Genomic DNA, 56,467 nt, shown 5'->3' with positions numbered 1-56,467 from the left:
CGCGGGAACCCGAGGTCGACGCCGGCGGGGGCGTCGGCCGGGTCGGGCCAGCGGGTGGTGACGACCTTGCCGCGGGTGTAGAAGTGCGTGCCGTCGTTGCCGTAGATGTGGTGGTCGCCGAAGAGCGAGTCCTTCCAGCCGCCGAAGGAGTGGTAGCCGACGGGCACCGGGATCGGGACGTTGACGCCGACCATGCCGGCCTCGACCTCCAGCTGGAAGCGGCGGGCCGCGCCGCCGTCCCGGGTGAAGATCGCGGTGCCGTTGCCGAACGGCGAGGCGTTCATCAGCGCCACGCCCTCCTCATAGGTGTCCACGCGCAGCACGCACAGCACCGGGCCGAAGATCTCGTCCTGGTACGCCTTCGCGGTCGTGGGCACCTTGTCGAGCAGGGAGATGCCGATCCAGTGGCCGTCCTCGTAACCGTCGACGGTGTAGCCGGTGCCGTCGAGAACGACCTCGGCGCCTTCCGCCGCCGCGCCCGTGACGTAGGAGGCCACCTTGTCGCGGTGGGCGGCGGTGATCAGCGGGCCCATCTCGGAGGTCGGGTCGTTGCCGGGGCCGATCTTGATCTTTTCGGCGCGCTCGCGGATCTTCTCCACCAGCTCGTCGCCGATCGCGCCGACCGCCACCACGGCCGAGATCGCCATGCAGCGTTCGCCCGCCGAGCCGTAGGCCGCGCTCACGGCCGCGTCGGCCGCCGCGTCGAGGTCGGCGTCCGGAAGGACCAGCATGTGGTTCTTGGCGCCGCCCAGGGCCTGGACGCGCTTGGCGTTCGCGGAGGCCGTGGTGTGGATGTAGCGGGCGATCGGGGTCGAGCCGACGAACGACACCGCCTTGACGTCCGGGTGCTCCAGCAGACGGTCGACGGCGACCTTGTCACCGTGGACGACGTTGAAGACGCCGTCCGGCAGACCCGCCTCCGCGAGCAGCTCGGCGATCTTGATGGACGCCGACGGGTCCTTCTCGGACGGCTTCAGCACGAAGGTGTTGCCGGTCGCGATGGCGATCGGGAACATCCACATCGGGACCATCGCCGGGAAGTTGAACGGCGTGATGCCCGCGACGACACCCAGCGGCTGCCTGATCGACGCCACGTCGACCCGGCTCGCGACCTGCGTCGACAGCTCGCCCTTCAGCTGCACGTTGATGCCGCACGCCAGGTCGACGATCTCCAGACCGCGCGCGACCTCACCGAGCGCGTCGCTGTGCACCTTGCCGTGCTCGGCGGTGATCAGCTCGGCGATCGCGTCACGGTTGGCGTCCAGCAGCGCGCGGAACTTGAACAGGATGGACGTGCGCTGGGCCAGCGAGGACTGGCCCCAGGTGGTGAAGGCGTCCTTCGCGGCGGCGACGGCGGCGTCCACCTCGTCGACCGTGGCGAACGCGACCTTCGTGGTGACCGCGCCGGTCGCCGGGTCGGTGACCGGCCCGAACGTACCCGACGCGCCTTCGACGGTCTTGCCGCCGATCCAGTGGTTGACGATCTTCGTCATGACCGAGTGCTCCTTCACAGATGGCGGCGTCGGGTAGAGACGTGCCGTTCGTACAGCTCACGGGCCTTCACCGCCGACGCGCGGGTCGCGGTTTCGGCCACAGGTACATCCCACCAGGCCTGCGCCGGAGGCGCGCCCGACACTGTGTCTGCCGTTTGGGTCTCGACGTAGACACAAGTGGGGGTGTCGGCGTCCCGCGCCTCCGCGAGGGCGGTGCGCAGAGCGCGGACGGTCTTGGCGCGCAGCACGCGCATGCCGAGGCTCGCCGCGTTGGCGGCGAGATCGACGGGCAGGGGCGCCCCCGTGTACGTACCGTCCTCCGAGGTGAAGCGGTACGCGGTGCCGAACCGCTCGCCGCCCACCGTCTCCGACAGGCCGCCGATGGAGGCGTAGCCGTGGTTCTGCACGAGCAGGATCTTGATCGCGATCCCCTCCTGCACGGCCGTGACGATCTCCGTCGGCATCATCAGGTACGTGCCGTCGCCGACCAGCGCCCACACGGGCCGGTCGGGAGCGGCCATCTTCACGCCGATCGCCGCCGGGATCTCGTAGCCCATGCAGGAGTAGCCGTACTCCAGGTGGTACTGGTCCCGGGAGCGCGCCCGCCACAGCTTGTGCAGGTCGCCGGGGAGCGAGCCGGCCGCGTTGATGATCACGTCCGTCTCGTCGACGATCGCGTCCAGCGCTCCCAGCACCTGCGGCTGCGTCGGGCGTACGTCGGGCTCGTCGGCCTCGTAGCAGGCGTCGACGCGCTGCTCCCAGGTCTCCTTGTCGAGGGTGTACTCACCGACGTACGAGTCGGCGACCCGGTGGCCGTGCATCTGGAGGGCCTGGGTGAGTTCCTGCAGGCCGCTGCGGGCGTCCGCGACCAGGGGCAGGCCGCCGAGCTTGTGGCCGTCGTAGGGGGCGATGTTGAGGTTGAGGAAGCGCACGTCGGGCTTCTCGAACAGCGTCCCGGAGGCGGTCGTGAAGTCGGTGTAGCGCGTGCCGACACCGATCACGAGGTCCGCCAGGCGGGCCAGTTCGTCGGCCGTGGCGGTGCCGGTGTGGCCGATGCCGCCGACGTCCTGGGGGTGGTCGTGGCGCAGGGAACCCTTGCCGGCCTGCGTGGAGGCGACCGGGATGCCGGTGGCCTCGGCGAACTCGGCGAGGGCCTCCTCGGCACGGCTGTGGTGGACACCGCCGCCCGCGATCAGCAGCGGCCGCTTCGCCGAGCGGATCGCGCGGACCGCCTCGGCATGTTCTGTCGGGTCGACGCCCGGGCGTCGTACGACCCAGGTGCGCTCGGCGAAGAACTCGTCGGGCCAGTCGTACGCCTCCGCCTGGACGTCCTGCGGGAGGGCGAGGGTGACCGCGCCCGTCTCCACCGGGTCGGTGAGCACCCGCATCGCCTGGAGGGCCGCCGGGATCAGGGCCTCCGGGCGCGTGACACGGTCGAAGTACTTCGACACCGGGCGCAGGGTGTCGTTGACCGACACGTCGCCCGCGTACGGCACCTCGAGCTGCTGGAGGACCGGGTCGGCGGGGCGGGTGGCGAAGGTGTCGCCGGGGAGGAGGAGCACCGGGAGGTGGTTGATCGTGGCGAGGGCCGCACCCGTGACCAGGTTCGTCGCGCCCGGGCCGATCGACGTCGTCACCGCGTGCGTGGACAGGCGGTTGGACTGGCGGGCGTAGCCGACGGCCGCGTGCACCATGGACTGCTCGTTGCGGCCCTGGTGGTAGGGCATCTCGTCGGTGTACTCGACGAGCGCCTGGCCGAGGCCCGCCACGTTCCCGTGGCCGAAGATGCCCCAGGTGGCGCTGATCAGCCGCTGTCGTGCGCCGTCGCGCTCGGTGTACTGGGCGGCGAGGAAACGAACCAGCGCTTGCGCGACGGTCAGCCTGGTCGTCATCGGTAACCCTCCGTGTGATCCGGGTGGAAGCAGATCCGCCACTCCCGTGTCTCGCCCGGCCCGGCCATGACGTTCAGGTAGTACATGGCGTGGCCGGGCTGGGCGATGGACGGGCCGTGCCATCCGTCGGGGACGAGGACGGCGTCGCCGGAGCGGACCTCGGCGAGGACGTCCGATCCGCCCTCACGGGAGGGGGACACGCGCTGGTAGCCGAAACCGTTCGGGCCGTCGATCTCGAAGTAGTAGATCTCCTCCAGCTCCGCCTCCACGCCCGGCCGGTGCTCGTCGTGCTTGTGCGGCGGGTACGAGGACCAGTTGCCGCCGGGCGTGATGACCTCGACGGCGATGAGCTTGTCGCAGTCGAAGGCGTCGGCGGAGGCGAAGTTGCGCACCAGACGCGCGCAGGTGCCGCTGCCGCGCTCTTCGACGGGGACCTCCGGCGCGGGGCCGTAGCGGGCGGGGAGTCGTCGCTCGCACTTCGCTCCTGCCAGGGCGAAGCGGCCTCCCGCGCCGGAGGCGATCTGGGCCCGGGCGTCACGGGGCACGTACGCGAAGTCGGAGACCGACGCGAACACGCTTTCCCTGCCCAGGAGTTGGAATTCGTCATTCCCTGTTTGCACGGTACAACCGCCTTGCAGCGGAAGCACGATCCACTCACTGTCCCCGGTGGTGAAGGTGTGCGTGCCACCGGGCTCCAGCTCGACGATCCGCAGGCTGCTGTGTGCCCAGCCGGCCCGCTTGGGGTCGATGTCGAGGACGTAGTTCGCGTCCGCGGTGCTCCCGCGCGCGATGTACAGGTCGTTGCTCATGCGGCCCTCACAACAGTCCTACGGCGGTGTCCACGGCGGCGGCCACGTCCCCGTCCGCCGGGTAGAGCAGCGAGCGCCCGACCACCAGGCCCCGCACGGTGGGCAGCTGCAGCGCGCCGCGCCACTTCTCGTACGCCCCGGCTTGTTCCTCGGCGGTGCCCCCGACCTCGCCGCCCAGCAGGACGGCAGGCAGCGTGGACGTCTCCATGACCTCGGCCATGTCGTCGGGGTTGTCGGTGACCGGGACCTTCAGCCAGGTGTAGGCGGAACTTCCGCCCAGGCCCGAGGCGATGGCGATGGACTTGGTGACGGCCTCGGCGGACAGGTCGTTCCTGAGACGGCCCTCGGGGGTGCGGCGGCTGATGAACGGCTCGACGAAGAGGGGGAGCCGGCGTGCGGCCATGTCGTCGATCGCGCGGGCCGTCGTCTCCAGCGTGGTGAGGGAGCCCGGGTCGTCGTAGTCGATCCGCAGCAGCAGCTTGCCCGCGTCGAAGCCGAGCCGCTCGATGTCCTCGGCTCGGTGGCCGGTGAAGCGGTCGTCGAGCTCGAAGACGGCGCCCTGGAGGCCACCGCGGTTCATCGAGCCCATGACGACCTTGCCGTCGAGGGCCCCGAGCAGCAGCAGGTCGTCGAGGATGTCGGCGGTCGCGAGGACCCCGTCGACGCCGGGGCGGGACAGCGCCAGGCAGAGGCGCTGCAGCAGGTCGGCGCGGTTGGCCATGGCGAGCTTGCGGTCGCCGACGCCGAGGGCGCCGCGGGCCGGGTGGTCGGCGGCGACGATCATCAGGCGGCCGCTGTCGCCCAGCAGTGGCCGACGGGAGCGTCGGGCCGCCGCCTCGGCGATCGCCTCGGGGCGGTGGGCGCGCAGGCGGACGAGTTCGGAGACGTCGACGGTCACAGGACCGCCCCCGCGGTGAGCGCCGCCGCCACCTCGTCGGGGGTCGGCATGGCGGACGAGCACTCCAGGCGGGAGGCGACGATGGCGCCGGCCGCGTTGGCGTGCCGCATGATCCTCTCCAGGTCCCAGCCCTCCAGCAGACCGTGGCAGAGGGAGCCGCCGAAGGCGTCGCCGGCACCGAGTCCGTTGAGGACGTTCACCGGCAGCGGCGGGACCTCGGCGGACTCGCCCTTGCTGTTGACGGCCAGGACGCCCTTGGGGCCCTGCTTGACCACCGCGAGCTCGACACCGGCGTCCAGCAGCGCCTGCGCGGCGGCCCGCGGTTCGCGCACCCCGGTGGCCACCTCCACCTCGTCGAGGTTGCCGACGGCGACGGTGGTGTGCTTCAGGGCCTCGACGTAGAACGGGCGTGCCGCGTCCGGGTCGGTCCAGAACATGGGGCGCCAGTCGAGGTCGAAGACCGTCGTACCGGCCTTCGCGCGGTGGGCGAGCGCCGCCAGCGTCGCGGTACGGCTCGGCTCCTCGCTCAGGCCGGTGCCGGTGACCCAGAAGATCCGGGTCTCGCGGATGGCGTCGAGGTCGAGCTCATGGGCGTCGATCTCCAGGTCGGGTGCCTTGGGCTTGCGGTAGAAGTACAGCGGGAAGTCGTCCGGCGGGAAGACCTCGCAGAAGGTGACCGGGGTCGGCAGTCCGGCGACCGGGGTGACCCAGCGGTCGTCGACGCCGAAGCCGCGCAGCGCCTCGTGGAGGTAGATGCCGAAGGGGTCGTCGCCGGTGCGGGTGATCACCGCGGTGGACCGGCCGAGACGGGCCGCGGCGACCGCCACGTTGCTCGCCGAGCCGCCCAGGAACTTCCCGAAGGTCGTGACCTGCGGGAGCGGCACGCCCGTCTGCAGCGGATAGAGGTCCACTCCGATCCGCCCCATGGTGATCAGGTCGTACGCCATCGAGTTCCCTTCGTCCCGCCCGGCCGGTGCGCCTTCAACTCGGCTCTCCACGGCTTTGTAGTCCGGCGCGGCACGCCCTGTCAATGCTTTGTCCAGACATTCGGACCAGCCCTTGACAGCCCTTTCATGAGACCGCAGTCTGGCGCCCATGACGTCGTTGTCACCCCAGTCCTCAGTTTCCGGCCTTTCCCGCATCCGTGTCGGATCCGCCCCCGACAGCTGGGGCGTCTGGTTCCCGGACGACCCCGCACAGGTGCCCTGGCAGCGCTTTCTCGACGAGGTCGCGCAGTCCGGCTACGAGTGGATCGAGCTGGGCCCCTACGGGTATCTGCCGACCGATCCCGCCGTCCTCAGCGAGGAGACGGCGAAGCGTGGCCTGAAGGTGTCGGCCGGCACGGTCTTCACCGGGCTGCACCACGGCGAGGCCGTCTGGGAGAAGACCTGGGCGCACGTCGCGGACAACGCGGTCCTCGCGCAGGCGATGGGCGCGAAGCACCTCGTCGTCATCCCGTCCTTCTGGCGGGACGACAAGAGCGGCGAGGTGCTGGAGCCGGACACGCTGACGCCCGAGCAGTGGCGCAATCTCACTTCGTTGACCGAGCGGCTGGGCAAGGAGGTGCGGGAGCGGTACGGGCTGCAGATCGTCGTCCACCCGCACGCCGACACCCACATCGACAGCGAGGAGAACGTCGTCCGGTTCCTGGACGGCACGGACTCCGATGTCGTCTCGCTGTGCCTGGACACGGGGCACTACGCGTACTGCGGGGGCGACAGCGTGAAACTGATCGAGACGTACGGGTCGCGGATCGGGTATCTGCATCTGAAGCAGGTGGATCCGGAGATCCTGGCGGACGTGCGAGCCCATCAGGTGCCGTTCGGGCCGGCCGTCGCGCGGGGCGTGATGTGTGAGCCGCCGGCCGGGGTGCCGGCGCTGGGGCCTGTGTTGGAGGCCGCGCAGAAGCTGGATGTCGATCTGTTCGCGATTGTCGAGCAGGACATGTATCCGTGCGAGCCGGACACTCCGTTGCCGATCGCGCAGAGGACGCGGGCGTTCTTGAGGTCGTGCGGGGCGTAGGCGTCGCCTGGCACAGCCCCGCGCCCCCGACGGCACTGGATGTCGCCTGTGTCACAAAAGTCCGGTTTCTGTCACATCCCGTGCACAGGCGCTCCCCTCCCCGCAGTCCGTGTCGTTCAACGGTGCACAGGCTTGCTGATCAGCAGGGAGGTGCACGTCATGACCGACCGAAGGCTGTGGTCGTACAAGGAGATCGCGGCGCACATCAAGGTACAGCCGGACACCGTGCGGTCGTACCGCAAGCATGGACTGCTGCCGCCGCCCGATCATGTGGAGAACGGCAAGCCCTACTGGTTCGCCGACACCGTCCGTGCCTGGGTGGCGTCCCGGCCGGGCAACCGGGGGCGTAGCCAGGACTGACGTTCTCCAGCGCGCCCTCAGCTCCACGGTTCGATGACCGTGACCCCTGCCCCCGGTGCCGTGCCCATCAACGCCAGTGCGTCGGGGACCGCGGGCAGGGGGATGGAGGACGTGGCCAGGAGTTCGGGGCGCAGGACGCCCGAGCGGACGAGTTCCAGCATGGCCGGGTAGGTGTGGGCGGCCATGCCGTGACTGCCGAGGAGTTCCAGTTCCAGGGCGATCGCGCGGGCCATGGGGACAGGGGTCAGGCCGTCGGGTGAGGGGAGGAGGCCGACCTGGACGTGGCGGCCTCGGCGGCGCAGGCCGTTCACCGAGGCGGCGCAGGTGGTGGGGGCGCCGAGGGCGTCCAGGGAGAGGTGGGCGCCGCCGCCGGCCAGGTCGCGGACCGCCTGGGCGGTGTCCGGGGTGGTCGTCGCGTCGACGCACTCCGCCGCGCCGAACCGGCGTGCCAGGTCCAGGGCTCGTGGTGAGACGTCCACCGCGATCACCCTCGCGCCCGACGCCGCCGCGATCATCACCGCCGAGAGGCCGACTCCGCCGCAGCCATGGACGGCCACCCACTCCCCCGCCGTGACCCGGCCCTGCTGGACGACCGCGCGGAACGCCGTGGCGAACCGGCAGCCGAGGGAGGCGGCCGTGGCGTAGGACAGGTCGTCGGGGATCGCGACCAGGTTCACGTCGGCGTGGTCGAGCGCCACGTACTGGGCGAAGGAGCCCCAGTGGGTGAAGCCGGGCTGGGTCTGGCGTTCGCACACCTGCTGGTCGCCCGCCGCGCACGCCCCGCAGCTGCCGCAGGCGCAGACGAAGGGCACGGTCACGCGGTCGCCGGGGCGCCACCCGGTGACCCGGTCGCCGACCGCCTCCACGACACCGGCGAGTTCGTGGCCGGGGACATGCGGGAGGGTGATGTCCGGGTCGTGGCCCATCCAGCCGTGCCAGTCGCTGCGGCACAGGCCGGTCGCCTCGACACGGACCACCACACCGTGCTCCGCAGGCCGGGGGTCGGCCACGTCCCGCACCTCGGCCGGTTCCCCGTACCGCTCGAACACCACAGCCCGCATGCGTCCGTCCTCCACTTCCCCACTTGGCGTCGGCCTCTGCGGTCACCAAAAGGGGACCGCTTCCGGCGGAACGCTAGCCGCGTGCCGTGGCCTTGTCCCGGGCCGGGGTGGAGTCGGTGGACGGTATGGACTCGCCCTCGCTGAGGCCGAAGCGGGAGTGGAAGCGGCGCAGTGGGGCCGGGGCCCACCAGGTGGCGCGGCCGGTGAGCCGCATGATCGCGGGGACGAGGAGGCTGCGGACGACCATCGCGTCCATGAGGACGGCCAGGGCGATGCCCAGGCCGAGCATCTTGGTGTTGGTCACGCGTGAGGTGCCGATGGCGACCATGACGACGGCCAGGATGACGGCGGCCGCGGTGATCAGGCCGCCCGTGCGCTGGAGTCCGAGGCGGACCGCGCGGGCGTGATCGCCGGTGTGGTCGTACTCCTCCTTGATGCGGGAGAGCAGGAACACGCCGTAGTCCATGGAGAGGCCGAAGGCGACGCAGAACATGATGACGGGCAGGGTCGTCTCTATGGAGCCGGTGCTGGTGAAGCCGAGCAGGCCGGAGAGATGGCCGTCCTGGAAGACCCAGACCACCGCGCCGAACATCGCGGTCAGGCTGAGCGCGTTGAGGATGACCGCCTGGATCGGTATGAGCACACTGCCGGTCAGCAGGAAGACCAGCAGCAGCGTGACGATCGCGATGAAGGCGACCGCCCACGGCAGTTGGCCGCCTATGGCGTGCTTGGAGTCGACCAGGACGGCCGCGGCCCCGGTCACCTTGGTGTCGAAGGGGGCCTTCGTCTCGCGCAGGTCGCCCACCAGGCGTTGCGCGGCGTCGTCGACGGACTCACCCTTCGGCAGCACGGTGAAGTACGCCGCGTCGCCCTTCACCAGGGGGCCGTCGACGCGCACCACCTCCGGCAGGGCGGCGACCCGCTTCTTGTAGGCGGCGTACTGCGCCGGTGTGGCCTTGCCCTCGGCGAGCACTTCGAGTCCGCCGCCGGGGCTGCCCGGGAAGCCGTCCCTGATGTGCTGCTGGACGGTGTGGGACTCGGCGGAGGAAGGCAGCTGGCGGTCGTCGGCGGTGCCGAACTTCACACCCAGGAAGGGCAGTCCGAGGACGATCAGGGCGGCGGTGGTGGCCACCGCGAAGAACGGGGCGCGGCGCATGACCAGGTTCGCCGCGCTCGCCCAGGCCGTGCCCTCCGCGTCCGCGGTGGCGCCGGTGTCGTCGGGCTTCGGCCTTCCGCGGCGCAGGAGGCGGCGCAGGTCGAGGGAGTTGACCCGGTCGCCGAGCAGCATCAGCGCCGCGGGGAGCAGGATCAGGGCGGCTCCGGCGGCCAGCAGGACGACCGCTGTGCCGGCGTAGGCGAAGGACCGCAGGAAGTACTGGGGGAAGACGAGCATCGCCGCCAGGGAGACGGCGACCGTGAGCGCGGAGAACAGGACCGTGCGGCCGGCTGTGCGCAGGGTGGTGGCCACGGCGGCCTGCGTGTCGGCGCCGGTGGCGAGTTCCTCGCGGAAGCGGCGGACGATGAACAGGGCGTAGTCGATGGCGAGGCCCAGGCCCAGGGCGGTGGTGAGGTTCATCGCGAAGATCGAGACGTCGGTGAACTCCGCGAGACCGCTCAGCACCGCGTTGGTCCCGAGGATGGCGACGATGCCGACGGCGAGCGGGAGCAGGGCCGCGATCGCGCTGCCGAAGACCATCACCAGCAGCACCAGAGTGATCGGCAGCGCGATCATCTCGGCACGGGTGAGGTCCTCCTGGATGATCGTCTGCATCTCGTGCCGCACGGCGACGATGCCGCCGACTTTGACGTCCACCGGTCCTCGCGTGCCGCGGTAGTGCGGCGCGATGCGGTCCAGGGTCTTGCCCATGGTCTTTTCGTCGCCGGTGATACGGGCGGCGATCAGCGCCTCGTGGCCGTCCTGCGCGCGCAGGGCGGGTGCCTTGGACTGCCAGTAGGAGCCGACGCCCGTGACGCCCTTCTCCCGCGCCAGACGCGCGGTGAGACGGTCTGCCTCGGCGGCGACCGCCGGGTCGTCCACCGAGGCGCCGCCCGCGTCGAGCAGCAGCAGGAGGTTGGGCTGGGAGTCGGGGAACTCGCGCTCCAGCGCCTTCGTGGCGTACGTCGACTCCGCGTCCGGGTCCTCCCAGCCGCCGCTGCCCAGCCGGTCGGCGACACCGCTGCCGGCCAGCACGGCGAGCACGGTGAGCACCAGGGCCGCGAGCAGCGACAACCGGGGGCGGGCGGTCACGAGGCGCGTCCAGCCTCCGACGCGGGGCGGCCTGTTGACTTCGGTCATTGTGCGGTGTCCCCTTCACCTGATCTGTGCTCCCGTGCGCCCCTGCGGGCAGGCGGCACGGATCCGCCGCTGCCATAGACTGGCAAATACGAGAGATCGCTCGCGTTTCTCCAGAATGCGAGCGTCCACTCGTGTTTGTCAATCCCGTTCGGAGATCTGGGGATAACGCGTGTCCGACAACGTGTCCGACAACAAGTCCGGCGACGTGTCCGACGGCCAGGAAAAGACACAGCCGCGCCGCAGACAGGCGCGTGGCGAGCGCCGGATCGCCCAGCTGCTCGAGGCCGCCGCGACCGTCTTCACCACCACCGGGTACACAGCGGCCAGCACCAGCGCCATCGCCCGCGAGGCGGGCGTCTCCCCCGGCACGCTGTACCAGTTCTTCCCGAACAAGGAAGCGATCGCCATCGAGCTCGGCGACCGCCTCATGCACGAGATGCGGGAGACGTACGGCGAGGCACTCGCCCCCGTCGATCCCGCGACGCCGCTGGAGGAGGCGGTCGGGGCGGCCGTCGACCGCTTCATCGCCTTCAACTGCGAACACCCGGTGTTCTTCGCGCTGATGCACGGCCCCGACATCCCCGGCCGCATCACCGAGGAGCACGACGCCCTGCACGCGACCCTGCTCGCCCGTATAGAGGGCCTGCTCTCCTCGTTCCTGCCCGCCGCACCCCCGGCCGACCTCGCCCGCACCGCGAACATGTGCCTCGGGCTGTACAAGGCCGGCCTGGAACTGGCTCTGGGCCACGAGGGCGCCGAGCGCGACGCGTACGTCCAGGAGCTGAAGGACGCGCTGACCCGCTACCTCGGCCCCCTGGTCGGCGACCGCTTGGGCCGCGCCGGCCAGACGCGCTCCTGACTTCTTGGAGAAATACCCCCTAGGGGTATAACGTGGGGGTGCGAGCCCCCTCGTGGGCCTCGTCGGCCCCATATGCCCCGATGAGGAGTAACGACATGACCGCCCAGACCGACACCCAGGGAACCGTCACCGCCGTCTACAAGGTGGACGGAATGAGCTGCGGCCACTGCGAGGGCGCCGTATCCGGCGAGATCTCCGAGCTCCCCGGTGTCAGCTCGGTGAAGGCCGTCGCCTCCACCGGTGAGGTCACCGTCGTCTCCGCCGCCCCGCTCGAGGAGGCCGCCGTGCGTGCCGCCGTCGACGAGGCCGGCTTCGAACTCGTCGGACAGGCCTGAAAAATCCCGCTCTCTTCCCCGCCCGGGCCGCGCCGCCCAGCTGATACTGGATCCGCACGGTCCGGTCCGTCGTCTGGAGTCCGGACATGACCAGCACCACCACGGCTCCCATAGCCGCCCCGGCCGCCGAGGTCGAGCTGCACATCGGCGGGATGACCTGCGCCTCCTGCGCGGCCCGCGTCGAGAAGAAGCTCAACCGCATGGAGGGCGTCACCGCCACGGTGAACTACGCGACGGAGAAGGCGAAGGTCAGCTACCCGACGGGGACCGAGGTCGCCGACCTGATCGCGACCGTGGTGAAGACGGGTTACACGGCCGAGGAACCCGAACCGCCGCGCGAGGAGGCACCGGCCGAGAGCGAGGGCCAAGGCCAGGACCCTCACCACGACGAGGATCCCGAACTGTCGGCCCTGCGCGGGCGCCTCCTGGTGTCCGCCCTGCTGTCCCTCCCCGTCGTCGTGCTGGCGATGGTCCCCGCGCTCCAGTTCGACAACTGGCAGTGGCTCTCCCTCACCCTCGCCGCGCCCGTCGTCGTCTGGGGCGGCCTGCCCTTCCACAAGGCCGCCTGGACGAACGCCCGGCACGCCGCCGCGACCATGGACACCCTCGTGTCCATCGGCACGCTGGCGGCCTTCCTGTGGTCCCTGTGGGCCCTGTTCCTCGGTGACGCGGGCATGCCCGGCATGCGGCACGGATTCGACCTCACCGTCTCCCGTACGGACGCGTCGTCGACCCTCTACCTCGAAGTCGCCGCCGGAGTCACCGCCTTCATCCTGCTGGGCCGCTACCTGGAGGCCCGCTCCAAGCGACGCGCGGGCGCGGCCCTGCGGGCACTGATGGAGCTCGGCGCGAAGGACGTGGCCGTGCTGCGGGACGGGCGCGAGGTGCGGATCCCGGTGAGCCGGCTGGCCGTCGGGGACCGCTTCGTCGTGCGGCCCGGCGAGAAGATCGCCACCGACGGCACGGTCACGGAAGGGACGTCCGCCCTCGACGCCTCCCTGCTGACCGGCGAGTCGGTGCCGGTGGACGTGACGGTCGGCTCCGTCGTCACCGGCGCGACCGTGAACGCCGGCGGGCGCCTCGTCGTCGAGGCCACCCGGGTCGGTTCCGACACCCAGCTCGCGCGGATGGCGAAGCTGGTCGAGGACGCGCAGAGCGGCAAGGCCGAGGTGCAGCGGCTCGCCGACCGGATCTCCGCGGTCTTCGTCCCGGTGGTGCTGCTGATCACCGCCGCCACCTTCGGCGCCTGGCTCGGACTCACCCACGACACGGTCGCCGCCTTCACCGCCGCCGTCGCCGTACTGATCATCGCCTGCCCGTGCGCGCTGGGTCTTGCCACGCCGACCGCCCTGATGGTCGGCACCGGGCGCGGTGCCCAGCTCGGCATTCTCATCAAGGGCCCCGAGGTCCTGGAGTCCACGCGTCGCGTCGACACCGTCGTCCTCGACAAGACCGGCACGGTGACGACCGGCCGCATGACCCTCCAGGAGGTCTACGTCGTCGAGGGCGTCGACGAGAAACAGGTGCTGCGGCTCGCGGGCGCCCTGGAGCACGCCTCCGAGCACCCGGTCGCCCGGGCGGTGGCCGCCGGCGCCGAGGATCGCGCGGGCACGCTGCCGAGCGTCGAGCACTTCGAGAACGTGCCCGGGCGGGGCGTACGCGGCCGCGTGGAGGGCCGTGAGGTGGCCGTGGGACGGCTCGCCGAGTACACCGACGCGCTCCCCGAGGAACTGGCCCGCGCGAAGGACGAGGCCGAGCGGCGCGGCCGTACCGCGGTGGTGGTCGGCTGGGACGGAGCGGCCCGCGGGGTCCTCGCGGTCGCCGACGCCATCAAGGAGACCAGCGCCGAGGCGGTCCGCGAGCTGCGTGCGCTCGGGCTCACGCCGGTGCTGCTGACCGGGGACAACCGGACGGTGGCCGAGACCGTGGCGGAAGCCGTGGGGATCGATCGGGTGGTGGCGGAAGTGCTGCCCGAGGACAAGGTGGACGTCGTACGGCGGCTGCAGGGCGAGGGGCGGACCGTGGCCATGGTCGGCGACGGCGTCAACGACGCGGCCGCGCTCGCCACCGCCGACCTGGGGCTCGCGATGGGGACCGGGACGGACGCGGCGATCGAGGCGAGCGATCTGACGCTGGTACGCGGGGATCTACGGGTGGCCGCGGACGCGATCCGGCTCTCGCGGCGGACGCTGTCCACGATCAAGGGCAATCTCGTGTGGGCGTTCGGATACAACGTGGCGGCTCTGCCCTTGGCCGCGGCGGGGCTGCTGAACCCGATGATCGCGGGGGCGGCGATGGCGTTCTCGTCGGTGTTCGTGGTGACGAACAGTCTCCGACTGCGTACGTTCCGCTGAGCCACACCCGGGGTTACCTGCGGTTACCGACGCGTTTCGGGCAGTCGGAGGCTCAGACCCTCTGGAGTCCGGCGCGAGCCTCACATAAGCTCTTCACAAGGCTCGCGCATCATCCTTACGCTAGGGGCTCGATTTTCATACCGAGCCTCTTGCGCATCTAACGGGACAAATGCAAGAGACGCAGATCACAGTGATGTGAACGTAACCATCGAAGGGGTTCGAAGGTCTAAGTTGGCGATGTCAGGAAGCGTCTTGGGGGGCGCCGACTGGCATCTGGGGATGTCTTGGGGGACTTCCTCAGAGATGCGTTGCCGGGACACGTACACCGGGGAGCTTTGAGCGGCCCTCCCAACGTGCGCTGTCCCGGCAGACCGCACACCGGAGTAGTACGACGAGTTTTGCTCGTTCTGCTCAAACAGCGATTCAGGCGCTGGTCTCATAGACGCCCGGCCGGATCCCGTGGGGGGAATCCGCACCGGGACATGGGAAGGCGCCCTGGACGTCGGCCCGTGGGGGGACCGGCGCCAGGGCGCCTTCTGTAATTTTCGGGCTCTGGCTCAGCGCTGCTCGACCGGCACGAAGTCGCGCTCCACCACGCCCGTGTAGATCTGGCGCGGGCGGCCGATGCGGGAGCCGGGCTCCTTGATCATCTCGTGCCACTGGGCGATCCAGCCCGGGAGGCGGCCGAGGGCGAAGAGGACCGTGAACATCTCGGTCGGGAAGCCCATGGCGCGGTAGATCAGGCCGGTGTAGAAGTCGACGTTCGGGTAGAGGCTGCGCGAGACGAAGTAGTCGTCGGAGAGCGCGTGCTCCTCCAGCTTCAGGGCGATGTCCAGCAGCTCGTCGGACTTGCCGAGGGCGGAGAGAACGTCGTGCGCGGCGGCCTTGATGATCTTGGCGCGCGGGTCGAAGTTCTTGTAGACCCGGTGGCCGAAGCCCATCAGGCGGACGCCGTCCTCCTTGTTCTTCACCTTGCGGATGAAGGAGTCGACGTCGCCGCCGGTGGCCTGGATGCCCTCGAGCATCTCCAGCACCGACTGGTTGGCACCACCGTGCAGCGGCCCCCACAGGGCGGAGATGCCGGCGGAGATCGAGGCGAACATGTTCGCCTGCGAGGAACCGACCAGGCGGACCGTGGAGGTCGAACAGTTCTGCTCGTGGTCCGCGTGCAGGATGAGCAGCTTGTCCAGGGCGGACACGACGACCGGGTCGAGGTCGTAGTCCTGCGCCGGGACCGAGAAGGTCATACGGAGGAAGTTCTCGACGTAACCGAGGTCGTTGCGCGGGTAGACGAACGGGTGACCGATCGACTTCTTGTACGCGTACGCGGCGATCGTCGGAAGCTTGGCGAGCAGACGGATCGTCGAGAGGTTGCGCTGCTTCTCGTCGAACGGGTTGTGGCTGTCCTGGTAGAACGTGGACAGCGCGGAGACGACCGAGGACAGCATGGCCATCGGGTGGGCGTCACGCGGGAAGCCCTTATAGAAGTTCTTGACGTCCTCGTGCAGCAGAGTGTGCTGTGTGATGTCGTTCTTGAAGGACGAGAGCTCGTCGACCGTCGGCAGCTCGCCGTTGATCAGCAGGTAGGCGACCTCCAGGAAGGTGGAGCGCTCCGCCAGCTGCTCGATCGGGTAGCCGCGGTAGCGGAGGATGCCCGCTTCACCGTCCAGGTAGGTGATCGCGGATTTGTAGGCGGCGGTGTTGCCGTATCCGCTGTCCAGGGTCACCAGACCGGTCTGGGCGCGGAGCTTGCCGATGTCGAAGCCCTTGTCGCCGACGGTGCTGCCGATCACCGGGTAGGTGTACTCGCCGTCGCCGTACCGCAGTACTACAGAGTTGTCGCTCACGTCTTCCCTCACCGACGTTGTGCCTCATCTTCGAGGTTGCCCTGACTGTCTCTACCATCCCCCATTTGGCGCAGGAGAGTGCACTCGGGGTCGGCCATTGGGCTTATCGGCGGCACTCAGTGCCGCCAACTCGCCCATCCTGCCCCCTCCGTTCCCCAACCGGAAGTGCTCTGTGACCTTCGTGACTCATTTGATCGATCATTTTGTGTGATCCTCACCCTTGCCGTCACCGGGCGCACATGGCAAGGGGTCAGGCGCCGGAGAGTCTGAAGTCCAGTGCCGTGCAGCGCCGTCCCGCCGACACCGTGCGCACGGCCTGCCCGATCGCCTTGCGCGAACCGACCAGGACGACCAGCTTCTTCGCCCGGGTGACCGCCGTGTACAGCAGGTTCCGCTGGAGCATCATCCAGGCGCCCGTGGTGACGGGGATCACCACGGCGGGATATTCACTTCCCTGCGACCGGTGAATGGTCACCGCGTACGCGTGGGCCAGCTCGTCCAGTTCATCGAATTCGTACGAAACCTCCTCGTCCTCGTCCGTCAGCACCGTCAGGCGCTGGTCGACCGGGTCGAGCGAGGTGACCACGCCCACGGTGCCGTTGAAGACACCGTTGGTGCCCTTCTCGTAATTGTTGCGAATCTGCGTGACCTTGTCGCCGACGCGGAAGACCCGCCCGCCGAACCGCTTCTCCGCCAGGTCGGGCCGACCCGGCGTGATGGCCTGCTGGAGCAGGCCGTTGAGGGTGCCGGCACCGGCGGGCCCCCGGTGCATGGGCGCCAGGACCTGTACGTCCCGGCGCGGGTCGAGGCCGAACTTGGCCGGAATGCGCCGAGCCGCCACGTCGACCGTGAGCCGGCCGGCCTCCTCGGTGTCGTCCTCGACGAAGAGGAAGAAGTCCTTCATGCCGTCGGTGACCGGGTGCTGCCCGGAGTTGATCCGGTGGGCGTTGGTCACCACGCCCGACTGCTGGGCCTGGCGGAACACGCGGGTCAGGCGCACGGCGGGGATCGGGCTGTCGTCGGCCAGCAGGTCACGCAGGACCTCGCCCGCGCCGACGCTGGGCAGCTGGTCGACGTCCCCGACGAAGAGCAGATGGGCGCCCGGCGGGACGGCCTTGACCAGCTTGTTGGCCAGGAGCAGGTCCAGCATGGACGCCTCGTCGACCACCACCAGGTCGGCGTCCAGCGGGCGGTCCTTGTCGTAGGCCGCGTCGCCGCCGGGCTTGAGCTCCAGCAGGCGGTGCACCGTGGACGCCTCGGCCCCGGTGAGCTCGGCGAGGCGCTTGGCGGCCCGGCCGGTGGGGGCGGCGAGCAGCACCTTGGCCTTCTTGGCGCGGGCCAGCTCCACGATCGAGCGGACCGTGAAGGACTTGCCGCAGCCGGGGCCGCCGGTGAGGACGGCGACCTTCTCGGTGAGCGCGAGCCTGACGGCGGCCTCCTGCTCGGGCGCGAGGTCGGCGCCCGTACGTTGCTTCAGCCAGGTCAGCGCCTTGTCCCAGGCCACCTGCCGGAAGCTCGGCATCCGGTCCTCCCCGGTGCGCAGCAGGCGCAACAGCTGGGCGGAGAGGGAGAGTTCGGCGCGGTGGAAGGGGACGAGGTAGACGGCGGTGACGGGGTCACCACCCTCCGGGCCGGGAACCTTCTCCCTGACGACCCCGGGGTCCTCGCCCTCCTCCGGTTCCGCGGCCAGCGCGCCGAGGCACTCGATGACCAGGCCGGTGTCCACCTGGAGCAGCTTCACCGCGTCGGCGATCAGCTTCTCCTCGGGGAGATAGCAGTGCCCCTGGTCGGTGGCCTGGGACAGCGCGTACTGAAGCCCCGCCTTCACCCGGTCAGGGCTGTCGTGCGGGATGCCGACGGACTGGGCGATCTTGTCGGCGGTGAGGAAGCCGATGCCCCAGACGTCGGAAGCCAGGCGGTACGGCTGGTTCTTCACCACGGAGATCGAGGCGTCGCCGTACTTCTTGTAGATGCGCACCGCGATGGACGTGGACACCTCGACGGTCTGGAGGAAGAGCATGACCTCCTTGATCGCCTTCTGTTCCTCCCAGGCGTCGGCGATCTTCTTGGTCCGCTTGGGGCCGAGCCCGGGGACCTCGATGAGGCGCCCCGGCTCCTCCTCGATGATCGTCAGGGTGTCCAGGCCGAAGTGCTGGGTGATGCGGTCGGCGAAGACCGGGCCGATGCCCTTGACCAGGCCGGAGCCGAGGTAGCGCCGGATGCCCTGGACGGTGGCCGGCAGGACCGTCGTGTAGTTCTCGACGGTGAACTGCTTGCCGTACTGCGGGTGCGAACCCCAACGGCCCTCCATCCGCAGGGACTCGCCGACCTGGGCGCCGAGCAGCGCGCCGACGACCGTCAGCAGATCACCGCCGCCCCTGCCGGTGTCGACCCGGGCGACCGTGTAGCCGTTCTCCTCGTTGGCGTACGTGATGCGTTCGAGCACGCCTTCCAGCGTGGCCAGCCGCCGCTCTCCCGCCTGGGAGGCCCCCGCCTGATTGGACATGATCCGACGGTACCGCCCGGCACCGACAGCGGACGTGGGTCGCCGGGCACGGGCCCGCGGCCGCATCACGATCAGGTCTCGGGATGGGAAGGAGGGGTTGATTACCGGCGTGTAATCGATTCCAATCCTCCATGTCGTCGATGTAAACGATTCCACGAGGAGGTGGACGGCGATGGCGAGCATCAAGGATGTCGCCGCCGCGGCCGGTGTGTCGGTCGCCACGGTGTCGCGCGTCCTGAACGACCACCCGTCCGTCAGCGACGACGCACGCGCACGCGTGCTGGCCGCCGTCGAGACGCTGGGCTACCGCCCGAACGCCGTCGCCCGTTCGCTGCGCACGGACCAGACCCACACCCTCGGCCTGGTCATCAGCGATGTGATGAACCCGTACTTCACGGAACTGGCCCGCTCCGTCGAGGAGGAGGCCCGCGCGCTCGGTTACAGCGTCATCATCGGCAACGCCGACGAGCGGCCCGACCTCCAGGACCACCACGTACGCAACCTGCTGGACCGCCGGATCGACGGTCTCCTCGTCTCCCCCACCGACGGCGGCTCGCCGTTAATGCTGGACGCCGCGCGCGGGGGGACGCCGATGGTCTTCGTGGACCGGTGGATCCCGGGCGTGGACGTGCCGGTCGTCCGGTCGGACGGGCAGGCGGCCGTACGGGACCTCGTCGCGCATCTGCACGGTCTGGGGCACCGCAGGCTCGCCATCATCGCGGGGCCCGCGGCGACCACGACCGGGCGGGAGCGCGTGGACGCCTTCCGTGCGGCGCTCGCCGCGTACGGTCTCGGGCTCCCCGAGGCCTACATCGGACAGGGCGACTTCCAGGCCGAGAGCGGACGGCGGGTCACCGACGGCTTCCTCGACCTGCCCGAGCCGCCCGAGGTCGTGTTCGCGGCCGACAACCTGATGGCGCTGGGCGCGCTGGACGCCGTACGCGCGCGTGGGCTGCGCGTGCCCGACGACATCGCGCTCGCCGCGTTCGACGACATCCCGTGGTTCGTGCACACCGACCCGCCGATCACCGCGATCGCCCAGCCCACGGGCGAACTGGGCCGCGCCGCCGTGCGCGCGCTGGTCGACCGCATCGAGGGACGGCCCGGCGAGTCCGTCACCCTCCCCGCCCGTCTCGTCGTACGCCGCTCGTGCGGCGAGCCGGCGCCCCCCGAGTCGCCCCCCGCGCAGTCCCCCGCTGCGCAGTCCCCCGTAAAAAGGAGCAAGTCGTGAGCAACCCGGACGAGTTGCTGCGCATCGAGGGCATACGCAAGTCCTTTCCCGGCGTGGTCGCGCTCGACGGCGTCGACTTCGACCTGCGCCGCGGTGAGGTGCATGTGCTGCTCGGTGAGAACGGCGCCGGCAAGAGCACGCTCATCAAGATGCTGTCGGGTGCGTACACGCCCGACGCCGGCCGGATCCTGGTCGGCGGCGAAGAGGTCCGCATCGGCGGTGCGCAGGATTCCGAACGCCTCGGGATCGCCACCATCTACCAGGAGTTCAACCTGGTCCCCGATCTGACGGTCGCCGAGAACATCTTCCTGGGACGGCAGCCCCGCCGCCTCGGGATGATCGACCGCAAGCGGATGGAGGCCGAGGCCGCCGAGCTGCTGGAGCGGGTCGGCGTGAAAGTGTCGCCACGCGCGCGTGTGCGTGAACTCGGTATCGCGCGGCTGCAGATGGTTGAGATCGCGAAGGCGCTGAGCCTGAACGCGCGCGTGCTCATCATGGACGAGCCGACCGCCGTGCTCACCTCCGAGGAGGTGGAGAAGCTCTTCGCCATCGTGCGCACGCTGCGCGAGGACGGCGTGGGCGTCGTCTTCATCACGCACCACCTGGAGGAGATCGCCGCCCTCGGCGACCGCGTCACCGTCATCCGCGACGGCAGGAGCGTCGGGCAGGTCCCCGCGAGCACGCCCGAGGACGAGCTAGTACGCCTCATGGTGGGGCGCTCCATCGAGCAGCAGTACCCGCGCGAACGGCCGGACACCGGAGCCGCGTTGCTCACCGTCGAGGGGCTCACCCGCGACGGTGTCTTCCACGACGTGAGCTTCGAGGTGCGGGCCGGTGAGGTCGTCGGCATCGCCGGGCTCGTAGGAGCGGGCCGCACCGAGGTCGTACGGGCCGTGTTCGGCGCCGACCCCTACGACAAGGGCGCCGTGAAGGTCGCCGGCGCGCAGGTGCGGCGGCACGACGTCGGCGCCGCCATGACGGCCGGGATCGGGCTCGTGCCCGAGGACCGCAAGGGCCAGGGGCTCGTCCTGGACGCGTCCGTGGCGGAGAACCTCGGGCTCGTCACCCTGAGGTCCGCCACCCGGGGCGGACTCGTCGACCTCAAGGGCCAGCACGACGCGGCCGCCCGGATCGCCGAGCAGCTCGGTGTGCGCATGGCCGGCCTCGGCCAGCACGTGCGCACCCTGTCCGGCGGCAACCAGCAGAAGGTCGTCATCGGCAAGTGGCTCCTCGCCGACACCAGGGTCCTCATCCTCGACGAGCCGACGCGCGGCATCGACGTCGGCGCCAAGGTCGAGATCTACCAGCTGATCAACGAGCTGACGGCCCAGGGCGCCGCCGTCCTGATGATCTCCAGCGATCTGCCCGAGGTGCTCGGCATGAGCGACCGGGTGCTGGTGATGGCCCAGGGCCGCATCGCGGGCGAACTCGCCGCCGCGGAGGCCAGTCAGGACGCCGTGATGGCGCTCGCCGTAAGCACACCCAACACCACTGAACTGGAGGCCGGCCGTGGCCGCTGACACGCTCAAGAGCACCACGGGCGCCGGTGGCGCCGCGGCGGTGCGCCGCCTGCTCCTCGACAACGGCGCGCTCACCGCGCTGATCGTCCTCGTCGTCGCGCTGTCGGCGCTGTCGGGGGACTTCCTGACCACCGACAACCTGCTCAACATCGGCGTCCAGGCGGCCGTGACCGCCATCCTCGCCTTCGGTGTCACCTTCGTGATCGTCTCCGCGGGCATCGACCTGTCGGTGGGCTCGGTGGCGGCCCTGTCGGCCACCGTCCTCGCCTGGAGCGCCACCTCGCACGGCGTGCCGGTCTTCCTGGCCGTCCTGCTGGCCGTCGCCACCGGCATCGCCGCCGGCCTGGTCAACGGCTTCCTGATCGCGTACGGCAAGCTGCCGCCGTTCATCGCGACGCTCGCCATGCTGTCGGTGGGCCGCGGCCTGTCGCTGGTCATCTCCGAGGGCTCCCCGATCCCGTTCCCGGACTCGGTCTCGCACCTCGGTGACACGCTCGGCGGCTGGCTGCCGGTGCCGGTGCTCGTGATGGTCGTCATGGGGCTGCTCACGGCCTTCGTGCTCGGGCGGACGTACATCGGACGCTCGATGTACGCGATCGGCGGCAACGAGGAGGCGGCCCGCCTGTCCGGGCTGCGGGTGAAGAAGCAGAAGCTCGCCATCTACGCGCTGTCCGGCCTGTTCGCCGCCGCGGCGGGCATCGTGCTCGCCTCCCGGCTGTCCTCCGCGCAGCCGCAGGCCGCGCAGGGCTACGAGCTCGACGCGATCGCCGCCGTCGTCATCGGCGGGGCGTCCCTCGCTGGCGGTACGGGCAAGGCGTCGGGGACGCTGATCGGCGCGCTGATCCTGGCGGTGCTGCGCAACGGCCTCAATCTGCTGAACGTGTCCGCGTTCTGGCAGCAGGTCGTCATCGGTGTGGTGATCGCGCTGGCGGTGCTGCTCGACACCCTGCGCCGCAAGGCCGGGGCGACCCCGGTGGCCGCGGGCACCTCCTCGGGCGGCAAGGGGAAGCAGGCGGCGACGTACGCGCTGGCCGCCGTGGTCACCGTGGCCGTCGTGGGCGCGACCTCCCTCCTGCACAGCGGCGGCTCCTCGGCCGCGGCGAACCCGAAGATGGGCCTGTCCCTGTCCACCCTCAACAACCCCTTCTTCGTGCAGATCCGGGCGGGCGCCCAGGCCGAGGCGAAGAAGCTGGGCGTGGACCTGACCGTCACGGACGCGCAGAACGACGCCTCCCAGCAGGCCAACCAGCTCCAGAACTTCACCAGTTCGGGACTTGACGCGATCGTCGTCAACCCGGTGGACTCGGACGCGGCCGCCCCGTCGGTACGGGCCGCCGACAAGGAGAAGATCCCGGTCATCGCCGTCGACCGGGGCGTCAACAACGCGACGACCGACGCGCTGGTCGCCTCCGACAACATCGCGGGCGGTGAGCTCGCCGCCAAGAGCATCGCCGAGAAGCTCGGCGGCAAGGGCAAGATCGTGATCCTCCAGGGCCAGGCGGGCACCTCCGCCGCCCGGGAGCGCGCCGAGGGCTTCGCCAAGGGGCTGAAGGCCTACCCGGGCATCCAGGTCCTCGCCCAGCAGCCCGCCGACTTCGACCGCACCAAGGGCCTCGACGTGATGTCGAACCTGCTCCAGGCCCACCCTGACGTCCAGGGCGTCATCGCCGCCAACGACGAGATGGCGCTCGGCGCGGTCAAGGCGCTCGGCTCGAAGGCCGGTAAGTCCGTCCAGGTCGTCGGCTTCGACGGCACGCCGGACGGCCTGAAGGCGGTCGAGACAGGCACGCTGTACGCGTCGGTGGCGCAGCAGCCGAGCCAGTTGGGGAAGATCGCCGTGGACAACGCGCTGCGCGCGCTCCAGGGCAAGAAGATCCAGCAGACGGTGAAGGTGCCGGTGAAGGTGGTCACGAAGGAGAACGTGGCCGGCTTCAGCGGCTGACAGCGGCGAGGGGGCGGGCGGTCACGACGACCGCCCGCCTTCCGTCACGTAGACAGTCACTTACACAGGCACGTACACAGGGGAGTCACTCATGTACGACTACGACCTGTTGGTCGTAGGGTCGGCCAACGCCGACCTGGTGATCGGAGTCGAGCGGCGGCCGGGGGCCGGGGAGACCGTGCTCGGCTCCGACCTGGCCGTCCACCCGGGCGGCAAGGGAGCGAACCAGGCCGTCGCCGCCGCCCGCCTCGGCGCCCGTACGGCCCTGCTGGCCCGGATCGGCGACGACGCGCACGGCCGGCTGTTGCTGGACTCCCAGCGGGCCGCCGGCGTCGACACGGTGGGCGTCCTGGTCGGCGGCGCGCCGACCGGTGTCGCGTTGATCACCGTGGATCCGTCCGGCGACAACAGCATCGTGGTCTCGCCGGGCGCGAACGGCCGCCTGCTGCCGGAGGACGTCCGGGCGGCCGGCGGCCTGTTCCACGCATCACGTGTCGTCTCGACCCAGCTGGAGATCCCGCTGGAGACGGTGGTGGAGGTCGTACGGAGCCTTGCTGAAGGGAGTCGCTTCGTCCTGAACCCCTCCCCGCCGCGCCCACTCCCCTCCGAGGTGCTGGCGGCCTGCGACCCGCTGATCGTCAACGAGCACGAGGCGAGGGTCATCCTGGGCGAGGCCTGCGTGAGCGACACGCCCGAGGACTGGGCGCGGCTGCTGCTCTCGAAGGGCCCGCGGTCGGTGGTCGTGACCCTGGGCGCGGAGGGTGCGCTCGTGGCGTCCTCGGCGGGCGTCACTCGGGTGGCGTCGGTGAAGGTGGACGCCGTGGACACGACGGGTGCGGGCGACGCGTTCACGGCGGCGCTGGCCTGGCGGTTGGGTGCGGGGGCTTCCCTGGCCGAGGCGGCGGCGTACGCGGCTCGGGTGGGGGCGGTGGCGGTGACGCGGAGGGGGGCGCAGGAGTCGTTCCCTACGGCGGCGGAGGTCGAGAGCCTGTGAAGCGGGGCGGAATCCTGAACCGCCATCTCTCCGGCGCGTTGGCCGAGCTGGGCCACGGGGACGGGGTGCTGGTGTGCGATGCGGGCATGCCGATACCGGATGGTCCGCGGGTGGTGGACCTGGCGTTCCGTGCCGGGGTGCCGTCCTTCGCCGAGGTGGTGGACGGGCTGCTGACCGAGCTGGTGGTGGAGGGCGCGACGGCGGCGGAGGAGGTGCGGGCGGCGAATCCGGCGGCGGCCTCGCTGCTGGACGGCCACTTTCCCGAGTTGGCGCTGGTGCCGCACGAGCGGCTGAAGGAGCTGTCGGCCGGGGCGCGGCTGGTGGTGCGGACGGGGGAGGCACGGCCGTACGCGAACGTGCTGCTGAGGTGTGGGGTGTTCTTCTAGCAGGCGCTGATCATGATTCGAGGGGGCCCGGTCCGTCGACCGGGCCCCCTCGGCTTTCCCCTCCACGATCAGAACCCCCGCGATCCCCCCGGATCCCCCTCCAGAAGTCCTGACGCCATGTATGACCCTCTGGATGGGGAAAGGGTTGCATCCTCATTCCGTTTTCTTTCCGGAGTTTTTTCGAGCCCTGGAGGCTGCGCCGCCCGCAAGCCGTACCGCGTCCCCTTCCCGGACCGCCCCACCTGCCACCACCTGCGCATACACCCCGGCGCACGGCTCCGCCGCCCGGCCCGGCATGGCGGGGACGCGGTGGTGGGCGGCGAGGACGCGGAGCGCGTCGGGATCGCGGGGCCGGGAGCCGTGGGCCAGGGTCGGCACGGCGCACCGGGGCGTCGATGCGATCACGCGGAGTGTGAGGCGGTCGCCGACGCGCAGGGTACGGCCGATCCAGTCGTGCTCGACGAAGCCCTCGTCGTCGGTGTCGATCACCAGGTTGGGCCGGTACCGCTGGACCTCCACGGTGCGGCGTGGGTTCAGTGCGGCGATGCGCCTCAGTGTCGCGGTGGTGATCAGGTGAACCGGCGCGAAGTCGAAGAAGGTGCCGGGCGGGGCGGCGGAGCCGAACTCGACGACATCGGCGTCCACTTGCGCCGTGACCCCGTCCTCCAGCACCTGCTCGGGCCGGGACCGTTCGAGTACGGCCCCGGCCGACGGGGCGTCCACCAACGTCACCTCGCGGCCCAGGAACGCCGAGAGCGCCTGGTGGACGCCGCTGTCGGTGCTGTGCCAGGTGGAACCGTCCGGCCCGGTGACGAGAACCCCGCCTTGGGCGGTCGTCGCCGTACAGCGCAGCAACTCCCGCCACAGCCGGGGCGCCTTGGCGCTGGCGACCTTCCCGCTCTCCCGGTCGACCAACGCGAACCGCCGGTCACCCGCGAGCCCCCGGTCGGTCACCTCGACGGCTGGAACGCGCTCACCGAGCATGGATTTCACCGGGTGACGCCACAGAGCGGCGACGGCTTGCCGCATTTCATGCTCCACTGAGTTTCGGGCCCGTACCAGGGACTGGAGGCCGGGGGTCGGGTGCGGGCATGCGCGGCCCGCTCCTGCGCTCAACCGGCAGGCGAGGCCGGCGTGGCGCGTCCTCGGGTCATCGCCGCCCGCCGAACTCCCAGTCGTGGACCTCGATGCCGGCATACCGGTCCGCGGTCAGAACGGCGCGTGCCGTGTCCGGATCCGGGGCCCTGAGCAGCACCGCCGTACCCAGCCAGGTGGCGCCGTCGTCGGACAGCAGCGGCCCGTACGCGATCAGCTCGTCGCGGCCGGGCGGCACGTCGAGGTCGGCGGGCTGCCCCGCGCCGAGGCCGATCACCAGGTACCGGTTGCCACCGGTCGGGCCACCGGGAAAGTCCCACATCGTGCGCCCCAGCAGGTTGCGCCACCGACGCAGCAGCACGTCCCGGTACGCGCCGGCCTGGTAGTTGGGCTCGTCGAAGGCGAACGCGCGGGCCGCAGCGGGGTCAGGCAGGTCGACGATGTGCACGCTGCCGGTGGGCGTTTCGCCGTCGTCGGCGAAAGTCGGCCCGCGAGCGATCAGCTCCTTCGCGTACCCGTCCATGTACGACCAGTGCTCTTCCAGCAACTCCTCGCGCAACGTGACAGATCCGGGCCGGTCGCGGTGGTAGCAGAAGTACTCCATGCCCCAAGCCTCCCCACCGTACGGCAGCATCTCAACAGACTTTCGCAACGGACCGCACGCTTCGAACGCGTGGCAGTCGATGGCTTTCGTGGTCATGCCGGTGAGCATGAAGCCGCAACCGCACTTGAGATCAAGCCTCGTCCCGAGCCGGACCGACCTGCGTCAGCCGTTCTCCCCGACTCTCCGCCACACGCCTGACGTCCAGCAGGGACTCCCTGAGCCGGTCGGCGAGGTAGCGCAGTTCCTCGGCGGTCAGGCGCGGCTCGGCGAGCAGCTCGGTGGCGTGACCGAGGAGATGGTCCGCCATGCCGAGCTGGGCGCTTTCGACCTTGTCGGCGAGCCGGGAGACGGGGCCGGTACCGCCGGTGAGGAGGTAGCAGGGCTTTCCCTCCGGGCTCGACCAGGGGAGCAGGCGCCCGAGCGTGTGGCCGTCACTCCCCCCGTCGTAAACGTCGTTCATACGCCCGCCCTCTCGTGCGCCAGCAAGTAGGGGCGTACGAGTGCGTTGTCCTCGCCGCGCAGTGGGCGCTCTCCCGTGCGGTGGAACGTCGGGCCGCCGAGGTGCCGGCATGTGCACGGAGGCGTGGGCGGTGGCGCCGTTCGACGCCGCCGTCCGGCAGGCGGGAGGAGAAGACGGAGCAAAGGCTCCAAGAGCCATGCGACAAGGGCGATAGGGTCGGACACGTCAGCCTGCTTTCGGGTCAGGTTGGCCACGCCCCCGGGTCGACCGCTTCGACCGCGGGGGTTTGCTGCCACACGGGGCGACTGCGTTCTGTGGCGAATCGATCACAGAGTGACGTCATCGCTGGCTACGCTGCTAGTGCCCGGGGGTTGACAGCGAGCTTTTCAAGTTGGGGAGTTGGTCGCGTGGACGAGATCCGCAAGCCGCGGACGGCACGGGAGAAGTACGGGGAGGAACTGCGGCTGCGGCGGACGGCAGCCGACCTGACACAGGAGGAGCTGGGCAACCAGGTCGTGTGCTCGCCCACGCTCATCAGCCACTTCGAGGCGGGGAGGCGGCTGCCGAGGCCGGACGACGCGCGGCGGATCGACCGGGCGCTGGGGACGGACGGGTTCTTCGCGCGGTGGCTGGAAGACCTGGAGTCCAAGTACACCGACCACTTCGCGGCAGTGGCGGAGCTGGAACAACAAGCCACTCTGATCCAGCAGTTCGCGCTCTCGCTGGTCCCTGGCGTGCTCCAGACTCCCTCCTACGCGAGGGCGGTGTTCAGCGCATACCGCCCCAACTACACGGCCGAGGAACTTGACAGCGAAGTCGTCATTCGAACCAAGCGTTCCCGGATCCTCGACGGACCGCTGAATCCGGTCGTCTGGACGCTCCTCGACGAGTCCGTCCTGCGACGCCGCGTCGATGGCCCGCAGGTCATGGCGGAACAGCTGCACAAGATCGCGGACTTGGCCGAGGCCGGAAGACTTCGACTGCATGTCCTGCCCTACGGCGTCGGAGCTCACCCGCTCCAGCAGAGCCTGCTCACCCTCATGAGCTTCGAGGATTCCGCCCTGGTGGCCTACGTCGAAGGCTTCCTCACCGGCAACCTGATGGATGATCCAGCGCTGGTAGCGGCCAGTCAGACGGCCTACGCTCTTGCGCTGAGCGACGCGATGTCGCAGCAGGAGTCACTGACCCTTGTCAGGGCGGCAGCAGAGGAACACGTACATGGTCAGCAGTGAGCACACGGTCCCCGGCTCGTCCACCTTCACCGGATGGTTCAAGTCCAGCTACAGCGGCGGCGACCAGGGCGAATGCCTTGAGGTAGCTCGCGGCGGCCACCCCGGCATCCCCGTCCGCGACAGCAAGCACGCCACCGGCCCGGCACTGGTCTTCTCGACGACCGAATGGACGTCGTTCGTCACCGCCGTCAAGGCAGGCCACCTCGGCTAGCGCTGTGACCGCACACCCGCTCCGCGTCAGGAGCCGGCGTGCCGCTCCAGCAGGGGCCGGACGCTGAAGGGCTGCACCTCGAGCAGGACGATGGTGGTGTTGGACCGGACCACCCCAGGCGCTTCCAGCAACAGGTTCGTGATGCGGTGCAGGTCTTCGGTGTCCCGGGCGACAACGCGGGCGAGCAGGTCGCCGTCGCCGGTGGTGACGAGCAACTCGACCACCTCGGGAATGCGCAGGATCGCCTCGCGGGTGGGATGTCCCACGCGCTGGCTGATCGACATCGTGATGAGGGCCAGCAGCGGATAGCCGAGACCCGCGGGCGCCACGCGCCGACTGTGCTCCCTCAGTTGACCGCTTTCTTCAAGTCGCTTCAGACGCGCCTGCACGGTGTTGCGGGCCAGACCGAGTCGGTCGGCCAAGGCAACCGTCGTGGCCCGCGGGTCCTCGTCGAGCGCCAGAAGGATCCGGGCGTCGAGAGCGTCGACGTTTCGCATGGTGCTCAGTATGGCACAGCACGGGCGCACAACATTGAGCATTCTGCTCAGAAATCTTGCAGCATATTGCGCATTCCGATGCACCTTCCTAGGTTCCCGCTATGCAAAAAGCGCAATGCGATAACACGTCAGTGAATAGGGCGCCCCGCGTCGACCGCCGGGTATGGGGTGATGAGGACGCGATCGTGGCAGCCGCCATGGACTACGCGGGCCGGCGCATCTTGCAGGCTCCGGATCCTGTGGCAGGCGCCCGCTCCGCCGCGGACCTCGCTCTCGCAGCCGGTACGGCCATCACCCCCTGGGGAATCGGCGGCGCCGCGGCCCTCAAACTGTTCGACCGAGTCCTGGCACCCGCCACCCGCGCCCAGAACGGATCGATGAACCTCGCGTACATCCCTGCGGCTCCCACTCGTGCCGCACTCGCCTTCGACGCGGTCACCGGCGCGGCGAACATCTTCGCGGGCACCTGGGAGTCGGGAGCCGGTGCCATCCACGCCGAGAACGAGGCGCTGACCTGGCTCACCCAACTGCTCGGGTGGCCCAGTACCGCAGCAGGATGCTTCGTCAGCGGCGGCACCATGGGCAATCTCTCGGCTCTCATCACGGCCCGCGCCGCTGCCGCCGCATCCCGGCCCCGGCCGACGGACGGCTGGAAGATGGTGTGTGCCGACAGCGCCCACTCCTCCATCAGGTCCGCGGCACAAGCAATGGATGTCGAGGTCGTCACCGCACCCGTGGACCAGCGGGGGCACCTCACCGGAGCTGCCGTGAACACGGTCCTGGACGCCACGACCGGCGTGTTCGCCGTGGTGGCGACCGCCGGGACCACCAATGCCGGTCTGATCGACGACCTCGATGACATCGCCGACGCGTGCGCACGGCACCACGTGTGGCTGCACGTCGACGGTGCCTACGGCGGAGCGGGCCTGGCGGCACCCAGTGTGCGGCACCTCTACACCGGCATCGAACGCGCCGACAGCTTCATCGTCGATCCTCACAAGTGGCTCTTCGCGCCTTACGACTGCTGCGCACTGCTCTACCGGGATCCCGCAGCGGCCCGCGCCGCGCACAGTCAGTCGGCGCACTATCTCGATGCCATCGACCGCGACGTCCACAATCCGGCGGACCTGGCCCTCCACCTCAGCCGCCGTGCCCGCGGTCTGCCGTTCTGGTTCAGCCTGGCCGTCCACGGAACCGAGCGGTACACGCGTGCCGTGGAACAGACACTGACCACCAGCCGACTGGTCGCCGACGCCATACGCGCCAGTGACCATCTGCGCGTCATGATCGATCCCGAGCTGTCCGTCGTCCTCTTCGAACGCCCTGGATGGGGCCCGCAGGACTACGCGTCATGGTCCGCCCGAGCCGCCGATGCGGGCGCCGTGCTGTGCGTACCGACCCAGTGGAACGGCGCAACCGTTCTCCGCATGGCCTTCGTCAACCCGGACACCCGTGCCGACGACGTCATCGACACGCTCCACACGCTCCGCTAGTGCGTGACCGGCTTGGTCACTTCGACGGCCTCGCCCCGGCCAAGGGTGCGTAAACCGTTGGCGGTCATGTCACATCTTGGCGAGCCGCTCCGTCAATGAGGTGTAACCACTCACGACGGCATAGGAGTGCACCATGGACGCACGTCTGAACCTCTTCGGCAACCCGGTCGCGGCCAAGTTCTTCCGGTACATCAACTCGGCGGGCAAGGTGATCGCGGACTCGACACTGCCCGCCGCGACGCAGGAACTGGTGAAGATCCGCGCCAGCCAGATCAACGGCTGCGGCTTCTGCACCGACATGCACACCAAGGACGCCACGGCCGCCGGGGAGACCGCGCAGCGCCTCCACCTGGTCGCGGCCTGGCGGGAGGCCAAGGTGTTCACCGACGCCGAGCGTGCCGCCCTGGAGCTGACGGAGCAGGGCACCCGTATCGCCGACGCGGCCGGCGGTGTCACGGACGAGGCCTGGGCGAACGCCGCCAAGCACTATGACGACGAGCAGCTCGCCGCCCTGGTGTCCCTCATCGCCCTCATCAACGCGTACAACCGCGTGAACGTCATCGTCCAGCAGCCCGCCGGCGACTACGAGCCCGGCATGTTCGCCTGATCCGACGACGACGGGATGGCCGGCCGGCCACGGCCGGCCATCCCTGCACGTCAGCGGTCCACGTGCGCCACGAACCGCGCCGCCGTCTCCGCCAGTACCTCGCGGCCGTCGCGGGCCCACAGGCCGTCGTTGAACAGCTCGACCTCGATGGGACCGGTGTAGCCCGCGGCCTCGACGTGGCGCTGCCACTCGCGCATGTCGATCGAGCCGTCGCCGATCTGGCCACGACCGGTCAACACGCCCTCGGGCAACGGGGTTGTCCAGTCGGCCAGTTGGAAGGTGTGGATACGGCCGCCCGCACCCGCCCGGGCGATCTGCTCCGGCGCCGTGTCGTCCCACCAGATGTGGTACGTGTCCACCGTCACGCCCACCTGGTGCGCGGGGAAGCGTTCCGCGAGGTCCAGGGCCTGGGCGAGGGTGGAGACCACGCAGCGGTCGGAGGCGTACATCGGGTGGAGCGGCTCGATGGCCAGCCGTACGCCGTGCTGTTCCGCGTACGGCCCGAGCTCCGCCAGCGCGTCCGCGATGCGCTCCCGCGCGCCGTGGAGGTCCTTCGACCCGGCGGGCAGGCCGCCGGAGACCAGGACGAGCACCTGCGTGCCCAGCGCCGCCGCCTCCTCGATCGCGCGGCGGTTGTCGGCCAGGGCCGTGGCCCGCTCCTGCGGGTCGATCGCCGTGAAGAAGCCGCCCCGGCAGAGCGTCGTCACCGCCAGGCCCGCGTCGCGCACCAGCTTCGCCGTCGCCTCCAGGCCGTACGTCTGGACCGGCTCACGCCACAGGCCCACGCCCGGCACGCCCAACTCCAGGCACGCCTCGACCAGTTCCGGCATCGACAGCTGCTTGACCGTCATCTGGTTGATGCTGAAGCGGGCGAGGTCCTCGGCGGTCACTGGGTCACTCCGTACAGGGCGAGCAGGTTCTTCATCCGCTCCTCCGCCAGCTTCGGGTCCGGGAAGAGGCCCAGGCCGTCGGCGAGTTCGTAGGCGCGGGTGAAGTGCGGGAGGGAGCGGGCCGACTGGAGGCCGCCGACCATGGTGAAGTGGGACTGGTGGCCGGCCAGCCAGGCCAGGAAGACGACGCCCGTCTTGTAGAAGCGGGTGGGGGCCTGGAAGAGGTGCCGGGAGAGGTCCACGGTCGGGTCGAGGAGCTCCCGGAAGCCCGCCGGGTCACCCGTGTCCAGGACCCGTACCGCCTCCGCCGCCAGCGGGCCCAGCGGGTCGAAGATGCCGAGCAAGGCGTGGCTGAAGCCCTTCTCGTCGCCCGCGATCAGCTCGGGGTAGTTGAAGTCGTCGCCGGTGTAGCAGCGGACGCCCTGCGGCAGCCTGCGCCTGAGGTCGATCTCGCGCTGGGCGTCCAGCAGCGAGACCTTGATGCCGTCGACCTTGTCGGGGTGCGCGGCGATGACCTCCAGGAAGGTGTCCGTCGCCGTGTCCAGGTCGGACGAGCCCCAGTAGCCCTCCAGCGCCGGGTCGAACATCGGGCCGAGCCAGTGCAGGATCACCGGCTCGGAGGCCTGGCGCAGCAGGTGGCCGTAGACCTCCAGGTAATCCTCGGGGCCGGACGCGGCGGCCGCGAGGGCGCGGGAGGCCATCAGGATCGCCTGTGCGCCGGACGCCTCGACGAGGGCGAGCTGCTCCTCGTAGGCCGCGCGGACCTCGGCGAGGGACGCGGGGCCGGTCAGCTGGTCGGTGCCGACGCCGCACGCGATCAGGCCGCCGACCGCCTTGGCCTCGGCGGCGCTGCGGCGGATCAGCTCGGCCGCGCCCGCCCAGTCCAGGCCCATGCCGCGCTGGGCGGTGTCCATGGCCTCGGCGACACCGAGCCCGTGGGACCACAGGTGGCGGCGGAAGGCGAGGGTCGCGTCCCAGTCGACGGCGGCGGGCGAGTCGGGCGTCACGTCCGCGTACGGGTCGGCGACGACGTGCGCCGCCGAGAAGACCGTACGGGAGGTGAAGGGGGCGCCGGTGGTGAGGGCGAGGGGCTCCGTGCGGGGTTCGTAGGTCCGCAGGCCGCCCTTGCCGTCGGGCAGTTGGATGGTCACAGGGAGACCTCCGGTACGTCGAGGCGGCGGCCCTCGGCCGACGACTTCAGGCCCAGCTCGGCGAGCTGGACGCCGCGGGCGCCGGCGAGCAGGTCCCAGTGGTAGTCGGCGCCGGCGTAGACGTGCTTGAGGAACAGCTCCCACTGGGCCTTGAAGCCGTTGTCGAAGTCGGCGTTGTCGGGCACTTCCTGCCACTGGTCGCGGAAGACCTCGGTGGCGGGGATGTCCGGGTTCCAGACGGGCTTGGGGGTGGCGCTGCGGTGCTGCACACGGCAGTTGCGCAGGCCCGCCACGGCCGAGCCCTCCGTGCCGTCGACCTGGAACTCGACGAGTTCGTCGCGGTTGACGCGGACGGCCCAGGAGGAGTTGATCTGGGCGATGGCGCCGCCGTCGAGCTCGAAGATGCCGTAGGCGGCGTCGTCGGCGGTGGCGTCGTAGGGCTTGCCGTTCTCGTCCCAGCGCTGCGGGATGTGGGTGGTGGCGATGGCCTGGACGGACTTCACGCGGCCGAACAGCTCGTGCAGGACGTACTCCCAGTGCGGGAACATGTCGACGACGATGCCACCGCCGTCCTCGGCGCGGTAGTTCCAGGAGGGGCGCTGGGCGGTCTGCCAGTCGCCCTCGAACACCCAGTAGCCGAACTCGCCGCGGACGGAGAGGATCCGGCCGAAGAAGCCGCCGTCGATGAGACGCTTCAGCTTGAGCAGGCCGGGGAGGAAGAGCTTGTCCTGGACGACGCCGTGCTTGATGCCGGCCTCGTTCGCGAGCCGGGCGAGTTCGAGGGCGCCCTCCAGGCCCGTCGCCGTCGGCTTCTCCGTGTAGATGTGCTTTCCGGCCGCGATCGCCTTCTTGATCGCCTCCTCGCGGGCGGAGGTCACCTGCGCGTCGAAGTAGATCTCGACGGTCGGGTCCGCGAGGACCGCGTCCACGTCCGTCGAGACGTGCTCCAGGCCGTGCTGCTCGGCGAGCGCCTTCAGCGCGTGCTCGCGGCGGCCGACGAGGATCGGCTCCGGCCACAGCACGGTGCCGTCGCCGAGGTCGAGGCCGCCCTGCTCACGAATGGCCAGGATGGAGCGGACCAGGTGCTGGCGGTAGCCCATGCGTCCAGTCACGCCGTTCATGGCGATACGCACCGTCTTGCGTGTCACGGCTGTCCCTTCGTAGGTGTCGTACGCAGCGTCGTACGCGGATGTGCGCGCCGCGTACGCCCCCTACTGATGAGCGTTACAGCAAGCGCTTTCTATCTGATGAGAAGCTAGCCTCTGACCAGCGGTCCAGACAAGACCGTGTCCACTCCGAGTTGTTCGAGGGGGCGAACAACCGGGGTTCCTGGCCGTAAGGTCGGCTCGACATTGCTTGACACGCCCGGAACCATGCCCGCGAGGCGGCCTGTCTACGAGGGCGTGTGGGGGCGTACGAGGACGTACGACGAGATGCGCGACCGGAGGACGACAGATGACGGTGACCCTGGCGGACGTGGCGGCCCGCGCCCAGGTCTCCCCCGCGACGGTGTCGCGCGTACTGAACGGCAACTATCCCGTGGCGGCGACCACCCGGGAGCGGGTGCTGCGGGCGGTGGACGAGCTGGACTACGTGCTGAACGGCCCCGCGAGCGCGCTGGCCGCGTCCACGTCCGACCTGGTCGGCATCCTGGTCAACGACATCGCCGACCCGTTCTTCGGGATCATGGCCGGCGCGATCCAGTCGGAGATCGGCGGCCCGGGCGGGCGCGCGGGCGGGGAGAGACTCGCGGTCGTCTGCAACACCGGGGGCTCCCCGGAACGCGAGCTGACCTATCTCACCCTGCTCCAACGTCAGCGGGCGGCGGCCGTGGTGCTGACCGGCGGCGCGATCGAGGACGAGCCGCACGCGGCGGCCATGACGTCCAAACTGCGGAAGCTGGCGGACGCCGGGACACGCGTGGTGCTGTGCGGGCGGCCGCCCGCGCCGGACACCCGGGCGATCGCGATCACCTTCGACAACCGCGGCGGCGGGCGGGAGCTGACCGAGCACCTCATCGGGCTCGGCCACCGGCGCCTCGGCTACATCGCCGGCCCCGAGGAGCGGACGACGACACGACACCGGCTGGAGGGGCACCGGGCCGCGCTGACGGCGGCGGGCATCGAGGAGGACCCCCGGTGGACGGTCCACGGGCGTTACGACCGGCGGTCCGGCTACGAGGCGACGCTGGAGCTGCTGCGCAGGGACCCCACGCTGACGGCGGTCGTCGCCGCCAACGACTCCGTCGCCTTGGGCGCGTGCGCCGCGCTGCGGGAGTCCGGGCTGCGGATCCCCGAGGACGTGTCGGTGGCCGGCTTCGACGACCTTCCGTTCAGCATCGACGCGGTGCCTTCGCTCACGACGGTGAGGTTGCCGTTGGCGGAGGCGGGCGCGCGGGCCGGGCGGATCGCCATGGGGCGGGAGGAACCGCCGCCCGGGGGGATCGCGGTGGTGCGGGGGGAGTTGATGGTTCGGGGGTCTTCCGGGGGGCCTCGGGGCTGAGGGGCGGGGGCTGGGGGTGGCCTGGGGCCTGCCGCCCCCAGCCCCGCCACCGTTGCTGGGACGCGGCTCCGCCGACCCGCTTCGGTCTGAGGGGCCTCGGCCTCAAGCGCCGGGCGGGCCGAGATCGGCGATTGTCACGAAGGGCGTCCGGGAACCACGCCGAGCTGTCGCATCAGCGAGAGGAGGTCGACGACCCCCCAGATCTCGGCGATTCGACCGCCCGCGAGGCGGAAGACGAAGATCTCGTCGTACCTGACGGACTTGCCGGTCGGCGGAACATCCCCGTACTCGCCCAGGTGGGTCCCGGTGACCGTGTTCCTGGAGACGACCTTGTCCCCCTCGGCGATCATGTCCTCGACCGTGACATGAAGGTCGGGGAAGGCGCGAAGGAGTACCGCCCACACCTGCTTGAGTGCCTGTACGCCCGTCGCACCGCTCGGTACCGGCGCGTGGAACAGCACGTCCGGTGCGACGACCTCGTCGATGGTCTGCGAGATGACCCCTGCGTCGCCGGTGTTCACGGCGTCGTGCAAGCGGCTGAGCGTCGTGCTGTTGCTTGTCGCATGAGCTGTTGGCATGTGGCTCCTTGAACGAATGTGACGTGTGCAGTGGGCTCACCTGGAGAGTTCGGCCGGTTCCTCCAGCCGCGTCAGCTTCCGTGGGTTTGCCGTCGCGTAGATCCGGGTGACCCGCCCGTTCTCCACCACGAGGCTCACCGCGGCCTGCCGGCCGTCGCTCTCGATCCGGCCCGCGGGGGCGCCGTTGAGCCATACGGTCGTCGTCTCGAACGCGGCCCGGCCCGCGCGCGTGAGCAGTTTCGCCACGAGATCGGCCCCGTGGACCGGAGTCGCGGCGGCGGCCGCGAGCCCGCCGCCATCGGCGATCAGGACCACGTCCGGTGCCATGACGTCGAGCAGCTCCTGCACCTGCCCGGTGCGCAGCGCGGCCAGGAACCGTTCCACCACGGCCTGCTGCTCCGCCCGGCTCACCTGCATACGGGGCCGCCGTGCCGCCACGTGCTCGCGGGCGCGCCGTGCGATCTGCCGCACCGTGACCGCGGACTTGCCGACCGCCTCGGCGATCTCGCCGTACGGCATGTCGAAGACCTCGCGGAGCACGAACACCGCCCGCTCCGTCGGCCCGAGCGTTTCCAGCACGGTCAGCACCGCGATCGAGAGGCTCTCCGCGAGTTCGACGTCCTCGGCGACATCAGGGCTGGTCAGCAGCGGTTCCGGCAGCCATTCGCCCACGTAGTCCTCGCGGCTGCGCGACAACGTCCGCAGGCGGTTCAGCGCTTGCCTCGTGACGATCCGGACGAGGTACGCCCGTGGTTCACCCACCTGCGTGTGGTCGACGTCGGCCCACCGCAGCCAGGACTCCTGCAGCACGTCCTCCGCGTCGGCCGCCGAACCGAGCATCTCGTAGGCGACCGTGAACAGCAGGCTGCGGTGGGTGACGAACGGGTCCTGGGTCATGCCGTCGGCGCCACGCCGGACGGCTGGGGGCGCTCGGCCAGCGGTATCTCGCAGGCATCGGAGAAGCCCTGCGACGTGACGCCGTTGGCGTTGTTGTTCCTGGTCGCCATGTTGACGAAGGCGATGTACGCGGTGAGCTCGACCATCGCGGCGGGGCCGAGCCGGTCGAGCAGGCCCGCGTACAGCTCGTCGGTGACGGTCGGCGGGGTGTTCGTCATGGCCTCGGCGTACTCGAGGACGTCCCGCTCCAGCGGGTTGAACGCCTCCGACTCGCGCCAGCGTGGCACCTGGCTCGCCTTGACGAGGTCCAGGTTCTGGTTCTGCGCCTGGAAATAGCCGACGTCGAGGCACCAGCCGCAGCCGACCTGTGCCGCCACAGCCATGTGCGCGAACGACTTGAGGCTCGCGTCGGCCGCGTCCCACGCGGCCAGCTTGGCCGAGAACTCCAGATTGGACGTGGCGACCTCGGGGCTGTGCCACACCGCTTCGACGGGCTCGGGCACTTCGCCGAGCTGCTTGATCATGTTTTCCTTGAGCTCGGTGGGAAGCTCGGCCTTCGGGACGCGCAGCGCCATGGTGTTCTCCTTGTGCGTTGCCTGCCTGGCTGCCTGTTCGACATGAAGACACCGCCGGACCCGAGAACGTGACAACCAGTCATGGATCAGCGGCCGAAGCGGATGACGAAACTCGTCGGGTTTGCTCGCGGTTCAGCGATGACTTTCGGGCCGTACGTCTGTCTTCATTGCCGTAGCCGCCCGAGCGGGCGGAGACAGTGCACCGAGCGGTTGAAACGGAGTGAGTGACATGCGAGTCGTCGTCAGCGCGTTCATCAGTCTCGACGGGATCGTGCAGGCGCCCGGGGGCCCGCAGGAGGACACCGACGGCGGGTTCGCGCACGGCGGGTGGACCCATCCGTTCTTCGACCCGGAGGTCGTGGGCGGGGCCTTCGACGGGGCGTTGCGGAAGGCCGACGCGCTGCTGTTCGGGCGGCGGACGTGGCAGGCGATGGCGGGGGCGTGGCCGGAGCGGGCCGGGGACCCGTTCGCGGACCGGATGAACTCGATTCGGAAGTACGTCGTGTCCGGGACCCTGGCGGAAGACGACCTGAGCTGGGAGAACACCTCCCTCATCCGCGGTGACGCGGCCGTCGCGCGGGTGCGTGAGCTGCGGGCCTCCGAGGGCGGGGACCTGCTCGTCATGGGCAGCCCCAGCCTCGTACGCACCCTCCTGAGCGAAGGTCTCGTCGACGAGCTGATCCTCATGCGGATGCCCGTACTGCTCGGCGGCGGCAAGTCGATCTTCCCGGCGGACGGGGCGAAGCAGCCGCTGGAGCTGGTCTCGACGACGACCGCCAAGACGGGCACCCAGGTGTGCGTCTACCGCCCGGCGACCGCGGAGGGCTCGAGCGCCGAGGGGTAGCGGGGGTCGCGCCCGGGCGCCTAGGCTCGACCCCGGACAACTTCTCTGACTGAGTCAGCAATCAGGGATCCGGGGATCGGGGTTGACCATGACCGTCCAGGACATCCGCGCCTTCAACCGCTTCTACACCAACGTCATCGGCGCCCTCGACTACGGCCGCCACCTGTACGCCCCCTACACCCTCACCGAGTCCCGCGTCCTGTACGAACTCGCGCACGCCCCTCGCGACGGTACGGACGCGGCCGACCTGCGCACCACGCTCCTGCTCGACTCGGGGTACCTGACCCGCATCCTCAACAAGTTCGAGGAGGACGACCTCGTCGAGCGCGCCCCGTCCGAGAAGGACCCGAGACGCCGTCGGATCATCCTCACCGAGCGGGGCCGCGACGTCGCCGGGCTGCTCGACGAGCGGGCCCGGGAGAGCGTCGGCGAGCTGCTGGAAGGCGTCGCCCCCGGCGACCGGCCGCGGCTCGCGGAGGCGATGCGCACGATTCGTACGGTCCTCGGCACCGGCCACCGGCCACCGACCGCCGAGGACGTCGTCCTGCGCGAGCCCGCCCCCGGCGACCTCGGCTGGATCATCGAACGGAACGCGGCCCTCTACGCCTCCGAGTACGGCTTCAACGCCGACTACGAGGGCCTGGTCGCCCGGATCGTCGCCGACTATGCCGAGGACCACGACCCGTACCTGGAGCGGACGTGGATCGCCGAGGTCGGCGGGCGGCCGGTGGGGTGCGTGATGTGCGTACGGGACGACACCCCCGGCACCGCGCGGCTGCGGCTGCTGCTCGTCGAACCGGACGCACGGGGCCTGGGCATCGGCGACCGGCTGGTGGGGGCGCTGGTCGACTTCGCGCGCGAGGTCGGCTACCGCGACATCGTCCTGTGGACCAACGACATCCTCGGCGCCGCCCGCCGCATCTACCAGCGTCACGGCTTCGTCCTCGTCGCCGAGAAACCGCACCGCTCCTTCGGTCAAGATCTGAACGGCCAGGACTGGCGGCTGGACCTGCGCGGCACAACCGAGTGACAGTAAGAACCATGAAACTGGCGTTCTCCACCCTCGGCGTACCCGGCCTCCCCCTCCCCGACGTCCTGCGGCTCGCGACCACCCACGGCTATCACGGCGTGGAGCTGCGCGCGCACCCGGAGGAGCCGGTCCATCCCGGCCTCGACCTCGCCCAACGGACCGACGCGGCCGCCGAGTTCAAGGCGGCGGGAGTGGACGTGCTCGGCATCGCGGGGTACGCGCGCGTGGCCGCGCCCGGCGACGACAACCCGGTGATCGAGGAGGTGCGCCGCCTCCTCGACCTCGCCCGCGACCTCGGTGCCCCGTACATCCGCGTCTTCCCCGGCGCCGACCCCGGCCAGTCCACCGAGGAGGCCGACGCCGTCGCCGCCCGGCGGCTGGGCACGGCCGCCGAGTACGCGGCCGACCTCGGCGTGCGCATCCTGCTGGAGACCCACGACTCGCACCGCACCGGCGCCGACGCGATGCGCATCCTGGGCCTGGTGGGCCACCGGAACGTGGGCGCGCTGTGGGACGTCATGCACACCTGGCTGGGCGGCGAGCAGCCCTCGGAGACGTACGCGGCGCTCTCCCCTCACCTCGGCTACGTCCAGGTCAAGGACATCGCCTCCGCCGACGACACCACCCCGCTGCCCCTGGGCACGGGCGTCCTCCCGCTCGCCGAGTCCGTCGAGGTCCTCTCCCGGAACGGCTGGGACGGCTGGCTGTGCTGGGAGTACGAGAAGCGGTGGTACGAGGACGCGGCGCCCCTGCCGGATCTGCTGGGCGCGGGACGGGAGCACCTGTCGCGGCTGCTCAATGAGTCGGCGTAGGCAGCACGGACCGCGCCTGCCGTAATTCGCTGGCGGGGGCTGCCGGGGCGGGTTAGCCTCCGCGCCGTGAACCAGCCCTCGCCGCCGCGCCCCGCCATGCCCTCATGAGCCTCTCCCGGACTCTGATGGACGTCCGGCCCCTGCGCACCTCCCCCGTCTTCCGGCGGCTGCTCATCGGGCGCACGGTGTCCGTGCTGGGCGGCTTCATGACCATGGTCACCGTCATGTACCAGGTCTGGGGCATGACCCACAGCACGGTGTGGAGCGGTGCGGTGGGACTGGCGCAGGCGCTGCCCATGGTGGTCTTCGGCCTGTTCGCGGGTGCCTGGGCGGACCGCGGGGACCGGCGCCGGATCTTCCTGGTCGCGACCGTCGGCCAGGCGGCCTGCTCCGTCCTCCTCGCCGTGCAGGGCTTCACCGGGGGCGTACCGGTGGCGGGGGTGCTGGCGCTGGTCGCCGCGCAGTCCTGCTTCGGGGCGGTCGGCGGCCCGGCGGCGGGCGTGTTCGTCCCCCGCCTGCTGCCCAAGGACCAGGTGGCGGCGGGCCTGGCGCTCAACCAGGTCACCGCCCAGGCGATGATGCTGACCGGCCCCGCGCTGGGCGGCCTGCTCCTCGGCTGGACCAGCATCGGTGTCTGCTACCTCCTGGACGCCCTGAGCTTCGGCCTCGCCTTCTACGGCGCCTTCGGCCTGCCCGCACTGCCGCCCGAGGGCGAGCCGTCGCGGGCCGGGCTGCGCGGCGTCCTGGACGGCCTGCGCTTCCTGACGAGCCACCGGGTGGTACGAGGCGCGCTCATCACCGACCTCGCGGCAACGGTCCTGGCCATGCCGGTCAGCCTCTTCCCCCTGGTCAACGCGGAACGCTTCGACGACAACCCGCGCACGCTGGGCCTCTTCCTGTCCGCCCTGGCCATCGGCGGCGTCACAGCGACCGCCCTGTCCGGCCCGGTCACCCGCCTCGCCCGGCCCGGGCTGGTCATGCTCTGCGGCGCGGCCACATGGGGCGCGGCCCTGGCCCTCTTCGGCCTCACGACGAGCCCCTGGCTGGGGCTCGGTCTGCTGGTGGTGGCCGGTGCGGCGGACGCCATCTCGGTGGTCTCCCGCAGCACCATCATCCAGACCCGCACACCCGACGCCCTCCTCGGCCGCGTCACGGCCGCCGAGCAGATCGTCGGCCAGGCGGGCCCGCACGTCGGCAACCTCCGCGCCGGGCTGGTCGCGGGCTGGACCTCCGGAGCGACCTCCCTGGTCACCGGCGGCCTGCTGTGCGTCCTGGCCATCGCCTGCGTCGCCACGAGCACACCGGAGCTGCGCGGCGGAGCCCGGCCGCACGAACACTGAGCCGCGCGCTCGGCTCCCGGCACGACTCGCATCCCGGACCGGCACCTGGGGTGTTGCAGCCCTCACTCAAGATGTAGTACTTCTTATACATGAGCGAGCAGGTGCACAACAGATTGGCGATGGTGCGCGCCGAACGGAAGGTGTCGCGGCAGCACCTGGCCGAGGCGGTGGGAGCGCACTACCAGACCATCGGCTACATCGAGCGGGGGCAGTACAACCCGAGCCTCGACCTGGCATTGAAGATCGCGAAGTTCTTCGAGCTGCCGGTGGAGGCGCTGTTCTCCCTCGAACCGTTCCGGCCGCTCACGGATGAGATCTACGGGAGGAAGACGCCATGACCACGACACCGCTGACGCGTTACGACCGCGTCATGCTGCGGTTGATGAACGACCGCCGAGGCCGGCCGCTGTACGCCACGGCCACCCGTCGGCGCCTGGTCGTCGCCTCGCATCTGGTGCTGACCGCGGCCATCGGCGGGCTCATGACCCACTTCTGGCTCGCGGAGGGGAAACCGATGTGGGCCGCCGCCGTCATGGCGGTGCTGATGGCGCCGTGGATGGTCGCGACCGGGGCGATCAACGGGGCCACCCGCGGCCTGCTCGAACTGCGTGAACGGGCGCTGGACGAGCGGCAGTCGGCCGAACGCAACCGCGTGCAGGCCCGCGCCCACCGGGCGACGTCCCTGCTCCTCGCCACGACCGCCGCCGGCCTGCTGATCGCGGGCGCGGCCGCCGGCAGCGCCCCCACGGCGCATGCGGCGCCGGTGCTCATCGCGGTCTTCGCGGTGCACTGGCTGATGCCCTTGTGGGTGGCCGGCCTGACGGTCCGGGACGAACCGGCTGACGAGGACGGCTTCGCGGCCTGACGTCCTCCTGGCCGACGGTGACACGGACCACCCACCGTGTTCAGTGGTGGTTTCCGTGGTCAGCACGGAGGCGGAGCGGGCCCGGCCGGGAGAGGCTGTGAGCACGGACCACGGACCACCACTTCAGGAGTGATCATGGCAGGCACCGAGAACAGCGCGTACGAGGGATTCACGGCCGAGGAGCGGGCCGCGATGAAGGAACACGCCCAGGAGCAGAAGAAGGCGGCGCGGCGCGGCTCGCGGGCGGACAAGGCGGCGGAGGCGGAGCGGGACGTGCTGGCGAAGATCGCCGAGATGCAGGACTCCGACCGGCTCATGGCCGAGCGCGTCCATGCCGTCGTCAAGGCCAACGCCCCGGTCCTCGCGCCGAAGCTCTGGTACGGGATGCCCGCCTACGCGCTGGACGGCAAGGTCGTCTGCTTCTTCCAGAGCGCGGCGAAGTTCAAGGCGCGCTACGCGACGCTCGGGTTCAACGACGCGGCGCAGCTGGACGAGGGCCCGATGTGGGCGACCGCTTTCGCCCTGACCGAGGTGACGGCCGAGGTGGAGGCGCGGATCGCCGCACTGGTGAAGCAGGCGGTGGCTTAGGGTCTTTCGTTTCGATCAGGCCGGACCCCGCGAGCCCGGCATGATCCGAACGAGAGGCCCTAGGGGTCCGGCGGGCGGCTACCGGACGGGCTTGGGCGCGAGGCCGAGGCCGGCCAGCACCGCCGTGGCGGAGGTGGCGTGTTCGCCCCCGGCGAGCAGCAGCGTACGTGCCGACTGGTAGGGGCAGCCGGCCGCGTCGAACGCCGCCGCGGCGGCGAGTTGCCGCGGCAGGTCGCCGTCGAGGAGCGCCTCCGCGCGGTCCACCTGGGCGGTGGCGACCGGGTTGCCGGCGACCACGGTGCGGGCGGCGTCGATCCGGGCCCGGGCGTCCGGGTGCCCGGCGAGCACCGCGGCCTCCGCACGGAGCGCCACGTACCAGTGCAGCCAGATCCAGCACACCCACTTCCACACCTGATCCGGCTCCGGCTCGACCCGCTTCAGCGCCCCGTCCACGTCTGCGCGGTGGAGCAGGACCGTGGCGTCGAAGACCGCACCGTAGCCATGACGGTGCTGGGGCGCCGCGTCCGCCTGGTCGACGATCGCGAGCCAGGCCGCCCGGGCGTCGCGGTCGCCGCGCAGGCCGTGGACCATGGCGACCGACGCGGCCCCGGCGCCGAGGGAGAGCGACCGCGGACGTCCGCTCTGCTCCCACGCGTCGCGGAACCGTACGCCGCGGGTGATCACCTCGTCGGCATGGCCGGCGAACGCGTCCGCGACCAGGATCCAGGACGTGGCGTGGTGACCCGCCTCGGCCAGCAGCGGGTGGTCGGCGAGCTGTCCGCCCCACCGTCGGGCTTGCGGCAGATCGCCCACGCCGAGGGCGGTTCCGGCGGCCATGGCGAGGGCGTCCATCACCTCGTGCGTACTGGCGGGAGTGGGCGGTACGGGCGCCAGGATGTCGATCCGGCGCCGGGCTGCGGCCGCGCCGGCGAAGGCGTCACCGGCCCAGCTCCGGGCGCCGGAGAGCGCGTCGAGGGCGGCGGACTCCGCCACCGGGTCGCCCGCGCGCCGGGCGAGCCCGACGGCCTGTTCGGCGCGCTCGGCCGTCTCTTGCACCGTGTTGTCCGCGTCTCCCTGAAGCGCGCCGTACGCGTCCGTGATCACCGCCGCCTCGGCCAGCGCCACAGCCGCCTCGGCGGCCGGGGAGTCGCCGGCCAGCTCGCGCGCCTGCCCGAGCACGGACCTCACCTCGTCCACGGCGGGAATCCGCGTGAACGACGTGGAGAAGCGGTACGCGACGGTGGCGGCTGCCGCCAGGTCGAGGCCGGCACCGGCGCGGTCCCCGGCCCGGCGCGCGGCCTCCGCGGCGGCACGGTGCAGCCGGAACATGTCGTCGCCGAGCCTGCGGCACCCGGCCACCGCGGCGGCCTGCCGCAGCGCCGCGGCACCGGCGGCGTCGTCGGCGAGCCGGGCCGCCTGCTCGTAGCGCTGCTGGGACTCGCCGAGCAGGGTGCGGGAGAAGGCCAGTTCGGCCAGGGACAGGGCGAGACGATGGGCGTCCGCGCGCCGCTCCGGCCGGTCGGCGGCCCAGGTGAGGCCGGCCCGCAGGTCGTCCGCCACGGCGTCGAACCGGGCGCGCCAGTCCGCGCCCGACGCTGCCCCGAGGGCGGCCGCGCCGGTCAGGCACCAGTCCATGTGGCGGGATCGGATGTCGATCAGCTCGCCGGCCTCGGTGAGCCGTTCCGTCCCGTACTGACGGATCGTCTCCAACGCGTGGTACCGGGTGCCGGTTTCGGACGGTGTCACGGCGAGCAGGGACTGCTCGGCAAGCCTGCCGAGACCGTCGACCACCGCGACCTGGTCCGACGCGTCGAACCCGGCGACCTCGGCAGCCGCCTCGGCCGTGAACGGCGCGACGAACACCGACACCCGGCGCAGCAGCGCCTGGTCCTGCGGCTCCAGCAGGTCGTGGCTCCAGTCCAGCACCGCCCGCACCGACCGGTGCCTGTCGTCGGCGCGGGATCCGCCGGTGAGGATCCGCAGCTGATCGGAGAGGCCGGCTTCGAGGCCGTCCAGTCCGAGCGTGGACCACCGCGCCGCCGCCAGCTCGATCGCCAGCGCCATGCCGCCCAGTCGTTCGCAGATGGCCACGACCCCCTCGCTCACCGCCGGGCCCGGCGGCAGGCCGACCGCCGCCGCCCGGTCCGTGAACAGGGCCACCGCCTCCGACTCGTCACCGCCGACCCGCGACAGCGGCGGGAGGAGGAAGACCCGCTCGAACGGCACCATCAGCCGGGCCCGGCTCGTCACCAGCACCCGCAACCGCGGACAGGCCGCCAACAGCCGTTCCAGGAACGGCGCCATCCCGTCGCGCACCTGCTCGCAGTTGTCCAGCACCAGCAGCGCCCCGCGATCCGCCAGCGCGGCGAGCACCACGTCGTCGATGCCGCTGCCGGGTTGCTCGCCCACGCCCACGGCCGCCGCGACGGCCGCGCCCACCCGGCCCGGCTCGGTGACCGGGACCAGGTCGACGAACCACACGCCGTCGGCGAAGTCACCGGCTGCGTCTGCCGCCACCGCCAGCGCAAGGCGCGTCTTGCCCACCCCGCCCGGGCCGACCACGGTCACCAGCCGGTGCGCCTTCACCGCCTCGGCCAGCTCCCCGCGCTCCCGCACCCGGCCTATGAACGCCGTCAACGGTGCCGGCAGGGCGGGTGCCGAGCGCGACTGCTCGGCGCGGGCGCACGCGGCCGCGTGCCGGGCGAGCGCCCGGCGGTCCGGCAGTTGCAGCTTGCGCAGCAGCGAGGAGACGTGCGATTCGACGGTGCGTACGGAGATGACCAACCGCGCGGCGATCTCCGCGTTGCTCAGGTGCTCCCCTAGCAGGGCGAGCACGTCGTTCTCCCGGGCCGAGATCACTGGAGTGGACACCGCGTCATTATCCGTGGCGGTTTCCGTGGTCAGCACGGAGGCGACCGGCGCCCCGGCCGGGAGAGGCTGTGACCACGGCGGTCGGGCCAGGCAAGGCAGGAGCCGATCGTGTCCCACGGCAACAGGAGGCGAAGCAGGACCGATGAGTACCGAACCCCGCTCCCGAGCTCAGCGTCGTCACGACACCGAGCACCGGCTCACCCACGACGTCGATGTCTGGGTGGCCAGTGCCTCCGCGGACGGCGTGCCGTATCTGGTGCCGCTGTCCTTCGACTGGGACGGCGAGGCGCTGTGGGCGGCCACGCCGACGGACAGCCCCACCGGAAGAAACCTGGCCGCCACCCGGGTTGTGCGGCTGGCGCTGGGCCACACCCGGGACGTGTCCATGATCGAGGGCGAGGTCGAGGTTCTCGAGATCGACGCGCTCGTGCGGGAGCGGGGCGACCGGTTCGCCGAACGCACCGGATTCGACCCGCGTGCGTCGGCGGCACGGTACAGCTGGTTCCGTGTCAGCCCGCGCCGCATCCAGGCCTGGCGCGAGGCGGACGAGCTGCCCGAACGCGAATTGATGCGTGACGGCCGCTGGCTGGTCTGACGCTCCGGCCGGCGCTCGCCTCGCCTCACCTCCGCGGCAGGAACCGAGCCACCCGCTCCTCCAACCGCCCCCGGCACTCGGGCCAGTCGTCCGCAGTGATCGAGAAGATCGCGGAGTCACGCAAGCGGCCCTCCTCGCCCGGCGCCCACGAGCGGGACCAGTTGCGCAGGACGCCCTCGAAGCGGGCGCCCACGCTCTGGATGGCGGCGCGGGAGCGGGCGTTGCGGGCGTCCGTCTTGAGGTCCACTCGGGAGACCTCCAGTTCCTCGAAGGCGTGCCGGAAGAGCAGCAGCTTGGCCTCGGCGTTCACGCCCGTGCCCTGTGCTGACGCGCCGAGCCAGGTGAACCCGACCTCGACGGCGTCCAGTTGGTCCTCGTCCAGCCAGGAGCGCGGCTCCCAGTAGGACGTCGCACCCACCGCCTTCCCCGTGGCGACAGACACCTGGGCGTACGGCGCGAGTCGGCCCGTCGCCGCGCGGGCGAGCTGGGCGTCGATGTAGGCGCCGACCTCGTCGGCCCTCGGCACCCACGTGAACTCGTAGGTCCCCCGGTTCTCCTCCGCCGCCACCGCCAGATCGGCCGTGTGCCGGTGTTCGAGCGGCTCCAGGCGCACCAGCGCGCCCTCAAGAAGCGGCCCCTCCAGCTTGTAGCTCATGCGCGCCTTGTCTCCGTCTCGTCCCCGTCAGCCCGGCAGCGCCCGTCCCAAGCCCGCGAACGCCTCGTGGAATTCCGGGAAAGTCTTCCGTACACACCCCGGGTCGTCGAACGAGATTCCCGGCACCCGAAGTCCCGTGACCGCGAAGGACATCACGATGCGGTGGTCGCCGTAGGACTTGATCTCCGCTCCCCCGACAGGCACCCCCGGCCTGATCTCGAGCCAGTCCGGCCCCGTCGCCACCTCCACCCCCAGGCGCCGCAAATTCTCCGCGCAGGCCTCCAGACGGTCGCACTCCTTCACGCGGGTGTTCGCCACGTCCTCGATCCGTACCGGGCCGGAGGCGAAGGGGGCGATCGCCGCCAACGTGGGCATCGTGTCCGAGATGTCCCGCATGTTGACCGTGAGGCCACGCAACTCGCCGGTGCCCTCCACCGTCGTGCCGTCCGGCCGCACCGACACTCGCGCGCCCATCCGCCGCAGGACGTCCACGAAGCCCAGGTCGCCCTGCAGGGCCCCCTCGCCCAGCCCGGGGACCGTCACCTCGCCGCCCGTGACGGCCGCCGCGGCGAAGAAGTAGCTGGCGGTGGAGGCGTCCGGTTCGATGGGGTAGGTCGTGGCGCGGTAGCCGGTCGGCGGGACGACGAAGGTGTCGCCCTCGCGGGTCACCTCCACCCCGAACGCCCGCATCATCGCGATCGTGATCTCGACGTACGGCACCGAGACCAGGTCCGTGACCTCGATCCGCAGGCCCTCGCGGGTCAGCGGGCCCAGCAGGAGCAGGGCCGTCAGGTACTGCGAGGACTGGCCCGCGTCGAGCGTCACCTTCCCGCCCTCGACCCCGGCGGCCCGGACCGTCAGCGGATGGTGGCCCTCCGCCTCCTCGTGCCGCAGGTCCACGCCCAGGTCGCGCAGGGCGCGGGTGAGCGGAAGCAGGGGGCGGCGGCGCATCTGGGCGGAGGCGTCGAAGCGGTACGTACCGTGGCCGGCGGCGGCCAGGGTGGGGAGGAAGCGGGCCGTGGTCGCGCCGTCCCGGCAGTACACGTCGGCCTCCGGCACCGCGGGCCCCTGCGGGCGGCCGTCCACCTGCCAGGCGTCCGGGGTGCGGCCGACCCGGTAGCCGAGCCGTACGAGGCCCTCGGCGAAGCCCTCGGTGTCGTCCGAGCGCAAGGGCCGTACGAGGGTGGTGACGCCGTCGGCCGCGGCCGCCAGGAACAGGGCGCGGGCGGTGATGGACTTGGAACCGGGGATGTCGACGAGGGCCATGCCCTCATGATCGCCCCACGGCCCCCTCCGGCGCGGTGGAGTCCGCGGAATGAGCCACGGTCGGCCGAAGGCCCACGGTCGGCCGAAGCCCCACAGGGCGCGCCGTCCGCGTCCACGACGTCAGCGCCACCCCGCCCACCAGCAGCGCCGCCGCGCACCACCTCAGCGGGCTCACCGACTCGCCCAGGAACAGCGCCGCCGACGACATCCCGAAGACCGGGACGAGGAGGGAGAAGGGGGCGACCGTGCTCGCGGGGTGGCGGCGCAGCAGCCAGCCCCAGGCGCCGAAGCCGAACACCGTCGTGACCCAGGCGACGTAGACGAGTGTGCCCGCGCCCTGCCAGTCGAGGTTCCGCAGGGCCTGAAGGTCCCTCGCCGGGCCCTCCGTCAGCAGGGACAGGGCCAGGAGCGGGAGTACGGGGACCGTGCTCACCCACACCGTGAAGTTCAGCGCGTCCGGTGGGGCCGCCTTGCGGGTGAGGACGTTCGACGCGCCCCAGCATGCGGCCGCGGCGATGACGAGCGCGAAGGCGCCGAGGGGGCCCGAGGTGCCCTCGTCGACGGCCGCGACGGCTATGCCGGTGAGCGCGAGCAGCATTCCCAGCAGGCGTACGCCTCGAAAACGCTCGCCCAGCACCACCGCCGCGAACACCGCCGTGAACACCGCCTGGATCTGCAGCACCAGCGACGACAGGCCCGCCGGCATCCCCGCGTCCATCCCCACGAACAGCAGCCCGAACTTCGCCACGCCCAGGACCAGGCCCACTCCCACGATCCACTTCCACGCCACCTTCGGGCGGCCCACGAGGAAGACGGCGGGCAGGGCCGCGGCCAGGAAGCGCAGGGCCGAGAAGAGGAGGGGCGGGAAATGGTCGAGGCCGATCTCGATGGCGGTGAAGTTGACGCCCCAGACGGCGGCGACGAGGACGGCGAGCGTGAGGTGTGCGGGTCGCATGCGTCGAGGATCACGCCCACGGACCGTGAAGCACCAGCGATGATTGCTGCACGGATGGATGAAGCATTGCTAATCCCAAGGAGCCCCATGCTCGACCTCCAGCGCCTGCGCGCCCTGCACGCCGTCTCGGTCCACGGCACCGTCGGGGCCGCTGCCGCCGCGCTCGGCTACACGCCGTCCGCCGTGTCGCAGCAGATCGCCAAGCTGGAGCGGGAGACCAGGACCGTGCTCCTCGAACGGGAGGGGCGTGGCGTGCGCCTCACCGACGAGGCACATCAACTGGCCGCCACCGCACACCAGTTGATGGCGATCGTGGAGCGCGCGGAGACCGAGCTGGAGGAGCGGCGCGGGGTGCCCGCCGGGCGGCTGAGCGTGGCCGCGTTCGCGTCGGCGGCGCGGGGGCTGATGCCGGGCGTACTGGCGGACCTGGCTCGGCGCCATCCCGCCCTGGACACCAGGCTCACCGAGGTCGACCCGCATCTGTCCGTCGATCTGGTCGCCAAGGGCGCGGTCGATCTGGCCGTGGCGCACGACTGGGACATCGCGCCGCTGCCCGCCCCGGCGGGCGTGGAGCAGGCGGTGATCGGGGACGACCTGTGCGATCTGCTCGTCCCGGCGGGGCATCCCTTCGCGGGGCGTACGGCCGTACGGCGGGAGGAGTTGGGCGGCGAGCGGTGGATCTGCCAGCCGCCGGGGCGGGTGTGCCACGACTGGCTGCTGCGCACCCTGCGTACGGCCGGGCACGAGCCGGACCTCGTCCACCAGGCCGACGAGAACCCGACGCTGGTCGCGCTGGTCGCGGCGGGACTCGGGGTCGCCCTGATCCCCCGGCTGGGGCGCGGGCCGCTGCCCGAGGGAGTGGTGGAGGTGCCGCTCGACCCCATGCCCGTACGACGGCTGTACGCGCTGTGGCGGACGGGGGCGGCGCGGCGCCCGGCGATCGCGGAGACGGTGCGGGCGCTCCAGCAGCACTGGCCGACGGTGTCGGCACACGTCCCCCGTACCTCTTGAATCCCCCACGCACCGACTTCGGCCGATCCGCCCCTCCCCGGGAACCCACCCCCACCCCGCCCCGTCCAACCCGCAGGCTGCCGGATGAGTCACCCGGTGCGGTGTCGGCCTCGCTGCTGGCTGCGAACGCTGACCTCCCTCTCCGCCGTACCGCGGCCGGCAGCATGCCGTCATCGGCGCGCCCCCCTCCCAGCGCCGATGACGGCCCCTGCGCCGGCCCCTGCGCGCTCCCTTGACCGGTAGAAACTTCCCGGATATTGCTGACTATTCGGCAGTTTCCTTCAGTGGATGACCTCCGGAAGGAGCACACGTGCCCTCCAGACGAAGCGTTCTCGCCGCCTCCGCAGGTGTCACCGCAGGCCTGGCGGTCGGCAGCACCGCGTACGCCGCCGGCCACTACGACAAGAAGCTCCGCTCCCTGATCTCCCGGATGACGCTCGAGGAGAAGGTCGGCCAGCTCTTCGTCACGCGCGTGTACGGCCACTCGGCCACCGCCCCCGACCAGGCGGACGTCGACGCCAACCTCAGGGAGCTCGGCGTCCGCAGCGCCGCCGAGCTGATCGCGAAGTACCACGTGGGCGGCGTCATCTACTTCATCTGGGCGCACAACACCCGGGACCCGCACCAGATCGCGGACCTGTCCAACGGCATCCAGCGGGCGTCCCTGGCGCGGCCGCGCGGGCTGCCCGTGCTGGTCTCCACCGACCAGGAGCACGGAATCGTGTGCCGGGTGGGCAGGCCCGCCACGCTCTTCCCGGGGGCGATGGCCGTGGGGGCGGGCGGGTCGACCGCCGACGCCCGCACGCTCGGGCGGGTCGCGGGCAGGGAGTTGCGCGCGATCGGCATCCGGCAGGACTACTCCCCCGTGGCGGACGTGAACGTCAACCCGGCCAACCCGGTCATCGGCGTACGGTCCTTCGGCGCCGACCCTGCCGCGGTGGCCCGCCTCGTCGCGGCGGAGGTGCGGGGCTATCAGGCGTCCGGGGTCGCGGCGACCGCCAAGCACTTCCCGGGGCACGGCGACACGGCCGTCGACAGTCACTACGGCTTCCCGGTCATCACCCACAGTCGTGAGGTGTGGGAGACGCTGGACGCGGCGCCGTTCCGGGCGGCCATCGCGGCCGGTATCGACTCGGTCATGACCGCGCACATCCTGGTCCCGGCGCTCGACGACTCCGGCGACCCGGCCACCCTCTCCCGCCCGATCCTCACCGGCATCCTGCGCGAACGCCTCGGCTACGACGGGGTGGTGGTGACCGACGCGCTCGACATGGCGGGCGTACGCACGAAGTACGGCGACGACCGGGTGCCGGTGCTGGCGCTCAAGGCGGGCGTGGACCAGCTCCTCAACCCGCCCCGGCTGGACGTGGCGTGGAACGCGGTCCTGAAGGCCGTACAGGACGGCGAGCTCACCGAGGCGCGGCTCGACGAGTCGGTTCTGCGGATCCTGCGCCTGAAGGCGAGACTCGGGCTCTTCGACCGCCCGTACGTCAGCCAGTCCGGCGTCGGGCGCACGGTCGGCACCCGCGGCCACCTCGCGACGGCGGACCGGATCGCCGAGCGGACGACGACCCTGCTGGTCAACGAGGGGCCACTGCTGCCGCTGTCCCGCCGTACGCACCGCAGGATCCTGGTCGTCGGCGCCGACCCGGCCTCCCCCTCGGGCACCACGGGCCCGCCGACGGGAGTCCTCGCGAGCGCCCTCACGCAGCTCGGGTTCACGGCGACGGCCCTGTCCACGGGCGCGGCGCCCTCACCGGAGACCATCACCCGCGCGGTGACGGCGGCCGCCGGCGCGGACGCGGTGGTCGTGGGGACGTACAACGTCTCGGCGACCAGCTCCCAGAGGACGCTGGTGGAGCAGTTGCTGACCACGGGGAAGCCGGTGGTGGCGATCGCGATCCGCAACCCGTACGACGTGGCCCAACTGCCCTCCGCCAAGGCCTTCTTGGCCACCTACTCCTGGACCGACGTCGAACTGCGCGCGGCGGCCCGCGTGATCGCCGGGCGGGTCGGCCCCCGGGGACGGCTGCCGGTGCCGGTGCAACGGGCGGACGATCCGGCGCGGGTGCTGTACCCCCTGGGGTTCGGGCTGACGTACTAGACGTATCCGGTTAGACGTATCCGGACGTACGCCTCGTGACGGGCGTACGATCCTCAACGGGCGCAAAGCACCCCGGACCGCTGGCGTGCGCCCGCCGCCGCGGGTCACGCTGGTCGGGGATCTGGGGGGATGGCGATGCGCGAGAGACGGAGCGTGGGCGCGGCCCGCGCACTGCCGGTGCTGCTCGCCCTCCTGCTGACCGGCTGCCAGGGCTCGGCGCCCTCCGCCTCCGAGGAGGGCCGACTCGGCGAGCGCGCAGCCGTCACGGCCACCCCCTCCGGCTACGGCGCCGTCTTCCTCGGCGTCGACGAGTGCAGCTCCTTCGGCACGACCAGCTTCACCGAGGTGCCCTGCGACGGCGAGCGGGCGGCGGCGCGGGTCGTCGCCCGGCACGCCGGCAAGGTGGGCGACGGCCCCGCCTGCCCCGCCACCACGGACTTCGTCCTGCACATCAGCGAACAGTCCACCGTCTCCGACGAGGACGGCGACGGCGCGATCCCCCAGGGCTACGCCTGCATGCGCAAACTGGCGCCCCCACACCCCGGCGACCCCGGCGGCGGAGGCGGCCCCCGCACCATCGTCGGCGACTGCGTCTACGGCCTCGCCGACGGCCAGGTCCGGGAGACGGCGTGCGACGGCGAGGGGCAGCGCGCCCCGGAGTACAAGGTGACCAAGGCCGTGCACACCCGCCCGAAGTGCCCGGTGTCCACGGCCCTGTACGTACAACTCGGCGGAGAGAAGCCGCTGGGCTGCGCCCAGCGGATGTGATTCCGGGCTGCCGGACGCCGACAGCCTGTGCCCTGACACTCTCGCCTGCCGCTTCCCACGTACGGCTCACTCCAAGATGCGGCATATGCCAGGCCCGGCGGATGCTGGCGAGGTCCCTGGAGAGCGAACGCGAGAGACGGAGGGGGCGTGGTGACACCTCTGACCCGGATTCCGCTGGACGGCGGGGGCCACCTTCTGATCGAGCAGCCGGGCGTGTGGGACGGGCCGGTGAAGGCCGGCCGCGTCGGCGATGCCGTGCGCGAGCTGCCGGGCACCCTGCAAGCGGCACTGGAGCCGGTCACCGACGCCGCGCACGCCACACTCGAGCAGTTGCGCAAGGCCCGCCCCGACGAGATCACCATCGAGTTCGGCGTCGACCTCGCGTTCGAGGCCGGGGCCGTGATCACCAAAAGTCAGGCCAGTTGCCACCTGAAGGTGACCATGTCGTGGAAGAGCGACGACTTCGGTCACCCGCAGGCGGGCGAGAGTACGGGCTGATCCCGGTGACCAGCGGGGAGAAGCAGCCCGGCGACGGCATCGCATCGGATCTGCTCACCGCCGTGGCCCAGGTCCTCGGGCCGGACGGGGCAGTGGCCGGGACGGGATTCCTGGTGGCCGAGGGTGTCCTGGTCACCTGTGCGCACGTCGTCGCGGCGGCCGGGGCGGGGCCCGGGGAGCAAATCCATCTGGCCTTCCCCCACGTGGACGGCGCGTACCGGGTGGAGGGGCATGTCCCGGGTGAGCTGTGGCGTGCCGCCGAGGGCGAGGACGTGGCCTTCATCCGGCTGAGCGGTACGTCGGCGGCTGTGCGGACGCTGCCGTTGGGCTCCGCGGAGGGGTGCCGGGGCCACCAGGTCCGCTCCTTCGGGTTCCCCGCCCAGGCCCCGCCGGAAGGACACTTCGGCTTCGGTGTGAGCGGCGATCTGCTGCCGGGCTCGGACGGCAGGGGTCCGCATCTGCAGCTGACCGCCGCCAACGACCTCACCACCGGCTTCAGTGGCGGCCCCGTCCTCGACGAGGTGACCGGCCTGGTCATCGGCATGCTCACCGAGATCACCGCCCCCGACGAGTACGAACGGGGGCAGGGCATCGCCTACGTCACTCCGACGCAGGTACTGCGGGAGATCCTGCCGGAGCTGGCCGAGCTGGAGGTGTGTCCGTACCGGGGGCTGGAGCCGTTCACCGCCGAGCACGCCCGGTGGTTCCAGGGGCGCAAGGAGGCGGTACGGCAGGTCGTGACGAACCTCGCCCAGCAACGCCGCCTGACGCTGCTGCTCGGGCCGTCGGGGTCGGGCAAGTCGTCGTTGCTCCAGGCGGGCGTGCTGCGCGCGCTGGCCGCGGGGGAACTGCCGGGCAGCGACCGGTGGTTGCCCGTGCTCACCCGGCCCAGACAGGACATGCTCGCCGAGATCGAGCGTGCCGGACTGCCCGGGGCGACCGCTGACGGGATCGCGGCGGCCGTGAGCCGCAGGCTCGCGGCCGAGCCCGGCTGTGAGCGCCTCCTGCTGATCATCGACCAGTTCGAGGAGCTGTTCACGCAGCCCGGCAACGGCCCGCAGCGGCTTCGGCTGGCCGTCGCCGACCAGATCATCACGGCGGTCGGCTCCGAAGCCCGGCTCAGTGTCATCCTGATCATGCGCGACGACTTCTATCCCCAGCTCGCCGCCAAAGAACCCGGGTTGCTGGAAGCCGCAACGCCCGGACTCCTCAACGTGCCGGGCTCCCTGAGTCAGCAGGACCTGCACGACATCATCACTTTGCCCGCCTTGGACGTAGGGCTCCGCTTCCAGCCGGGCCTGCCCGAGCAGATCATCACCGACGTCCTGGCCACCTCACCCGAGGCGGCCACCACCCGCCAGGCCCCTGTCACGGTGCTCCCCCTACTGGAGATGACGCTCAGCCAGCTCTGGCTCCGGCGGCAGGACGGTTACCTCACCCACGAGGCGTATCGCCGCATCGGAGCGGTCAGCGGGAGCGTGACGACGTGGTGCGACAGCGCCCTGAGCGAGCTCTCCCCCGAGCAACGGGCCATCGCCCAGCGGACGCTGACGTCCCTGGTGCACCCCGCCGACCCCAGCCACAACATCACGGCCGTCCGTACCCAGGTCCCCCTCGGCGAGCTGCGCGAGCTGGCGTCGGACCCCGGCGAAGCTCCCAACGGTGAGAAGGCAGCCGTCGACGACGTCATCGCCGCCCTCACGCGCCACCGCATCATCACCACCCAGACGCTTCGGGCCCCGCAAAGCCCCGGCGCCCCTCCCGGAGAACCGGTCGCCGAGCTGATCCACGAGGCGCTCATCCGCGACTGGGGCGCACTGCGTGCGTGGGTCGACCAGGACCACCGCTTCCAGGAATGGCTCGACCACACCCGCGAGCGGCAGGACCACTGGGTTGCGGCGAAGGACCCGGGGGACCTGCTGGGCGGGACTGCACTCGCCGAGGGCCTCGAATGGTCACGACGCCGCCGGCTGCCGGTCGAGATCACGGCGTACCTCGACGCCAGCAAGCAGCGCCAACGGGCCGTCATTCGCCGCAGCAGGCGGCTCAATGTGGTGCTGGGCGGGTTGTTGGTGCTGGCGCTGGTGGCGGCGGGGGGTGCGGTGTGGCAGTGGCGGACGGTGATTGATGCGCGGGAGGCGGCGTTGTCGCGGGAGCTTGCCGACCATTCCGACGAACTCATGGACACGAACCCGGAACTCGCCGCACTGCTGGCCGTGAAGGCGTACCGCAGCAGCCATACGTCGGAGGCCTTCGAGAGCCTGCGAAACGCCGCGGCCTTGCCGGCGCATCGCCGCCTGGCCGGGCACACCGGCGAGGTGCGTGCTGTGGCATACAGCCCCGACGGCCGCACCCTCGTCAGCGCCGGCGCCGACCGGGTACGCCTGTGGGACGCGACCACCGGCAAAGCCCGCCCCGCCCTCAAAGCCGAAGGGCACGACGGCGAGGTGAACGCGGTGGCATACAGCCCCGACGGCCACACCCTCGCCACCGCAGGCGCCGACGGAAACGTCCGCCTGTGGGACCCAGCCACCAGCAAACCCCGCACCACCCTCAAAGGACACAACGACGCGGTGAACGCGGTGGCATACAGCCCCGACGGCCACACCCTCGCCACCGCAGGCGCCGACGGAAACGTCCGCCTGTGGGACCCAGCCACCAGCAAACC

51 protein-coding genes (1 of these 51 running past the window's edge) are annotated in these 56,467 nt (G+C 71.1%); 28 read left to right on the top strand and 23 right to left on the bottom strand.

Annotation, left to right across the window (positions count from 1 at the left end):
* The 5 genes in view from mmsA to iolC are tightly spaced (at most 14 nt apart) and all read right to left on the bottom strand, a layout consistent with a single transcriptional unit that may run on beyond the window.
* Positions 1–1,493: the 5' portion of a CoA-acylating methylmalonate-semialdehyde dehydrogenase gene (gene mmsA, locus AC067M_RS27940; RefSeq protein WP_478699783.1), read on the bottom strand. Its footprint begins 10 nt before the window's first position; 1,493 of the gene's 1,503 nt are visible here — the first part of the coding sequence; it begins with the start codon at positions 1,491–1,493; its stop codon lies off the left edge, out of view.
* Positions 1,494–1,507: 14 nt separating this feature from the next.
* Complete coding sequence (gene iolD / locus AC067M_RS27935; RefSeq protein WP_478699782.1) at positions 1,508–3,385, bottom strand: 3D-(3,5/4)-trihydroxycyclohexane-1,2-dione acylhydrolase (decyclizing); 1,878 nt, start codon at positions 3,383–3,385, stop codon at positions 1,508–1,510.
* A complete protein-coding gene (gene iolB / locus AC067M_RS27930) occupies positions 3,382–4,194 on the bottom strand; it encodes a 5-deoxy-glucuronate isomerase (RefSeq protein ID WP_478699781.1) in 813 nt (270 codons plus the stop codon). The genes iolD and iolB overlap by 4 nt, the downstream gene beginning before the upstream one ends.
* A 7-nt stretch (positions 4,195–4,201) precedes the next feature.
* Positions 4,202–5,092, bottom strand: coding sequence for a Cgl0159 family (beta/alpha)8-fold protein (locus AC067M_RS27925; RefSeq protein WP_478699780.1), 891 nt, complete (start codon positions 5,090–5,092; stop codon positions 4,202–4,204).
* The gene (gene iolC / locus AC067M_RS27920) at positions 5,089–6,039 is read right to left on the bottom strand and encodes a 5-dehydro-2-deoxygluconokinase (RefSeq protein ID WP_478699779.1); all 951 of its coding nucleotides are present in this window, start codon (positions 6,037–6,039) and stop codon (positions 5,089–5,091) included. Before iolC ends, AC067M_RS27925 begins: the two co-directional genes overlap by 4 nt.
* Before the next feature lie 148 nt (positions 6,040–6,187).
* On the opposite strand from iolC, the gene AC067M_RS27915 reads away from it, so the two are divergent.
* Both AC067M_RS27915 and AC067M_RS27910 read left to right on the top strand, forming a co-directional pair.
* Positions 6,188–7,114, top strand: coding sequence for a sugar phosphate isomerase/epimerase family protein (locus AC067M_RS27915; protein WP_478699778.1), 927 nt, complete (start codon positions 6,188–6,190; stop codon positions 7,112–7,114).
* Between the two features lie 159 nt (positions 7,115–7,273).
* Positions 7,274–7,474, top strand: a complete 201-nt coding sequence (locus tag AC067M_RS27910; RefSeq protein WP_478699777.1) for a helix-turn-helix transcriptional regulator — start codon at positions 7,274–7,276, stop codon at positions 7,472–7,474.
* A 17-nt stretch (positions 7,475–7,491) separates the two neighbouring features.
* Here AC067M_RS27910 and AC067M_RS27905 read toward each other — a convergent pair whose 3' ends face one another.
* Both AC067M_RS27905 and AC067M_RS27900 read right to left on the bottom strand, forming a co-directional pair.
* A complete protein-coding gene (locus AC067M_RS27905) occupies positions 7,492–8,535 on the bottom strand; it encodes a zinc-dependent alcohol dehydrogenase family protein (RefSeq protein WP_478699776.1) in 1,044 nt (347 codons plus the stop codon).
* A gap of 73 nt (positions 8,536–8,608) precedes the next feature.
* Positions 8,609–10,831 carry an MMPL family transporter gene (locus AC067M_RS27900; RefSeq protein ID WP_478699775.1) on the bottom strand — a complete coding sequence of 741 codons (2,223 nt, stop codon included), beginning with the start codon at positions 10,829–10,831 and terminating at the stop codon, positions 8,609–8,611.
* A gap of 205 nt (positions 10,832–11,036) precedes the next feature.
* On the opposite strand from AC067M_RS27900, the gene AC067M_RS27895 reads away from it, so the two are divergent.
* The 3 genes from AC067M_RS27895 (at position 11,037) to AC067M_RS27885 (ending at position 14,379) form a co-directional block, all read left to right on the top strand.
* A complete protein-coding gene (locus AC067M_RS27895) occupies positions 11,037–11,690 on the top strand; it encodes a TetR family transcriptional regulator (RefSeq protein WP_478699806.1) in 654 nt (217 codons plus the stop codon).
* 95 nt (positions 11,691–11,785) lie between these two features.
* The gene (locus AC067M_RS27890; RefSeq protein ID WP_478699774.1) at positions 11,786–12,025 is read left to right on the top strand and encodes a heavy-metal-associated domain-containing protein; all 240 of its coding nucleotides are present in this window, start codon (positions 11,786–11,788) and stop codon (positions 12,023–12,025) included.
* A gap of 86 nt (positions 12,026–12,111) precedes the next feature.
* The gene (locus AC067M_RS27885; protein ID WP_478699773.1) at positions 12,112–14,379 is read left to right on the top strand and encodes a heavy metal translocating P-type ATPase; all 2,268 of its coding nucleotides are present in this window, start codon (positions 12,112–12,114) and stop codon (positions 14,377–14,379) included.
* A gap of 557 nt (positions 14,380–14,936) precedes the next feature.
* Here AC067M_RS27885 and AC067M_RS27880 read toward each other — a convergent pair.
* Both AC067M_RS27880 and recD2 read right to left on the bottom strand, forming a co-directional pair.
* On the bottom strand, positions 14,937–16,226 hold the full coding sequence (locus AC067M_RS27880) for a citrate synthase (RefSeq protein ID WP_478699772.1): 1,290 nt from the start codon (positions 16,224–16,226) through the stop codon (positions 14,937–14,939).
* A 250-nt stretch (positions 16,227–16,476) separates the two neighbouring features.
* Positions 16,477–18,732: an SF1B family DNA helicase RecD2 gene (gene recD2, locus AC067M_RS27875; RefSeq protein ID WP_478699771.1), complete on the bottom strand. Its 2,256-nt coding sequence runs from the start codon at positions 18,730–18,732 to the stop codon at positions 16,477–16,479.
* Positions 18,733–18,904: 172 nt separating this feature from the next.
* Here recD2 and AC067M_RS27870 point away from each other — a divergent pair, with 172 nt between their 5' ends.
* From AC067M_RS27870 to rbsD, 5 genes are all read left to right on the top strand, one after another.
* Positions 18,905–19,963, top strand: coding sequence for a LacI family DNA-binding transcriptional regulator (locus AC067M_RS27870; protein ID WP_478699770.1), 1,059 nt, complete (start codon positions 18,905–18,907; stop codon positions 19,961–19,963).
* Entirely contained in the window at positions 19,960–21,483 is a 1,524-nt protein-coding gene (locus tag AC067M_RS27865; RefSeq protein ID WP_478699769.1) for a sugar ABC transporter ATP-binding protein, read from the top strand. Before AC067M_RS27870 ends, AC067M_RS27865 begins: the two co-directional genes overlap by 4 nt.
* Positions 21,473–23,425: an ABC transporter permease/substrate-binding protein gene (locus AC067M_RS27860; protein ID WP_478699768.1), complete on the top strand. Its 1,953-nt coding sequence runs from the start codon at positions 21,473–21,475 to the stop codon at positions 23,423–23,425. Before AC067M_RS27865 ends, AC067M_RS27860 begins: the two co-directional genes overlap by 11 nt.
* 91 nt (positions 23,426–23,516) lie before the next feature.
* Entirely contained in the window at positions 23,517–24,419 is a 903-nt protein-coding gene (locus AC067M_RS27855) for a ribokinase (RefSeq protein WP_478699767.1), read from the top strand.
* The gene (gene rbsD / locus AC067M_RS27850; protein WP_478699766.1) at positions 24,416–24,805 is read left to right on the top strand and encodes a D-ribose pyranase; all 390 of its coding nucleotides are present in this window, start codon (positions 24,416–24,418) and stop codon (positions 24,803–24,805) included. The genes AC067M_RS27855 and rbsD overlap by 4 nt, the downstream gene beginning before the upstream one ends.
* Positions 24,806–24,958: 153 nt before the next feature.
* Here the strand turns inward: rbsD and AC067M_RS27845 are convergent, their stop codons facing one another.
* From AC067M_RS27845 to AC067M_RS27835, 3 genes are all read right to left on the bottom strand, one after another.
* The gene (locus AC067M_RS27845; protein WP_478699765.1) at positions 24,959–25,834 is read right to left on the bottom strand and encodes an MOSC domain-containing protein; all 876 of its coding nucleotides are present in this window, start codon (positions 25,832–25,834) and stop codon (positions 24,959–24,961) included.
* A 121-nt stretch (positions 25,835–25,955) separates the two neighbouring features.
* Positions 25,956–26,504 carry a YciI family protein gene (locus AC067M_RS27840; protein WP_478699805.1) on the bottom strand — a complete coding sequence of 183 codons (549 nt, stop codon included), beginning with the start codon at positions 26,502–26,504 and terminating at the stop codon, positions 25,956–25,958.
* 130 nt (positions 26,505–26,634) lie between these two features.
* A complete protein-coding gene (locus tag AC067M_RS27835; protein WP_478699764.1) occupies positions 26,635–26,964 on the bottom strand; it encodes a hypothetical protein in 330 nt (109 codons plus the stop codon).
* Between the two features lie 407 nt (positions 26,965–27,371).
* Between AC067M_RS27835 and AC067M_RS27830 the strand changes: the two genes are divergently transcribed.
* Together AC067M_RS27830 and AC067M_RS27825 are read left to right on the top strand one after the other, a co-directional pair.
* Entirely contained in the window at positions 27,372–28,196 is an 825-nt protein-coding gene (locus AC067M_RS27830; RefSeq protein ID WP_478699763.1) for a helix-turn-helix domain-containing protein, read from the top strand.
* Positions 28,183–28,407, top strand: coding sequence for a DUF397 domain-containing protein (locus AC067M_RS27825; protein ID WP_478699762.1), 225 nt, complete (start codon positions 28,183–28,185; stop codon positions 28,405–28,407). Before AC067M_RS27830 ends, AC067M_RS27825 begins: the two co-directional genes overlap by 14 nt.
* 26 nt (positions 28,408–28,433) lie before the next feature.
* Here the strand turns inward: AC067M_RS27825 and AC067M_RS27820 are convergent, their stop codons facing one another.
* A complete protein-coding gene (locus AC067M_RS27820; RefSeq protein ID WP_478699761.1) occupies positions 28,434–28,904 on the bottom strand; it encodes an Lrp/AsnC family transcriptional regulator in 471 nt (156 codons plus the stop codon).
* Positions 28,905–29,089: 185 nt separating this feature from the next.
* Here AC067M_RS27820 and AC067M_RS27815 point away from each other — a divergent pair, with 185 nt between their 5' ends.
* Positions 29,090–30,397 carry a pyridoxal phosphate-dependent decarboxylase family protein gene (locus AC067M_RS27815; RefSeq protein ID WP_478699760.1) on the top strand — a complete coding sequence of 436 codons (1,308 nt, stop codon included), beginning with the start codon at positions 29,090–29,092 and terminating at the stop codon, positions 30,395–30,397.
* Between the two features lie 133 nt (positions 30,398–30,530).
* Positions 30,531–31,004, top strand: a complete 474-nt coding sequence (locus tag AC067M_RS27810) for a carboxymuconolactone decarboxylase family protein (RefSeq protein ID WP_478699759.1) — start codon at positions 30,531–30,533, stop codon at positions 31,002–31,004.
* A gap of 50 nt (positions 31,005–31,054) precedes the next feature.
* On the opposite strand, the gene AC067M_RS27805 is transcribed toward AC067M_RS27810, so the two are convergent.
* The 3 genes from AC067M_RS27805 to AC067M_RS27795 are packed head-to-tail and all read right to left on the bottom strand — an operon-like array spanning position 31,055 to position 34,193.
* Positions 31,055–31,855: a sugar phosphate isomerase/epimerase family protein gene (locus tag AC067M_RS27805; RefSeq protein WP_478699804.1), complete on the bottom strand. Its 801-nt coding sequence runs from the start codon at positions 31,853–31,855 to the stop codon at positions 31,055–31,057.
* Positions 31,856–31,890: 35 nt separating this feature from the next.
* Positions 31,891–33,045, bottom strand: coding sequence for a dihydrodipicolinate synthase family protein (locus tag AC067M_RS27800; RefSeq protein WP_478699758.1), 1,155 nt, complete (start codon positions 33,043–33,045; stop codon positions 31,891–31,893).
* Positions 33,042–34,193 carry a Gfo/Idh/MocA family protein gene (locus AC067M_RS27795; protein WP_478699757.1) on the bottom strand — a complete coding sequence of 384 codons (1,152 nt, stop codon included), beginning with the start codon at positions 34,191–34,193 and terminating at the stop codon, positions 33,042–33,044. Before AC067M_RS27795 ends, AC067M_RS27800 begins: the two co-directional genes overlap by 4 nt.
* A 307-nt stretch (positions 34,194–34,500) precedes the next feature.
* Between AC067M_RS27795 and AC067M_RS27790 the strand changes: the two genes are divergently transcribed.
* Complete coding sequence (locus AC067M_RS27790; RefSeq protein ID WP_478699756.1) at positions 34,501–35,547, top strand: LacI family DNA-binding transcriptional regulator; 1,047 nt, start codon at positions 34,501–34,503, stop codon at positions 35,545–35,547.
* A 134-nt stretch (positions 35,548–35,681) separates the two neighbouring features.
* Here the strand turns inward: AC067M_RS27790 and AC067M_RS27785 are convergent, their stop codons facing one another.
* The 3 genes from AC067M_RS27785 to AC067M_RS27775 are packed head-to-tail and all read right to left on the bottom strand — an operon-like array spanning position 35,682 to position 37,597.
* A complete protein-coding gene (locus tag AC067M_RS27785) occupies positions 35,682–36,125 on the bottom strand; it encodes an ester cyclase (RefSeq protein ID WP_478699755.1) in 444 nt (147 codons plus the stop codon).
* A 36-nt stretch (positions 36,126–36,161) separates the two neighbouring features.
* Positions 36,162–37,022, bottom strand: a complete 861-nt coding sequence (locus tag AC067M_RS27780; protein ID WP_478699754.1) for an RNA polymerase sigma-70 factor — start codon at positions 37,020–37,022, stop codon at positions 36,162–36,164.
* Positions 37,019–37,597 carry a carboxymuconolactone decarboxylase family protein gene (locus AC067M_RS27775; RefSeq protein WP_478699753.1) on the bottom strand — a complete coding sequence of 193 codons (579 nt, stop codon included), beginning with the start codon at positions 37,595–37,597 and terminating at the stop codon, positions 37,019–37,021. Before AC067M_RS27775 ends, AC067M_RS27780 begins: the two co-directional genes overlap by 4 nt.
* Positions 37,598–37,826: 229 nt before the next feature.
* On the opposite strand from AC067M_RS27775, the gene AC067M_RS27770 reads away from it, so the two are divergent.
* The 7 genes from AC067M_RS27770 to AC067M_RS27740 all read left to right on the top strand — a co-directional run bounded on the left by AC067M_RS27770 (position 37,827) and on the right by AC067M_RS27740 (position 43,076).
* Positions 37,827–38,441 (top strand): dihydrofolate reductase family protein, encoded by a 615-nt coding sequence (locus AC067M_RS27770; RefSeq protein ID WP_478699752.1) that lies wholly within the window; start codon positions 37,827–37,829, stop codon positions 38,439–38,441.
* 88 nt (positions 38,442–38,529) lie between these two features.
* Positions 38,530–39,471 (top strand): bifunctional helix-turn-helix transcriptional regulator/GNAT family N-acetyltransferase, encoded by a 942-nt coding sequence (locus tag AC067M_RS27765; RefSeq protein ID WP_478699751.1) that lies wholly within the window; start codon positions 38,530–38,532, stop codon positions 39,469–39,471.
* An 11-nt stretch (positions 39,472–39,482) separates the two neighbouring features.
* On the top strand, positions 39,483–40,283 hold the full coding sequence (locus AC067M_RS27760) for a sugar phosphate isomerase/epimerase family protein (protein WP_478699750.1): 801 nt from the start codon (positions 39,483–39,485) through the stop codon (positions 40,281–40,283).
* A gap of 104 nt (positions 40,284–40,387) precedes the next feature.
* Positions 40,388–41,623: an MFS transporter gene (locus tag AC067M_RS27755; RefSeq protein WP_478699749.1), complete on the top strand. Its 1,236-nt coding sequence runs from the start codon at positions 40,388–40,390 to the stop codon at positions 41,621–41,623.
* An 89-nt stretch (positions 41,624–41,712) separates the two neighbouring features.
* Complete coding sequence (locus AC067M_RS27750) at positions 41,713–41,961, top strand: helix-turn-helix transcriptional regulator (RefSeq protein WP_478699748.1); 249 nt, start codon at positions 41,713–41,715, stop codon at positions 41,959–41,961.
* On the top strand, positions 41,958–42,488 hold the full coding sequence (locus tag AC067M_RS27745) for a hypothetical protein (RefSeq protein WP_478699747.1): 531 nt from the start codon (positions 41,958–41,960) through the stop codon (positions 42,486–42,488). The genes AC067M_RS27750 and AC067M_RS27745 overlap by 4 nt, the downstream gene beginning before the upstream one ends.
* 135 nt (positions 42,489–42,623) lie before the next feature.
* Positions 42,624–43,076 carry an iron chaperone gene (locus tag AC067M_RS27740; protein WP_478699746.1) on the top strand — a complete coding sequence of 151 codons (453 nt, stop codon included), beginning with the start codon at positions 42,624–42,626 and terminating at the stop codon, positions 43,074–43,076.
* A gap of 78 nt (positions 43,077–43,154) precedes the next feature.
* Here the strand turns inward: AC067M_RS27740 and AC067M_RS27735 are convergent, their stop codons facing one another.
* A complete protein-coding gene (locus tag AC067M_RS27735; protein WP_478699745.1) occupies positions 43,155–45,947 on the bottom strand; it encodes an ATP-binding protein in 2,793 nt (930 codons plus the stop codon).
* 142 nt (positions 45,948–46,089) lie between these two features.
* Between AC067M_RS27735 and AC067M_RS27730 the strand changes: the two genes are divergently transcribed.
* Positions 46,090–46,542: a pyridoxamine 5'-phosphate oxidase family protein gene (locus AC067M_RS27730; protein WP_478699744.1), complete on the top strand. Its 453-nt coding sequence runs from the start codon at positions 46,090–46,092 to the stop codon at positions 46,540–46,542.
* Positions 46,543–46,567: 25 nt separating this feature from the next.
* Here the strand turns inward: AC067M_RS27730 and AC067M_RS27725 are convergent, their stop codons facing one another.
* From AC067M_RS27725 to AC067M_RS27715, 3 genes are read right to left on the bottom strand one after another with little or no spacing between them, the layout of a single operon-like run.
* A complete protein-coding gene (locus tag AC067M_RS27725) occupies positions 46,568–47,197 on the bottom strand; it encodes a GNAT family N-acetyltransferase (protein WP_478699743.1) in 630 nt (209 codons plus the stop codon).
* A 27-nt stretch (positions 47,198–47,224) separates the two neighbouring features.
* On the bottom strand, positions 47,225–48,463 hold the full coding sequence (gene aroA, locus AC067M_RS27720; RefSeq protein ID WP_478699742.1) for a 3-phosphoshikimate 1-carboxyvinyltransferase: 1,239 nt from the start codon (positions 48,461–48,463) through the stop codon (positions 47,225–47,227).
* A gap of 4 nt (positions 48,464–48,467) precedes the next feature.
* Positions 48,468–49,418 (bottom strand): EamA family transporter, encoded by a 951-nt coding sequence (locus AC067M_RS27715; protein WP_478699741.1) that lies wholly within the window; start codon positions 49,416–49,418, stop codon positions 48,468–48,470.
* An 87-nt stretch (positions 49,419–49,505) separates the two neighbouring features.
* Between AC067M_RS27715 and AC067M_RS27710 the strand changes: the two genes are divergently transcribed.
* The 5 genes from AC067M_RS27710 to AC067M_RS27690 form a co-directional block, all read left to right on the top strand.
* Positions 49,506–50,429, top strand: a complete 924-nt coding sequence (locus AC067M_RS27710) for a LysR family transcriptional regulator (RefSeq protein ID WP_478699740.1) — start codon at positions 49,506–49,508, stop codon at positions 50,427–50,429.
* Between the two features lie 310 nt (positions 50,430–50,739).
* Positions 50,740–52,533: a glycoside hydrolase family 3 protein gene (locus AC067M_RS27705; RefSeq protein ID WP_478699739.1), complete on the top strand. Its 1,794-nt coding sequence runs from the start codon at positions 50,740–50,742 to the stop codon at positions 52,531–52,533.
* Between the two features lie 135 nt (positions 52,534–52,668).
* Positions 52,669–53,301, top strand: coding sequence for a hypothetical protein (locus tag AC067M_RS27700; protein ID WP_478699738.1), 633 nt, complete (start codon positions 52,669–52,671; stop codon positions 53,299–53,301).
* 147 nt (positions 53,302–53,448) lie between these two features.
* On the top strand, positions 53,449–53,799 hold the full coding sequence (locus tag AC067M_RS27695; protein ID WP_478699737.1) for a CU044_2847 family protein: 351 nt from the start codon (positions 53,449–53,451) through the stop codon (positions 53,797–53,799).
* A gap of 5 nt (positions 53,800–53,804) precedes the next feature.
* A partial coding sequence (locus tag AC067M_RS27690; RefSeq protein WP_478699736.1) for an nSTAND1 domain-containing NTPase occupies positions 53,805–56,467 on the top strand: 2,663 nt, incomplete at its 3' end.

The sequence above is a fragment of the Streptomyces sp. NPDC043427 genome (assembly GCF_056436655.1).
This window is presented reverse-complemented; position numbering and strand designations above follow the sequence as displayed.

Excerpts from the sequence above, each read along its gene's own strand:
- AC067M_RS27905 (WP_478699776.1), bottom strand. The coding sequence starts at position 8,535 with ATGCGGGCTGTGGTGTTCGAGCGGTACGGGGAACCGGCCGAGGTGCGG.
- AC067M_RS27885 (WP_478699773.1), top strand. The coding sequence starts at position 12,112 with ATGACCAGCACCACCACGGCTCCCATAGCCGCCCCGGCCGCCGAGGTC.
- AC067M_RS27825 (WP_478699762.1), top strand. The coding sequence starts at position 28,183 with ATGGTCAGCAGTGAGCACACGGTCCCCGGCTCGTCCACCTTCACCGGA.
- AC067M_RS27715 (WP_478699741.1), bottom strand. The coding sequence starts at position 49,418 with ATGCGACCCGCACACCTCACGCTCGCCGTCCTCGTCGCCGCCGTCTGG.
- AC067M_RS27710 (WP_478699740.1), top strand. The coding sequence starts at position 49,506 with ATGCTCGACCTCCAGCGCCTGCGCGCCCTGCACGCCGTCTCGGTCCAC.
- AC067M_RS27725 (WP_478699743.1), bottom strand. The coding sequence starts at position 47,197 with ATGAGCTACAAGCTGGAGGGGCCGCTTCTTGAGGGCGCGCTGGTGCGC.
- AC067M_RS27760 (WP_478699750.1), top strand. The coding sequence starts at position 39,483 with ATGAAACTGGCGTTCTCCACCCTCGGCGTACCCGGCCTCCCCCTCCCC.
- AC067M_RS27835 (WP_478699764.1), bottom strand. The coding sequence starts at position 26,964 with ATGAACGACGTTTACGACGGGGGGAGTGACGGCCACACGCTCGGGCGC.
- recD2 (WP_478699771.1), bottom strand. The coding sequence starts at position 18,732 with ATGTCCAATCAGGCGGGGGCCTCCCAGGCGGGAGAGCGGCGGCTGGCC.
- iolC (WP_478699779.1), bottom strand. The coding sequence starts at position 6,039 with ATGGCGTACGACCTGATCACCATGGGGCGGATCGGAGTGGACCTCTAT.
- AC067M_RS27775 (WP_478699753.1), bottom strand. The coding sequence starts at position 37,597 with ATGGCGCTGCGCGTCCCGAAGGCCGAGCTTCCCACCGAGCTCAAGGAA.
- AC067M_RS27745 (WP_478699747.1), top strand. The coding sequence starts at position 41,958 with ATGACCACGACACCGCTGACGCGTTACGACCGCGTCATGCTGCGGTTG.
- iolD (WP_478699782.1), bottom strand. The coding sequence starts at position 3,385 with ATGACGACCAGGCTGACCGTCGCGCAAGCGCTGGTTCGTTTCCTCGCC.
- AC067M_RS27820 (WP_478699761.1), bottom strand. The coding sequence starts at position 28,904 with ATGCGAAACGTCGACGCTCTCGACGCCCGGATCCTTCTGGCGCTCGAC.
- AC067M_RS27900 (WP_478699775.1), bottom strand. The coding sequence starts at position 10,831 with ATGACCGAAGTCAACAGGCCGCCCCGCGTCGGAGGCTGGACGCGCCTC.
- AC067M_RS27845 (WP_478699765.1), bottom strand. The coding sequence starts at position 25,834 with ATGCGGCAAGCCGTCGCCGCTCTGTGGCGTCACCCGGTGAAATCCATG.
- AC067M_RS27790 (WP_478699756.1), top strand. The coding sequence starts at position 34,501 with ATGACGGTGACCCTGGCGGACGTGGCGGCCCGCGCCCAGGTCTCCCCC.
- AC067M_RS27780 (WP_478699754.1), bottom strand. The coding sequence starts at position 37,022 with ATGACCCAGGACCCGTTCGTCACCCACCGCAGCCTGCTGTTCACGGTC.
- AC067M_RS27805 (WP_478699804.1), bottom strand. The coding sequence starts at position 31,855 with ATGACGGTCAAGCAGCTGTCGATGCCGGAACTGGTCGAGGCGTGCCTG.
- aroA (WP_478699742.1), bottom strand. The coding sequence starts at position 48,463 with ATGGCCCTCGTCGACATCCCCGGTTCCAAGTCCATCACCGCCCGCGCC.
- AC067M_RS27765 (WP_478699751.1), top strand. The coding sequence starts at position 38,530 with ATGACCGTCCAGGACATCCGCGCCTTCAACCGCTTCTACACCAACGTC.
- AC067M_RS27910 (WP_478699777.1), top strand. The coding sequence starts at position 7,274 with ATGACCGACCGAAGGCTGTGGTCGTACAAGGAGATCGCGGCGCACATC.
- AC067M_RS27870 (WP_478699770.1), top strand. The coding sequence starts at position 18,905 with ATGGCGAGCATCAAGGATGTCGCCGCCGCGGCCGGTGTGTCGGTCGCC.
- AC067M_RS27700 (WP_478699738.1), top strand. The coding sequence starts at position 52,669 with ATGCGCGAGAGACGGAGCGTGGGCGCGGCCCGCGCACTGCCGGTGCTG.
- AC067M_RS27740 (WP_478699746.1), top strand. The coding sequence starts at position 42,624 with ATGGCAGGCACCGAGAACAGCGCGTACGAGGGATTCACGGCCGAGGAG.
- AC067M_RS27855 (WP_478699767.1), top strand. The coding sequence starts at position 23,517 with ATGTACGACTACGACCTGTTGGTCGTAGGGTCGGCCAACGCCGACCTG.
- AC067M_RS27915 (WP_478699778.1), top strand. The coding sequence starts at position 6,188 with ATGACGTCGTTGTCACCCCAGTCCTCAGTTTCCGGCCTTTCCCGCATC.
- AC067M_RS27770 (WP_478699752.1), top strand. The coding sequence starts at position 37,827 with ATGCGAGTCGTCGTCAGCGCGTTCATCAGTCTCGACGGGATCGTGCAG.
- AC067M_RS27785 (WP_478699755.1), bottom strand. The coding sequence starts at position 36,125 with ATGCCAACAGCTCATGCGACAAGCAACAGCACGACGCTCAGCCGCTTG.
- AC067M_RS27890 (WP_478699774.1), top strand. The coding sequence starts at position 11,786 with ATGACCGCCCAGACCGACACCCAGGGAACCGTCACCGCCGTCTACAAG.
- AC067M_RS27840 (WP_478699805.1), bottom strand. The coding sequence starts at position 26,504 with ATGGAGTACTTCTGCTACCACCGCGACCGGCCCGGATCTGTCACGTTG.
- AC067M_RS27755 (WP_478699749.1), top strand. The coding sequence starts at position 40,388 with ATGAGCCTCTCCCGGACTCTGATGGACGTCCGGCCCCTGCGCACCTCC.
- AC067M_RS27730 (WP_478699744.1), top strand. The coding sequence starts at position 46,090 with ATGAGTACCGAACCCCGCTCCCGAGCTCAGCGTCGTCACGACACCGAG.
- AC067M_RS27750 (WP_478699748.1), top strand. The coding sequence starts at position 41,713 with ATGAGCGAGCAGGTGCACAACAGATTGGCGATGGTGCGCGCCGAACGG.
- AC067M_RS27810 (WP_478699759.1), top strand. The coding sequence starts at position 30,531 with ATGGACGCACGTCTGAACCTCTTCGGCAACCCGGTCGCGGCCAAGTTC.
- iolB (WP_478699781.1), bottom strand. The coding sequence starts at position 4,194 with ATGAGCAACGACCTGTACATCGCGCGCGGGAGCACCGCGGACGCGAAC.